This window comes from Acinetobacter haemolyticus (genome assembly GCF_900406815.1).
Taxonomy (GTDB): domain Bacteria; phylum Pseudomonadota; class Gammaproteobacteria; order Pseudomonadales; family Moraxellaceae; genus Acinetobacter; species Acinetobacter haemolyticus_A.
The window spans coordinates 1-57,671 of the sequence record NZ_OVCN01000021.1; the positions used below are offsets into that span (position 1 = coordinate 1).

46 protein-coding genes, 2 pseudogenes and 1 CRISPR repeat array (1 of these 49 running past the window's edge) are annotated in these 57,671 nt (G+C 39.1%); of the genes and pseudogenes, 35 read left to right on the forward strand and 13 right to left on the reverse strand.

What is annotated here, in order from left to right:
• Window positions 1-308: pseudogene (locus DK207_RS15975) on the forward strand (hypothetical protein); the annotation flags it as partial.
• 260 nt (window positions 309-568) lie between these two features.
• On the opposite strand, the gene DK207_RS13670 reads toward DK207_RS15975, so the two are convergent.
• A complete protein-coding gene (locus DK207_RS13670; protein WP_109441651.1) occupies window positions 569-1,372 on the reverse strand; it encodes an rRNA large subunit pseudouridine synthase E in 804 nt (267 codons plus the stop codon).
• 192 nt (window positions 1,373-1,564) lie between these two features.
• Between DK207_RS13670 and icd the strand changes: the two genes are divergently transcribed.
• The 4 genes from icd (at window position 1,565) to DK207_RS13690 (ending at window position 7,843) form a co-directional block, all read left to right on the forward strand.
• On the forward strand, window positions 1,565-2,824 hold the full coding sequence (gene icd, locus DK207_RS13675) for an NADP-dependent isocitrate dehydrogenase (protein WP_109441652.1): 1,260 nt from the start codon (window positions 1,565-1,567) through the stop codon (window positions 2,822-2,824).
• A 161-nt stretch (window positions 2,825-2,985) separates the two neighbouring features.
• The gene (locus DK207_RS13680) at window positions 2,986-3,804 is read left to right on the forward strand and encodes a PhzF family phenazine biosynthesis protein (protein ID WP_109441653.1); all 819 of its coding nucleotides are present in this window, start codon (window positions 2,986-2,988) and stop codon (window positions 3,802-3,804) included.
• A 139-nt stretch (window positions 3,805-3,943) separates the two neighbouring features.
• A complete protein-coding gene (locus DK207_RS13685; protein ID WP_109441654.1) occupies window positions 3,944-6,712 on the forward strand; it encodes a M16 family metallopeptidase in 2,769 nt (922 codons plus the stop codon).
• A gap of 165 nt (window positions 6,713-6,877) precedes the next feature.
• Window positions 6,878-7,843 (forward strand): calcium/sodium antiporter, encoded by a 966-nt coding sequence (locus tag DK207_RS13690; protein ID WP_109441655.1) that lies wholly within the window; start codon window positions 6,878-6,880, stop codon window positions 7,841-7,843.
• 55 nt (window positions 7,844-7,898) lie between these two features.
• On the opposite strand, the gene DK207_RS13695 is transcribed toward DK207_RS13690, so the two are convergent.
• Window positions 7,899-8,285: a DUF3144 domain-containing protein gene (locus DK207_RS13695; RefSeq protein ID WP_109441656.1), complete on the reverse strand. Its 387-nt coding sequence runs from the start codon at window positions 8,283-8,285 to the stop codon at window positions 7,899-7,901.
• A 105-nt stretch (window positions 8,286-8,390) separates the two neighbouring features.
• On the opposite strand from DK207_RS13695, the gene DK207_RS13700 reads away from it, so the two are divergent.
• Window positions 8,391-9,023 (forward strand): hypothetical protein, encoded by a 633-nt coding sequence (locus DK207_RS13700; RefSeq protein ID WP_109441657.1) that lies wholly within the window; start codon window positions 8,391-8,393, stop codon window positions 9,021-9,023.
• 244 nt (window positions 9,024-9,267) lie between these two features.
• Here the strand turns inward: DK207_RS13700 and DK207_RS13705 are convergent, their stop codons facing one another.
• Complete coding sequence (locus DK207_RS13705) at window positions 9,268-10,722, reverse strand: CYTH and CHAD domain-containing protein (RefSeq protein WP_109441658.1); 1,455 nt, start codon at window positions 10,720-10,722, stop codon at window positions 9,268-9,270.
• Window positions 10,723-10,920: 198 nt separating this feature from the next.
• Between DK207_RS13705 and DK207_RS13710 the strand changes: the two genes are divergently transcribed.
• From DK207_RS13710 to rapA, 11 genes are all read left to right on the forward strand, one after another.
• The gene (locus DK207_RS13710; protein WP_109441659.1) at window positions 10,921-11,292 is read left to right on the forward strand and encodes a DUF962 domain-containing protein; all 372 of its coding nucleotides are present in this window, start codon (window positions 10,921-10,923) and stop codon (window positions 11,290-11,292) included.
• 123 nt (window positions 11,293-11,415) lie between these two features.
• The gene (gene cas1f, locus DK207_RS13715) at window positions 11,416-12,378 is read left to right on the forward strand and encodes a type I-F CRISPR-associated endonuclease Cas1f (RefSeq protein ID WP_109441660.1); all 963 of its coding nucleotides are present in this window, start codon (window positions 11,416-11,418) and stop codon (window positions 12,376-12,378) included.
• Window positions 12,378-15,335: a CRISPR-associated endonuclease Cas3'' gene (locus DK207_RS13720; protein ID WP_109441693.1), complete on the forward strand. Its 2,958-nt coding sequence runs from the start codon at window positions 12,378-12,380 to the stop codon at window positions 15,333-15,335. The genes cas1f and DK207_RS13720 overlap by 1 nt, the downstream gene beginning before the upstream one ends.
• Window position 15,336: 1 nt before the next feature.
• Window positions 15,337-16,326 (forward strand): type I-Fv CRISPR-associated protein Cas7fv, encoded by a 990-nt coding sequence (gene cas7fv / locus DK207_RS13725; protein ID WP_109441661.1) that lies wholly within the window; start codon window positions 15,337-15,339, stop codon window positions 16,324-16,326.
• Window positions 16,327-16,337: 11 nt separating this feature from the next.
• The gene (cas5fv, locus tag DK207_RS13730; RefSeq protein ID WP_109441662.1) at window positions 16,338-17,351 is read left to right on the forward strand and encodes a type I-Fv CRISPR-associated protein Cas5fv; all 1,014 of its coding nucleotides are present in this window, start codon (window positions 16,338-16,340) and stop codon (window positions 17,349-17,351) included.
• Window positions 17,352-17,360: 9 nt separating this feature from the next.
• On the forward strand, window positions 17,361-17,972 hold the full coding sequence (cas6f, locus tag DK207_RS13735) for a type I-F CRISPR-associated endoribonuclease Cas6/Csy4 (RefSeq protein ID WP_109441663.1): 612 nt from the start codon (window positions 17,361-17,363) through the stop codon (window positions 17,970-17,972).
• A gap of 132 nt (window positions 17,973-18,104) precedes the next feature.
• A CRISPR array of direct repeats spans window positions 18,105-21,554; the repeat unit is 28 nt; unit sequence GTTCATGGCGGCATACGCCATTTAGAAA.
• Window positions 21,555-21,645: 91 nt separating this feature from the next.
• The gene (thiE, locus tag DK207_RS13740) at window positions 21,646-22,257 is read left to right on the forward strand and encodes a thiamine phosphate synthase (protein WP_109441664.1); all 612 of its coding nucleotides are present in this window, start codon (window positions 21,646-21,648) and stop codon (window positions 22,255-22,257) included.
• Window positions 22,258-22,341: 84 nt separating this feature from the next.
• Complete coding sequence (gene hemL, locus DK207_RS13745) at window positions 22,342-23,640, forward strand: glutamate-1-semialdehyde 2,1-aminomutase (protein WP_109441665.1); 1,299 nt, start codon at window positions 22,342-22,344, stop codon at window positions 23,638-23,640.
• 350 nt (window positions 23,641-23,990) lie between these two features.
• Complete coding sequence (locus DK207_RS13750; RefSeq protein WP_109441666.1) at window positions 23,991-24,407, forward strand: GlcG/HbpS family heme-binding protein; 417 nt, start codon at window positions 23,991-23,993, stop codon at window positions 24,405-24,407.
• A 142-nt stretch (window positions 24,408-24,549) separates the two neighbouring features.
• On the forward strand, window positions 24,550-25,194 hold the full coding sequence (locus DK207_RS13755) for an RluA family pseudouridine synthase (protein WP_171293691.1): 645 nt from the start codon (window positions 24,550-24,552) through the stop codon (window positions 25,192-25,194).
• A 186-nt stretch (window positions 25,195-25,380) separates the two neighbouring features.
• Complete coding sequence (rapA, locus tag DK207_RS13760) at window positions 25,381-28,209, forward strand: RNA polymerase-associated protein RapA (protein ID WP_109441668.1); 2,829 nt, start codon at window positions 25,381-25,383, stop codon at window positions 28,207-28,209.
• Between the two features lie 63 nt (window positions 28,210-28,272).
• Here rapA and dps read toward each other — a convergent pair whose 3' ends face one another.
• Together dps and fabR are read right to left on the reverse strand one after the other, a co-directional pair.
• Window positions 28,273-28,770, reverse strand: a complete 498-nt coding sequence (gene dps, locus DK207_RS13765) for a DNA starvation/stationary phase protection protein Dps (RefSeq protein WP_109441669.1) — start codon at window positions 28,768-28,770, stop codon at window positions 28,273-28,275.
• 211 nt (window positions 28,771-28,981) lie between these two features.
• Complete coding sequence (fabR, locus tag DK207_RS13770; protein WP_109441670.1) at window positions 28,982-29,677, reverse strand: HTH-type transcriptional repressor FabR; 696 nt, start codon at window positions 29,675-29,677, stop codon at window positions 28,982-28,984.
• Window positions 29,678-29,817: 140 nt separating this feature from the next.
• On the opposite strand from fabR, the gene DK207_RS13775 reads away from it, so the two are divergent.
• Window positions 29,818-30,885 (forward strand): ferredoxin reductase, encoded by a 1,068-nt coding sequence (locus DK207_RS13775; protein WP_109441671.1) that lies wholly within the window; start codon window positions 29,818-29,820, stop codon window positions 30,883-30,885.
• 14 nt (window positions 30,886-30,899) lie between these two features.
• Window positions 30,900-31,994: a fatty acid desaturase family protein gene (locus tag DK207_RS13780; protein WP_109441694.1), complete on the forward strand. Its 1,095-nt coding sequence runs from the start codon at window positions 30,900-30,902 to the stop codon at window positions 31,992-31,994.
• A 51-nt stretch (window positions 31,995-32,045) separates the two neighbouring features.
• Here DK207_RS13780 and DK207_RS13785 read toward each other — a convergent pair whose 3' ends face one another.
• On the reverse strand, window positions 32,046-32,510 hold the full coding sequence (locus tag DK207_RS13785) for a hotdog fold domain-containing protein (protein ID WP_109441672.1): 465 nt from the start codon (window positions 32,508-32,510) through the stop codon (window positions 32,046-32,048).
• A 114-nt stretch (window positions 32,511-32,624) separates the two neighbouring features.
• Between DK207_RS13785 and DK207_RS13790 the strand changes: the two genes are divergently transcribed.
• Complete coding sequence (locus DK207_RS13790) at window positions 32,625-33,257, forward strand: TetR/AcrR family transcriptional regulator (RefSeq protein ID WP_109441673.1); 633 nt, start codon at window positions 32,625-32,627, stop codon at window positions 33,255-33,257.
• Window positions 33,258-33,307: 50 nt separating this feature from the next.
• On the opposite strand, the gene DK207_RS13795 is transcribed toward DK207_RS13790, so the two are convergent.
• Window positions 33,308-34,009: an SIMPL domain-containing protein gene (locus tag DK207_RS13795; RefSeq protein ID WP_109441674.1), complete on the reverse strand. Its 702-nt coding sequence runs from the start codon at window positions 34,007-34,009 to the stop codon at window positions 33,308-33,310.
• A 467-nt stretch (window positions 34,010-34,476) separates the two neighbouring features.
• Here DK207_RS13795 and DK207_RS13800 point away from each other — a divergent pair, with 467 nt between their 5' ends.
• From DK207_RS13800 to blp2, 9 genes and pseudogenes are all read left to right on the forward strand, one after another.
• On the forward strand, window positions 34,477-35,847 hold the full coding sequence (locus tag DK207_RS13800) for a diaminobutyrate--2-oxoglutarate transaminase (protein ID WP_109441675.1): 1,371 nt from the start codon (window positions 34,477-34,479) through the stop codon (window positions 35,845-35,847).
• Between the two features lie 3 nt (window positions 35,848-35,850).
• Complete coding sequence (locus DK207_RS13805; protein ID WP_109441676.1) at window positions 35,851-37,383, forward strand: pyridoxal phosphate-dependent decarboxylase family protein; 1,533 nt, start codon at window positions 35,851-35,853, stop codon at window positions 37,381-37,383.
• Window positions 37,384-38,008: 625 nt separating this feature from the next.
• A complete protein-coding gene (locus tag DK207_RS13810; RefSeq protein ID WP_109441677.1) occupies window positions 38,009-39,040 on the forward strand; it encodes a substrate-binding domain-containing protein in 1,032 nt (343 codons plus the stop codon).
• A gap of 98 nt (window positions 39,041-39,138) precedes the next feature.
• Window positions 39,139-40,518, forward strand: a complete 1,380-nt coding sequence (gene pstC, locus DK207_RS13815; protein WP_109441678.1) for a phosphate ABC transporter permease subunit PstC — start codon at window positions 39,139-39,141, stop codon at window positions 40,516-40,518.
• A complete protein-coding gene (pstA, locus tag DK207_RS13820; protein ID WP_109441679.1) occupies window positions 40,515-41,912 on the forward strand; it encodes a phosphate ABC transporter permease PstA in 1,398 nt (465 codons plus the stop codon). The genes pstC and pstA overlap by 4 nt, the downstream gene beginning before the upstream one ends.
• Window positions 41,913-41,926: 14 nt before the next feature.
• Entirely contained in the window at window positions 41,927-42,838 is a 912-nt protein-coding gene (pstB, locus tag DK207_RS13825; protein ID WP_109441695.1) for a phosphate ABC transporter ATP-binding protein PstB, read from the forward strand.
• A 130-nt stretch (window positions 42,839-42,968) separates the two neighbouring features.
• Window positions 42,969-44,127 (forward strand): annotated as a pseudogene (locus DK207_RS13830) (IS4 family transposase).
• A gap of 263 nt (window positions 44,128-44,390) precedes the next feature.
• Window positions 44,391-45,353 (forward strand): protease SohB, encoded by a 963-nt coding sequence (sohB, locus tag DK207_RS13835; RefSeq protein ID WP_109441681.1) that lies wholly within the window; start codon window positions 44,391-44,393, stop codon window positions 45,351-45,353.
• Window positions 45,354-45,598: 245 nt separating this feature from the next.
• On the forward strand, window positions 45,599-47,785 hold the full coding sequence (gene blp2 / locus DK207_RS13840; RefSeq protein WP_109441682.1) for an Ig-like repeat protein Blp2: 2,187 nt from the start codon (window positions 45,599-45,601) through the stop codon (window positions 47,783-47,785).
• Between the two features lie 29 nt (window positions 47,786-47,814).
• On the opposite strand, the gene DK207_RS13845 is transcribed toward blp2, so the two are convergent.
• Both DK207_RS13845 and DK207_RS13850 read right to left on the reverse strand, forming a co-directional pair.
• Window positions 47,815-48,462: a DUF2238 domain-containing protein gene (locus tag DK207_RS13845; protein ID WP_109441683.1), complete on the reverse strand. Its 648-nt coding sequence runs from the start codon at window positions 48,460-48,462 to the stop codon at window positions 47,815-47,817.
• A gap of 38 nt (window positions 48,463-48,500) precedes the next feature.
• The gene (locus DK207_RS13850) at window positions 48,501-48,851 is read right to left on the reverse strand and encodes a hypothetical protein (RefSeq protein WP_109441684.1); all 351 of its coding nucleotides are present in this window, start codon (window positions 48,849-48,851) and stop codon (window positions 48,501-48,503) included.
• 141 nt (window positions 48,852-48,992) lie between these two features.
• Here DK207_RS13850 and DK207_RS13855 point away from each other — a divergent pair, with 141 nt between their 5' ends.
• The gene (locus DK207_RS13855; protein WP_109441685.1) at window positions 48,993-49,391 is read left to right on the forward strand and encodes a hypothetical protein; all 399 of its coding nucleotides are present in this window, start codon (window positions 48,993-48,995) and stop codon (window positions 49,389-49,391) included.
• Here DK207_RS13855 and rsmD read toward each other — a convergent pair.
• Both rsmD and mrdA read right to left on the reverse strand, forming a co-directional pair.
• A complete protein-coding gene (gene rsmD / locus DK207_RS13860) occupies window positions 49,388-49,936 on the reverse strand; it encodes a 16S rRNA (guanine(966)-N(2))-methyltransferase RsmD (protein ID WP_109441686.1) in 549 nt (182 codons plus the stop codon). The two genes, DK207_RS13855 and rsmD, sit on opposite strands and share 4 nt — an antisense overlap.
• Window positions 49,936-51,924 (reverse strand): penicillin-binding protein 2, encoded by a 1,989-nt coding sequence (gene mrdA, locus DK207_RS13865; protein ID WP_109441687.1) that lies wholly within the window; start codon window positions 51,922-51,924, stop codon window positions 49,936-49,938. Before mrdA ends, rsmD begins: the two co-directional genes overlap by 1 nt.
• Window positions 51,925-52,165: 241 nt before the next feature.
• On the opposite strand from mrdA, the gene DK207_RS13870 reads away from it, so the two are divergent.
• From DK207_RS13870 to DK207_RS13885, 4 genes are all read left to right on the forward strand, one after another.
• A complete protein-coding gene (locus DK207_RS13870; protein WP_109441688.1) occupies window positions 52,166-52,684 on the forward strand; it encodes a hypothetical protein in 519 nt (172 codons plus the stop codon).
• Window positions 52,685-52,745: 61 nt separating this feature from the next.
• Window positions 52,746-54,059 carry a hypothetical protein gene (locus tag DK207_RS13875; protein ID WP_109441689.1) on the forward strand — a complete coding sequence of 438 codons (1,314 nt, stop codon included), beginning with the start codon at window positions 52,746-52,748 and terminating at the stop codon, window positions 54,057-54,059.
• A gap of 82 nt (window positions 54,060-54,141) precedes the next feature.
• On the forward strand, window positions 54,142-54,795 hold the full coding sequence (gene adk / locus DK207_RS13880; protein ID WP_109441690.1) for an adenylate kinase: 654 nt from the start codon (window positions 54,142-54,144) through the stop codon (window positions 54,793-54,795).
• Window positions 54,796-54,857: 62 nt separating this feature from the next.
• Complete coding sequence (locus tag DK207_RS13885) at window positions 54,858-55,040, forward strand: hypothetical protein (protein ID WP_109441691.1); 183 nt, start codon at window positions 54,858-54,860, stop codon at window positions 55,038-55,040.
• Here the strand turns inward: DK207_RS13885 and nth are convergent.
• On the reverse strand, window positions 55,037-55,723 hold the full coding sequence (gene nth, locus DK207_RS13890) for an endonuclease III (RefSeq protein WP_109441692.1): 687 nt from the start codon (window positions 55,721-55,723) through the stop codon (window positions 55,037-55,039). The genes DK207_RS13885 and nth overlap by 4 nt on opposite strands.
• Window positions 55,724-55,725: 2 nt before the next feature.
• Window positions 55,726-56,523: an RnfABCDGE type electron transport complex subunit B gene (locus tag DK207_RS13895; protein WP_109441696.1), complete on the reverse strand. Its 798-nt coding sequence runs from the start codon at window positions 56,521-56,523 to the stop codon at window positions 55,726-55,728.
• Window positions 56,524-56,696: 173 nt separating this feature from the next.
• Between DK207_RS13895 and DK207_RS13900 the strand changes: the two genes are divergently transcribed.
• Window positions 56,697-57,671 carry part of the coding region annotated (locus DK207_RS13900) for a type VI secretion system Vgr family protein (RefSeq protein WP_162540239.1) on the forward strand (this coding region is incomplete at its 3' end). Its footprint extends 583 nt past the window's final position, so 975 of the 1,558 annotated nt are shown.

The following is a 57,671-nucleotide window of genomic DNA, read 5'->3' on the forward strand; positions in this document are numbered from 1 at the left end:
AGATATATAGTTCTTATAAAATAAAAAGAAAAAGTTTTCTAAAGACTTATTATTTAGAAATGTATAAGGGAGATCAACTTTTTTATAAAGATGAATGTGCCTTATCTTTAGAGCGTTATTGTGAATATTTACTTGATCGTGGAGGACTACCTATTAAAAATTTAAGATATAAAGAAGGGATAAGCCCATCTAATAATATTATTTATTCCATTCGATCTTTTGAAATAATACATAATGGGGAAAATAAAAAAATTGATTACTCTTCGGTAATGGACACTCCCAAAAAGCAAAGTAATATTTTTTTATAATAGTTGCTATTTTACTTTGTTTAGCGGTACATATATGGATTCTAAGAAAATGGTTTTTGACTAAGAAAAAAGATTTTACTGAAGCCAATCAATTGGAATATTGGATAACAAAAATTGGACTACCGTTAAGTGTAGTTGTAGCGTTTAGCTTATTCTTTTATGAGTTGCAAACTGTTTTAGGCTGAATTGAATAGTTTAAGGAAACATAAAATATATCAGGAAGGAGCTATGAAATAGCTCCTTTATACCTTCAATAGAAATTAACGGCCATTACGGCTACGCCCACGCGGCGCTTTGGTATTCGGTCGAGTTGTACCATTGGTCTTGCGACGTGGTTTCTCACTTTCATCCATTTGCCAAATACGCTTGGTGCCTGATTTTTTCTTATTCGGGTCTTTCTTGTCACCTTCTTTTTTCTTTTGATGCATCGGTTTGCCACCTGTACCGCCTGGTTTTTTCACATAAGAGCGAGAACGATAAGGTTTGTCTTCAGGTAAGTCTTTAAAATCAGGGAAAAGCAACGGCTCAATTTCGGTCTGTTCACCTGGTTGTAAACCTAAACGGATCAAATTGATTGAACCAATTTGAGTACGGATAAGGCGTAAAGTAGGGAATCCAACAGCAGCAGTCATACGACGAACTTGACGATTACGACCTTCACAAATTTGCAGCTCTATCCAGCTCGTTGGGATGCTAGCACGATAGCGAACAGGAGGATCACGATCCCACAACCATTCTGGTTCATCAACTTTCATCGCTTTAGCAGGTAAGGTCATGCCATCCGCAAGCTCGATACCGTTACGAAGTTGCTCCAAAGCCTCTTCGGTAACATCACCATCAACTTGAGCGAGATAAGTTTTATATTTTTTATTGCTTGGATGAGTGATGAATTGATTTAAACCTCCATGATCGGTTAGAAACATCAAACCTTCAGAGTCTAAATCTAAACGACCTGCAATCCGCAACTCAGGATCTTTGATAAAACTTGAAACCGTTAGATGTGCTTCATCTTCCCGAAACTGTGACAAAACATCATAAGGTTTGTTGAAGACAACTATTTTCATAGAGAGATACTACTTTTGGATTATGGGGTATTTGGTGAATATATGTTTTTATTTTATCGGGAAATGTAATTATTTCTCATATAAATCAAAAAACATATTGGATTGGATTAAACTAATTCACAGTATAAAAAATAAAGTATGCCATACAAGGTATACATTTACTCGCAAGTTACATGAGGGAGAACCTACACAATGGGTTATCAGAAGATCGTGGTTCCTGCAGATGGCGATAAAATCACAGTAAATGCAGACCTGTCACTGAATGTTCCGAACCATCCAATCATTCCCTTCATTGAAGGCGACGGTATTGGTGTAGATATTACACCAGCAATGAAAGCAGTTGTAGATGCTGCTGTTCTAAAAGCATACGGTGGCAAACGTTCGATTGTATGGATGGAAGTCTATTGTGGTGAAAAAGCCGATAAAATTTACGGTAATTATATGCCAGAAGAGACATTCGATGCACTACGTGAATTCATTGTTTCGATCAAAGGTCCATTAACGACACCTGTTGGTGGTGGTATTCGCTCTTTAAACGTTGCATTACGTCAAGAACTTGATTTGTATGTATGTGTGCGACCTGTACGGTGGTTCGAAGGCGTTCCTTCACCAGTACAGCATCCTGAACTAACAGATATGGTGATTTTCCGCGAAAACTCGGAAGATATTTATGCTGGGATTGAATGGAAGGCAGATTCTCCAGAAGCAAAAAAAGTGATTAAGTTTCTCAAAGAAGAAATGGGTGTGACGAAGATTCGTTTCCCAGAAGGATGTGGTATTGGTATTAAGCCTGTCTCCAAAGAAGGTACACAACGTTTGGTTCGTAAAGCAATTCAGTTTGCGATAGATAACGATAAGCCTTCTGTGACCTTGGTACATAAAGGCAATATCATGAAATATACCGAAGGCGCTTTTAAAGAGTGGGGCTATGAGCTTGCAATCGAACGTTTTGGCGGTGAACTTCTTGATGGTGGTCCTTGGGTTAAAATTAAAAATCCTAAAACAGGCAAAGATATTATTATTAAGGATGTGATTGCCGATGCATTCTTGCAACAAATCCTTATGCGCCCAGCGGATTATTCAGTCATTGCCACATTAAATCTGAATGGTGACTATATCTCTGATGCCTTAGCCGCAGAGGTGGGGGGAATAGGGATTGCACCGGGTGCAAATATTGGCGGTGCGATTGCAGTTTATGAAGCAACACATGGCACTGCACCAAAATATGCTGGACAAGATAAAGTCAATCCAGGTTCGATTATTCTTTCTGCGGAAATGATGTTACGCGATATGGGCTGGATCGAAGCTGCTGATTTGATTATTAAAGGCATTTCAGGGGCAATTGCGGCAAAAACCGTAACGTATGATTTTGAGCGACTTATGCCAAATGCAACCTTATTACGTTGTTCAGAATTCGGTCGTGCCATTATTGAGCATATGGACGATGAGTAGCGTGTTCTGATAAAAAGAGCGGTTTAGCCGCTTTTTTTATTTCCGATGAATTGAATATAAGCATGAAAATATGCTGTGTATTGTAAATTTAGAAAAAACTGTATCTATAATTCATCAACCATTTGTTCAAAATAATGGAAAATATCTGAGAGTCCGAATCCATGAAAATGTACCAAGTTGATGCTTTTACCAAAGAACTTTTTAAAGGTAATCCAGCGGCTGTAATCGTTGTGAATGAGTGGTTAGATGAAGCGCTGATGCAAAATATTGCTTTAGAAAACAATTTGTCTGAAACTGCTTTTGTCAAAAAACAAGATGATGCGAATTATGAAATTCGTTGGTTTTCGCCAACAGATGAGGTTGCCTTCTGTGGACATGCGACTTTAGCCAGTGCCTTTGTTTTATTTAAAGATTTCACTACTGTAAAGACGATTCAATTTCATGTGAAAGATTTAGGAATTTTTATCGTTACTCAAGATGAAGACGGTAAAATTAAAATGAATTTCCCGATTCGTAGAGCTGAGTTGATCACTGACTACCCACAAGTGTTGCGTGAAGGCTTAACGAAACCGTTTAAAGCAGTTTACCTGAATGCTCAAGCATATATTGTTGAATACGAAACAGTGCAAGATGTATTGGATGAGCAACCTAATCTAGAAAAACTAAAGCAGCTTGGCAAAGTTCGTACCGCGATTACGGCTTCTCAACCAGATGTGGCGATTACTGCCAGAGGTGAGGGGAAGTTTGACTGTGTATCTCGTTATTTTGCACCTGCAATTGGAATTGATGAAGATCCAGTGACAGGCTCAATTCATACTGCAATTGTTCCACTTTGGGCGGAGAAACTAAATCAAAAGCAACTGGTTGCCTTTCAAGCTTCGAAACGAGGGGGAGTTTTAGACTGCGTGATTCAATCTGAAGATCGGATTGAGATTTCTGGTTATGCAAAACTCTATATGCAGGCTGAACTTCTTCTCTAAAAGTTTACGTAATCTTAAAACAAATAAAGAAAGAAGCTGTTTAATTAAACAGCTTTTTTCAAAACATAACTATTAAAAATACAAATCGTTCTCTACTATAGTTTTTTTATTTAAATCACCAAAAATACTTGGAAAAATTATGTTAACGCGGTTTAAGCAGCTTACTCTCTCTCTTTGTTTGATCGGGTTGAGTGCGACGTCTTGGTCTCAAGCGGTACTCGTAAAAAGTGAAAGAAATATTGAAGAATATAAATTAGATAACGGCTTTAGAGTTATTTTGGCGCCAAATGAAAAAGAAAATAAAGTTTATGTAAACACAGTATATTTAACAGGGTCATTGAACGATCCCAAGGGCAAAGGTGGTCTAGCCCATCTATTGGAGCATTTGGCATTTAAAGGTACGGTCAATGTTAAAGGCGATGAGTTCCAGCGTCGTTTGGATCAATACACTTTAATGACCAATGCCAGCACCGATTATTATTCGACCAAGTATATTAATATTGTTCGTCCTGAAAAAAATGCGCTGAATGAAATTCTATACCTTGAAGCTGAGCGCATGGACAAGTTGGTTCTACAGGAAAAATTTGTTCCAGCGGAAATCGAGATTGTAAAACGTGAGCGTGAGATCCGTATGGATCAACCTTTCGCCGTGTTGATGGATCAAATGTTGAAAGCTGCTTATGGTAACCAGTATCTAGGTCGTTTGCCGATCGGTGATCTTGCTGAGTTGAAATCAATCAACATGAGTGAGTTGAATCAGTTCTATAAAACTTGGTATGCACCGAACAATGCCATCATGGTGATTTCTGGCAAATTTGATAAGAGCGAAGTACTTCAAAAAATTGACCAGCATTTCAGTCCAATTCCAGCGCGACCAGTGCCTGCTCCAGTGCAAGTTCCAGTGTTGGACAGCACCAAGATTAAACAACGCCAGTTCAGTGTAGAAAAAGGAAGTGATCTCGCCAAGTTTCATATTTATATGAATGGAAAAAATAGCGATATCGCACCTGCTTTAGCACTTGCACCAGGATTATTTACTTTACAACCAAGTGGTAGCTTGTATAAAAGCATGGTTGAAACAGGGGTAAGTACTGCTGTTCAATCAACCACTTGGCTGGATCAAGATTTTAATCTTGTCTTTATGGGCGCGATCTACGCGCCGAATCATGATGAAAAACGTGTGAGTGAAGCCTTAACAACGGGCGTTGAAAACAAACAAGCATTTAGTGAAGCTGAACTACAGCGTCTCAAAAATATCACCCAGAATGCAGCTGATACCATTGCCAACGATGCGGTCGCTTTAGGCTCACGTTTAAGCGATTATGCAGTAACCTCACATGGTCAGTGGGATCGATATTTTAAAGATCTCCAAGCAATTCAAGCGCTCAAAGTTGATGAGTTGAATTCCACCCTCAAACAATTTTTAGTGCCTGCACATCGTGTTTCTGGTGATATTCGCCCTACGCCAGAAGATCAGAAAAAAGCAATGACGCTCAGTGAAGACAAGCAGCCTAAAACTTTAGATCAGACGAATGAAGTCGTTGAACCGCTTAAGGACGTGAAAGTCTACCAGCAAGAAGTGGCACAATTCGTTGCACAGTCAGCACAGCAATTGCAAAAAAATGAACAAAAGATCCAACGTGGTCGATTGAAAAATGGCATCCGTTACGCCCTTTATCCAACATCAACGCGTGATGATAAAACCTATGCCACCATTAGTTTAGATTTTGGTGATGAAAAAGCGTTATTTGGAAAGGGCACAACCTTAGATTTAGCCAGTTATTTGATGTTGCGTGGTTCCGAAAAACATACTTTACAGGAAATTACGGATAAGGCGATTGCAGCGAGTGGCGGTGCATCGGTGAGTTCAAATGGCAATGGTTTAACGATTGCCGTGCAAGCGAAAAAAGATCAATTTGAAGATTTCCTGAATTTTATCGTCGATGTTTTAAAGCAACCAAAGTTTGCTCAAACAGAGTTTGATCTGGCTAAAAATCAAAGCTTGTCAGCATTGGATCGACCTTATACGGAACCTGCTGTTGTGGCATCGATGACCTTATCCCGCGTGCTGGAAATTTATCAGCCAGGAGATTTACGTTATCACTTTGAGCCTGAGCTTGCCAAGAAAGAGTTGAATGAAGCCACTCAGGCACAAGTTAAGCAATTTTATGATCAGTTCTTTGAAACAAACTACGCGCAAATTGCAATTACAGGTGATTTCGATGCGAAGAAAATGAAAAAGACGTTGCAAAAAACCTTTGGTTCTTGGAAGGCTAAACAACCTTTCCGTAAAGTTACTGGGCAATATACGGAATATAAAGCACAGAAAATCCATGCTTTATCTGAGCAACGTGAGTTTGGAAGCTATCAAAGTATTTTAGCAATTCCTGTTGGTTCTTATCATCAAGATGCTCCTGCTTTAATTGTGCTTAGCCACATTTTGGGTAATTCACAGCTTTCTTCACGTTTGGCGCAAGAGTTACGTGAAAAGAATGCCTTAGTCTATGGATTTGGGAGTGGCCTGAATTTAGATCCAGATATTGATGATGGTACTTTAAGTATTACTGCCAACTACACTGCGGGTCGTTCAAGCCAAGTCTCACAGTCAGTTCACAAAGTGCTGAAAGATCTACTCAGTAAAGGCGTAACCGAGCAAGAAGTCGAAGCAGCTAAAGCCGATATTATGAAAAAGCGCGTGACTGCACTAGAAGATGAACGTCGTATTCACGGTATGTTGACTTCACAATTAGAGCGTAATAAAACGCTAATGGATCGAGCTGTGCGTGATCAAGAATTTGCTAAGTTAAGTAAAGATGACGTAGATCGAGTGATTAAGAAATACATTAAGCTTGAGCACTTCGTTGAGGTTATGGCTGATCAATATGGTCAGGCACAAGATCATCGTTGATTTGAGAAGCTCTCATTTTGATGGGGGCTGTTAAATAACCTGAGCTTTCATGGTTAAAGTGATGCTTAAATTTATATGGTTGGATTTCGTTTGCTTGTCATCTCACCAAATAGAGTAAATCTATGTTTCTAAGGCGTTTTTACTGATAAAAAAAAGGGGAGTAGCATGGCTTTTGCTGTGATCGCGGTGATTGTTGGACTTATTTTATTGGTCTGGAGTGCTGATAAATTTATTGATGGTGCTTCAGCGACTGCTGGTCACTTAGGGATGCCACCGTTGTTGGTTGGGATGATTATTGTTGGTTTTGGTACATCTGCACCTGAAATTGTGGTCTCGGTCATGGCCGCTATAGATGGAAACCCAGGGCTGGCATTAGGGAATGCTTATGGTTCAAATATTGCAAATATTGCTTTGATTCTTGGGGTGACTGCATTAATTCATCCGATTATGGTGCAATCTGCCGTTGTACGTAAAGAATTGCCAATATTATTGTTAGTCACCGCAATCTGTATCTTACAAATTTTTGATGAGATGCTCAGCCGAATTGATGCAGTGTTAATGCTTTTGATGCTGGTCTTATATATGGGCTGGTCGATTTGGCAAGGCATGCGAAGTCAAAGTGATGTATTGAGTCATGAGTTCAACACCGATCTACAAAGCAAACAAACACCATTAAAGACTTCGATTTTTCAGCTTTTATTTGGTTTGATTATCTTAGTGATTAGTTCACGTTTATTGGTTTGGGGGGCGGTAGAAATTGCTCAAGCCTTTGGTGTGAGTGACTTAATTATTGGATTAACTGTGGTTGCTATTGGAACGTCTTTGCCAGAGCTGGCTTCTTCGATCGCAGCAGCACGCAAAGGTGAGTTAGATATTGCGATAGGTAATGTGATCGGCTCCAATATGTTTAACACGCTCGCTGTTGTCGGTTTAGCTGGGGTGATTCATCCTACAGTCGTGCCACAAGAGGTGTTACATCGTGACATGGTGGTGATGGGAGCACTGACTTTAAGCCTATTGATATTCACACTGAGTTTTAAAGGAAGAGGACGGATTGGTCGTGTTAAGGGTGGCGTGTGGTTATTCAGCTTTGTTGCTTATACTGCCTATCTGATTAATACTGCATTTTAATAAAAATGAAGGCATTGAATATTTCAATGCCTTCATTTACTCGACCTACAAAGGATTATTTGTGGTCATGTTTGTGCGTATGGAAATCTTCGTTTTTGCGGAAACGTAAATAGTTATCAAATTGCTCGCAATATTCGTCAAAGTTGTCTTCTAACATCATTTGAAATTGTTGTAGTAAATAAGACATCACTTGTTCTTTCGCTTCGTGCATTTCATTGCCATCTTTAAAGTTATTTGCTGCAACCCACGTGTTAAAACGGGCAGTACCAAATAACATAGCTGCGCTCACTTGAGCACGTAATTCTTCAGGCTTTGCTTGCTGCCCTTTTGGTGGGCGACAAAACTCATTGGCGAGTTTGATAAACTCATCTGCCCGCTCAAAAAACACTGCATTTAAAGCTTCTTCTTCAGTTACATCAGTCGCATTAATTTTTTGAGACATGGTCTTTTCCAACAAAAAACAAGAGCAGCCATTATAGACAAAGCCTTGCATAAACAAAACCGTTGCCTTAATCTAAAATAGCCTAAGTCAATTAGAATAACCAAAATGTCAGATGCAATCGTGATTCAAAGTCTAAAAACAGATATTGCTTTACTGCGTCAACATATTCATCCGCCTCAACATTTGCAGAATGTAGAAGGGCTGCCGATTTATTATGGCTTAAAAGAAGAAGTGGATGAATATTATCGTCAATGGCAACCTTTGATTGAAAGAGCGCAGCAACTTTGTCAGCCATTTATGCAAGATGAGGTTGTTGATGCCATCCATTTACCGAGTCATTTAAATTTGCCGTTGTTTTTCTTTCATGTAGATCGGATTCGGATTAATAAAACTCGTGCAAAAGAATCTAAAACTTTTCGAGGCGTGGCGGCATTAGTGGAAAAATGCGGACAGTTTGATACTGATCAAATTTTTTCGATGCAAGCGTGGTTAGAGAGCGATGATACAGCCGCTTTGGTGGCGCACCGTGAATTTATTGATCTGCGTACTTATGTGTTTCAGCATGGGCAAAGTGAATACACGCGAACTCGTTTTTATATGAATGGCATGATTCTCAGTGTGGAGCCACATTTTAAATTGGTCGATGCGCGGGATAAGCCGCGCAAGCAGCGTAATGATAGCTATAGCGATCCAGTTGCTGATAATGGCACATGGAAGATTTTTGGGAAGTATCGCTGAATAGTCTAAGTTTAGTAAATATCTTATTGGGAGTAGAGTATTCATTTTGATAAATAACTGCACAGCCACTAACATAATGTAAAGTTTAAATGTTTTCGCATAGGCGATTTCCTATTTTGTTTTCGGACAAAGTAGGCAAAACCATTTGTTTGGCTGATGATACTTCCCTGTATCACAGCCAAACAGGCGGCATCCATGCCGCCAGCACGATAGGGATGTAAGGTGGTTTTCCCTTGCGGAGCTATCACTCCTCACCCCAAAAAATATCTTTAGCCGATAAATCCTGTAGTTTCTTTGCCGCCTTCTTAGCAACATGAGGTTGTTGCGCTTTGACCCAACCTAAGGCAAATAAAAACTGGGGGTGTTTCGGTGCATATTGTTCGAACAGGTGTTCTGCAACAAATAGATCATTGTAGAAACCTAAATATTCCTGAATAGGTTGTAATTTATTTAGGAAATTTTGAACTACTTTTTCTGGATAAAGCCCTGAAATAAAGTCGATGCAATAACGTAATTGCTTAACCCGTTTTCGGGTGCGGTGTTGTTGCTCAATAGGCAGTTCACAAAATACCACTGCATCTTTCAAAATCTTCTGATAGAGCTTAGTTAAACTTTTAGCTACTTGTTTCGATAATTTTGTTTTTGATTCACTTTCACTATAGATAAAGCTAAATAATGATAGAAATAGCTGTGTTGTTTTAACACTGCTTAATGGTTTGGAAATATTCGTTTTAGCTGAACTTGGAAATGAGAAGTCAAAATCAGATACAGCCTGAATTAATGGAATGACTGATTCTTGAATCGCATCTTGATCTCTTGATTGACCCAATGCTTGAAAAATCTCTGTCAGATCATTTTGCCAAGCTGGATCAAGTTGCTCTGTCCAATGAGAAAAATGTTTGAGTGCTGAACGTAAACGACGTATGCCAACGCGCGCTTGGTGAATATGATCTGCTTCAGCCACCTCGCCAGCAATTGCTGCGGCATTAGGTAGGATTTGATTTAAGCAATTTTCTATAATCAGTTTGATCGCTTGCTCAGCAGAAAAGTCTGATTGAAGTTGTAATGTTTTGGCTTTAGTTGCTGGTGAAACTTTTTTCCCCATTGCCAATAAATTACCTCGTTCAGCTTTACTACGTACATCGAGCCATAATTGATATTTTTCGACTAAGTGATTCGAGAAAATAATTAAATCGCGGGCTGAACCTTGTTTTAACTCACATTCTACTTCACAGATTTTTGCAGTGTCCTTGGCGGTTCGAATTTCACCATCATCTAAACAGACTTCGATTTTTGAACCTTGAAATTCAAAGGTGTGAAAGGTCCGCTCCACATCAGTTTGAAATTGCAATTCTAGTGGAGCGAGTGGATCTCCTAACAGGTCTTTTAAAATACTTTGTACAGCCGGATAATTTTCATAAAGAGATAAATCTAAAACGGGTTCTTGTTCACATTTACCAAGTTCAATGTCTTCTTCGATGCGTTGTAAATGGTTTTTGCTCGCTGCTTTAAAGGTTTGTACCCAATGTTCACCTTCTTGACGCAAACGGATTGCAACATAATTTTTTGCCAATAGACGATCAGCAGTATCATAGTATTTGGCTTGTAGACGAATTTTTTGAGCTTTCTGCTTATTTAACGCCAATAAAACACTTTTTTTCTTAGATGCAGGAAGTTGAAATTTAAGTTCTATTTCCATGTGGAGATGACTCCTGACCGTTAGAATGAATAAGTTTATGATTGAGTATAACCTAAGCGCAAGTTGAGCAATTATGCTGAAAAAGGCTATTTTCCTTGTAGGACATGGTTCAGTATATCGTATTATCTTACATGACTTTATTTTGTACAAAAAATGCAGTACCGTGTGCAGAGAGGACAGGATTAGGATGATCAATAAATGAATGCACCAGCAAATTTAGCGAAGCCAGTAGAATTCACTTTACCGATAAAAGATTACAATGAGTTTTATCGCTTTTACTTAACCGAGCATCGCAGTATAGCGAGTCGACGTTTGCATGTAGCAGGCAGTTCGATTGGTTTATATTTTTGGAGTAAAGCGATTCGCCAGCGTAAGGCTAAATATTTGGCTTATGGCTTATTGTCTGGTTATGCGTGTGCTTGGGTTGGACATTTTTTCTTTGAACATAATAAGCCTGCAAGTTTTAAGCAACCACTTTATAGTTTTATCTCTGATTGGCGGATGTTGTCCGATGTGGTTCGTGGTCGCCTGAGTTTGATTGATCGTCAGTTTGATAAGATTGATTCTTAAATTTTTGCTCATCTTTCAAAGAAATAAAGTTAAAACGACATGAGATGTCGCTAAGCTGCTTCGGCAGCTTTTTTATTATCAAATGTTCAAGTAGTATAAGAAAAAACAAGAGAAATCATAACAATGGAACAACTTAATCCATCTGATTTAAAAGCAATATTACATTCAAAGCGTGCCAATCTTTATTATCTTGAACATTGCCGCGTGATGCAAAAAGATGGTCGGGTTTTATATCTCACTGAAGCTAAAAATGAAAATCAATATTGGAATATTCCGATAGCCAATACCACGGTGATTTTACTTGGAACAGGTACGTCTATTACTCAAGCGGCGATGCGAATGTTGTGCAGTGCAGGTGTATTGGTGGGTTTTTGCGGGGGTGGTGGTACACCATTATTTGCAGGGAGTGAGGTGGAGTGGTTAACGCCCCAGAGTGAATATCGTCCAACGGAATACATGCAAGGATGGATGAGTTTTTGGTTTGATGAAGCTAAACGCTTAGACGTGGCAAAACAATTTCAATTTGCTCGAATTGAATTTATCCGCAAAATTTGGGCAAAAGACAAAGACCTAAAAGACGAAGGCTTTTATTTAGATGATCAGGATATTCAACAAGCTTTAAATGGTTTTGAAAAGAAAATTCCAAATATGGCTAAGGTTGGCGATTTATTGCTTGCAGAAGCACAAATGACCAAACAACTTTATAAAGTGGCAGCAACGCGTTGCAAACTTAGTTTTGAACGTAATCCTGAACAGGGTGATTTGGCGAATGACTTTTTAAACCATGGCAACTATTTGGCTTATGGGCTTTCGGCAACCACACTTTGGGTGCTCGGTATCAATCATGGTTTTGCGGTGATGCATGGTAAGACTAGACGCGGTGCTTTGGTGTTTGATGTGGCTGATTTAGTTAAGGATGCAGTGGTTTTACCGTGGGCATTTATATGTGCTAAAGAAGGAATGAAAGAACAAGAGTTTAGGCAGCAACTTCTCCAAAAATTTACTGAATATCGTTGTCTAGATTGGATGTTTGAGCAAGTGAAGTTGCAGGCATGTAAAAGCTTTCCTGTAGTGGAGAGTGAATGATGATCGTCACTTTTATTTCCCAATGTGAAAAGAAAGCGACTCCCCGAACGCGTCGTGTGTTAGATGCATTTGCAGACCGTATTGGCGATAACACGTGGCAAACCGTGATCACTGAAGATGGTTTGTTAGCAGTAAAAAAGCTGCTTAGAAAAACAGTTACGAAGAATACCGCGGTGAGTTGCCATTGGATTCGTGGTCGGCGTAGAAGTGAACTTTTATGGATTGTGGGAAATCGCAATAAGTTTAATGAGCAGGGGATTGTGCCTGTGAATAGTACACAAAAAGAAGTATTTATGGATGTAATAACAATGAAAGCGAAGAAAGAAGAGTTTTATGCAAATACTCAATTACAACCGTTAGCAGAACATTCATTTGCCATTGGTTATTTAGCACAACAGCTGTTTAAAAAAGTTGTTGATAATGATGAACATAAAAATTTATCTAAAGTGGCATTTTTAGCAGGTTGCTTGCATGATCTTGGTAAGTTAGATCCTCATTTTCAGGATTGGGTTAAAAAAGCAAAACAACCTGATGATATGGAGGATGGACAGCATATCGAAAAAGGGAAATTTAGTTTTGATAAACATCCTCGTCATAATGAAATTTCATTATTAATATTTAATTTTTTAGAGATGCAATGTAAGGGATTGAATAATCGTCAGAAGGAAAGTGTTCAGCATATTTTGTATTGGCATCATGCTAAACCCTATCGTCAAAATGATGATTTTACGGGTAGTTACAAAGCCTATGAATATTTAATTAAAAATATCAATGCCGAACAATTTTCATTTTTAGTTAAAAATAGTATTAATGTTATTAAACGTATAAATGCAATCGCTAAAAATTTTAATACGATTGATTATATTGAACAACATTTGCCTTGGAATGATGAGAACTTAACTACACTGATTGAAAATTTTGAATATAATTTTAAAAGTAGAAATTTTCCTGAATTTAAATCTTATACGAGTACAGATTCGACTGATGTATTGACTGGAAAAATTCAAATTAATGCGCAGCATAATTTATTGCGCGCTTGCGTCATCAGTGCTGACCGTATTATATCAAAGCAAACAGCGCAAGATTTAATGGATTATATTGCTGAAAAACGCTTAGATGAATTATTAGATGATCAAGAAATTTTATCGAATTTAGCAGAACATTTAAAAAATTTAGTACATAAATTTCCTGATAGTGAAAGAACACAAAAGCAAAATCAAGTTGCTCAACAGCTCGCTGATTTACGAGATATCGCTGTACTTGCTGGTCCTGCGGGTTGCGGCAAAACTAAAATTGCTTTGGAATGGGCAAGACTTAAAGATGCTAAGAAAATTATTTGGGTTTGTCCACGTGTGCAAGTCTGCCAAGGGATTTTTGAGGAATTAACACAGGATTATTTACCTGATGCAAAAGTTGAGATTTTGACAGGCGAATTTAAATACATAAATGAGAATGGCAAGATTACAAACGAGCCAAAACCTTTTTCAGGTGATGTCGTTGTCACCACAATTGACCAAATTTTAGGTTCAATTGTCACGCATACCAATGTGAATAGTTTATTGCCTTTTATTGATGCACATGTGGTATTTGATGAATACCATGAATATATTGGGATGGAGATTTTTAATCTACTATTTGCAGAATTAATTGCCAATAAAAACATGCGTAGAAAACATGAAAAAAATACTTTATTGGTATCTGCAACGCCACATTACTATTATTTAGAAAATATTTTAAATGTGCATGAAGATGACGTAATTGAAATGTTATCTTTTAATCCAAGCGAATATAAAATTGATTTTATTGAATATGATGAATCAGTAATTGGTGGAAATCCATTTTATCAACCTTACTCAGATCAAACATTTATTATTTCGAATACTGCGCAGACGGCACAACTTGGCTTTATTTATCAGAAAGATGATGAAAATAGTGTTTTATTCCACTCCAAATATAAGCGCAGTGATAAAAAGCGATGGTTTAATGAAGTCTTTGATTCGTTTAAAAAGAATGGTTCGCAAAAATATGATGTTTTAAGGAGTGGACCTATTGTTCAAGCATCATTAAATATTACGTCTAAAAATATGTTAACTGAAATGACTTCACCTGAAAATATGTTACAGCGTATGGGGCGTTTAGATCGTTTTGGTGAAAATGAATTGGTTAATGTTTTACAAGTTGCGATTACTGAAAATGTAAAAAATGGCAGTTGTAAAGGTTCATTGGCTTATTTTTTAAATCAGTTAAATAGCTTGCAAACTACTAAAGCATGGTACGACTTTTTACAAGATCGTTTAAATGGGAAAGTATTTAGGATTACTGAACTATATAAGTTTTATCGTGAGTTTTATAGCCAACAAGCACGGTTGGGTGATAGGTCTGCTGTTATTCAAGATATGGATAAAGCACTAAAGAAAAGCATTGATTTAATCAATAAAAAAGTGACTGAACCAACCAAAGTGATGAAATCTAAAATGGCTGAAAGAAAGTCGAAGATCAGTAAAAACTCATTACGAGGCGACAGTCGTTTTGTGCAATTGGCAGTTTTAAATTTGAATGATTTTAAAGAGCCGATTTTTGAAAATAAATATGCTTACACGTCACCTTTGGATGATACAACGGAATATGACAATCTGACAGAATCTTTAAATATTATCAAAGATTTAGGTCTGATAAATTTTATTGCACAAAAGCATGGCAATGTTGATTCGACACATCCTGTCAAAGGAATTCCTGAGAAAAAACAACAAGCGCGTTGTGCAGTTTTGGAAAACTATGCACGAGATGCAGATTTTCCATTGTATTTAAGTTATATAGAAGATGATCTTAATAAAGTGGGTGGAACAGGAGTTCGGCATCCTGAAGCAATCTATTATGCAATAAGTGATAAACAGCCAATAGGTTCTATATCATTGGATAAATTGAAATTTTTAACAACAACACAAGAGGAAAAATAACATGGCTAAAGTAACTGGCGTAAAAAGCGTGGACTTTAAAATTACTGCATACGGTTATGGGGTAGTGAATTGGAATGGTCCAACTTCATTAAGAGGTAATGATGGTAAGACTGTTGATAATCACACTCTACCAAAACTACGTGGATTTAGTAATCTATCAGGCGATGTGAAAGAAGAGACAGGGTATAAATATAGAAAAGAAGCATCTGATATTAATTTTGATGAAACGCCGTTATATATTAGTCAAAACTGTATACGTCATCATCTCTTTCGTGATCAGTCATTTGATTTACATTACGCCAAAGATAAAAATTTGATTGATGTTTTAGCCTCAATTACGGGTTTAATCCGTGGTTATGTTGTACCTTCAAGTCAATGCAAACGTACAAGCCCATTGTTGATTACAGATTTTGTTGATCAATTGGGTAATGGTAACTTTGAACAGCTTTCTAATGCGAGTTCAAGTGAAGAAATCATACAATCAGATGGTACAAAAACGTATAAGCGTGGTGAAAATTCAATTTTTTCTAAAACAACTTTTGGTGATACTGAATATCAAGCCTACGGTTCAATCAGTATTGAACAGCTACAGTTTATTTCACTCGATAAAAAATTTGATCGCGCATCCATGCTGATTAAAGAAGGTGAAGGTGAGAAAATTGCTGAAACTGTACAAAAATTTATTAAAAGTTTAGATCCAACCAAAGAGCCACAAGCGATTTTTCATAAAAATTATGTACGTAAAGGTACGATTTTTAATGAGGGTGAGGTTGGAATCCTATTGGATAACAGTGCGATTGATATTCTTGTCAATGAAACTTTGAACATGCTTCAAGAGTTGGTGATCAAACAGGCCAAGGGCTATATGTGTGTTGATACTTTAGAAGTAGATTATAACGATAGTCATAAAATGATGCGTATTAAACGTTATCCTGATCAAGTAAATTCTGAACCTCAAGCAGATTATGCTGTTTATTTTGAAGCACAATAATGAGGTGAGTGATGCAAATTATTATTGAATATGAATCCTCGTGGCGTAACTCATTTTTGGATGGTTCAAATAATGAACCATTACCGAAAGGAGGACGTAATTTCATCGCATCAATGACGACATTGAAACAAGTAGGAAATTATAAAAAACGTGACGTGTCTAAAGATACGGTGATGGGGATTTTAAATCGTTTAATTGGTGAGCAACGAAAGTTATATCAAGCTCGCCAAGATAAAAAATACTACTTTTCAGAGATTGAAAAAATTCTGCAAGATGAAGATATTGTTGACAAATCAACAATTAGTAATGAGATGGTATATATCCGAAATATTTCAGGCAGCACAGATCAAAACTCATTTACAGGCATGATTATGGCAAATGATCCTGCTTTTAAGTCGAAATATTCTTCTGAATTATGGGGCATTCTTTGGTTAGACTTGGATACTGTAGCCCAGTTTGTTGTTGATGAAAAATATCAGATTGAAACTGATATTGAACTTGATCCAATTATAGTATGTAACCAAATTGAGTTGCTGAGTGCTGAAAAAGCAATTGATGTCATTGGTTCCGTAAAAGATGCTTTAGATATTTTACAAAGTAAATTTGATGATGTGAATTATTTGAATGCTAAAGAGCAGTTACCTTTGATTAGTTTATATGCTTCTGCTTTATATCTACAAATTGAAAGATTATCTAAAAAGTATGATCTCACGAATACCTTGACGAAAAGTGGTGGACTAAGTGGTATTTCAAAGCGTGGGTTTACCAAAAAAGATTTTATGGATCGTTACACAACAGGTAGCAAAAAGTTAATTTGGGGAAATCCTTTTCTATTAAAAGAGAAGAAAAAAGGAGAAGGAGAAGTTGTTTCTATTTTAAGTAAGGCAAATGGTCAACTCATTATTAATCTGAATATTTCTAAAGAACACGCACGTGATTTGGGAGAAAAGATTGAAAATGCAGGTGTGTCATCATTTTATGTAGGAAAAAAAGGGCTTGCTTATGTCACAGATATTCGTATTTAAGGAAAGTGTATGAACTATTATATTGAATTAACATTAATAGATAGTCCTGATTTTTCTCTATTTGAATTATGGTCAAAAGTATATACCCAGCTTCATATTGCTTTTGCCGAACATAGTAATGAGCAGGGAAGAATATCCTTTGGCGTATCTTTCCCTCAATATCGTATGAATGAGCAAAAGAAGATTGGATTTTTGGGTACAAAAATTCGTGTGTTTGCCAGCTCGGAAAATCAGCTACAACAGCTTAATTTAGGCAAATGGCTAGAACGATTCATTGATTATGTACATATCACTCAACCGAGAGAAATACCTCAAGCCAAGATTAATGGCTATGCACATTATTATCGAGTTAATCCAAAGATGAGTGTTGAGGAGCGTATAGTTCATCAAGCGCAACGTCGAAATATTTCTTTGGATGAGGCTAAGCAGCATTTTAAACAATATGTTGAGCAACCTATTGGTGAGCCTTATGTGAGTTTAAAAAGTCTGAGTGCAAAACGAGAGCAAAATATAGATAGACCCTATCGTTTGTATATTGGTAAATCTGTTGCTGATCAGGCAAAAGTTGGAATGTTTGGTACGTATGGGCTAAGTCGAATGGCAACAGTTCCAGAGTTTTAACCCAATATTTTTTCTACTCTTTAACAACTTAATAAAATCAATAAGTTACAACAAGTCGTTTTTTGATTGGGTAAAATGTCAAAATCCATGATAAATACTTGTTGTAACTTATATTTTTACTATGATTTTATAGTTCATGGCGGCATACGCCATTTAGAATAAATACATTGCATAAGTTTTTGAAAATAGAATGTTCATGGCGGCATACGCCATTTAGAATTTTAACGACACTCAGACCAAGTTGCAAAAGGTGTTCATGGCGGCATACGCCATTTAGAATATAACATTCAATCAAAGTGGGTTGTATAAACAGTTCATGGCGGCATACGCCATTTAGAATATTTTGTATAAATAATTCTAAAATCAAAATTGGTTCATGGCGGCATACGCCATTTAGAATAAACCTTAACCATAAACCATTAACCAATAACCGTTCATGGCGGCATACGCCATTTAGAATCTGTTGCGCGTTCTGCTAAGTCAAAAACGAAAGGTTCATGGCGGCATACGCCATTTAGAATAATAATTGATATCTCAATTTGTGTAGAGTTATGTTCATGGCGGCATACGCCATTTAGAATAGTAAGTGCTGCTATTTTTATCGATTATCAGGGTTCATGGCGGCATACGCCATTTAGAATTTGTTAACAGATGAGTTAAATACTCCTTTTTTGTTCATGGCGGCATACGCCATTTAGAATATAAAGGATAAGACCTAAATTGTCTTGAAGATGTTCATGGCGGCATACGCCATTTAGAATTTCAGTCTTTTCTAGCATCTTGTCGAACCATGTTCATGGCGGCATACGCCATTTAGAAATAAATCATCGTTTTCACCGTTATCATAAGGCAGTTCATGGCGGCATACGCCATTTAGAAATTCTAAAAGAACACACATTGGTTTTAATTAAAGTTCATGGCGGCATACGCCATTTAGAAATGGAGCTTTAGCACTTAAATTCGCCATTGAAAGTTCATGGCGGCATACGCCATTTAGAAATGAACGTAGAGCCTGATCATATGCCATTGTAGGTTCATGGCGGCATACGCCATTTAGAAATGAAGTTGTTGAAAATCTAGTTTGGTTAGTGGGTTCATGGCGGCATACGCCATTTAGAAATTGTAACAATTTAAGCGGTGAAGCTTTAATCTGTTCATGGCGGCATACGCCATTTAGAAATAGTAATTCAGAAACCATCGCAGGCACAGATAGTTCATGGCGGCATACGCCATTTAGAAATTGGCTTGTAGGTTATTTAAAAGAGAACTGGTGTTCATGGCGGCATACGCCATTTAGAAATGCAAGACACACCAGAACTGCGCAAACTTTATGTTCATGGCGGCATACGCCATTTAGAAACAGCACATCACGGGAAAAAGCCTGCGTGATGTGTTCATGGCGGCATACGCCATTTAGAAATTATCAAGCGGTTGACGTAGAAACATCATCGCGTTCATGGCGGCATACGCCATTTAGAAATTGATTGCGCGCAGCTTCAGGCACAACGATTTTGTTCATGGCGGCATACGCCATTTAGAAATACACGTGATTTGCTGTTTTTAACTCGCAATAGTTCATGGCGGCATACGCCATTTAGAAAACCTTCAACCGCTTTAAGTCTATATACGCCTCGTTCATGGCGGCATACGCCATTTAGAAAAGTTTTATTATTTATGACTGGAACAATCCAAAGTTCATGGCGGCATACGCCATTTAGAAATTATGTCTTTTGGTTTGGTTGTTAGCTTCAGCGTTCATGGCGGCATACGCCATTTAGAAAATTTGGTCTAGTCCACGATCGAAACGTTGAGAGTTCATGGCGGCATACGCCATTTAGAAATTGAGCGCTTGCTCTAACCTTGCTACACACTCGTTCATGGCGGCATACGCCATTTAGAAATCATTAACTGATTGAGCACGGAAACCCACGTTGTTCATGGCGGCATACGCCATTTAGAAATTATTTGAATATTTTAGGGATTACTGATACCAGTTCATGGCGGCATACGCCATTTAGAAAGTGGACGTATGGTAGGGCTGCTTTCGCTGCGTGTTCATGGCGGCATACGCCATTTAGAAAAATGGCATTAACCGAGAAAATGAAAAAGTATGGTTCATGGCGGCATACGCCATTTAGAAATTGATTAATAAGTTGCTTTTGCAGCTCATCCAGTTCATGGCGGCATACGCCATTTAGAAACAAATTGAATACTTGAAATTGACGACTTTCAGAGTTCATGGCGGCATACGCCATTTAGAAAGATTAGCGAATGAATCTGATATGGCGCAATTCGTTCATGGCGGCATACGCCATTTAGAAAATTATTTGCTTTAAGCCAAGCTTCAGATAATGGTTCATGGCGGCATACGCCATTTAGAAATAATACATAAAGATTTTCATGCATCCCGTTTAGTTCATGGCGGCATACGCCATTTAGAAAAAAAGCTTGAAGAGCGATCTCCATACATCACCGTTCATGGCGGCATACGCCATTTAGAAAGTCGACCGTGGCATCACTAAAAACTATGTCACGTTCATGGCGGCATACGCCATTTAGAAATTGGCGATTGCGTTGTCATCCAGATAATTGATGTTCATGGCGGCATACGCCATTTAGAAAAATTGCCGTCAATGGCGCTTCGGCGCTGTATGGTTCATGGCGGCATACGCCATTTAGAAATTGTGATGTTTACACGCACAGGGAATATTGTTGTTCATGGCGGCATACGCCATTTAGAAAAATCTTCTCGTCAAGAGATGGGATTCCAAACCGTTCATGGCGGCATACGCCATTTAGAAAACTCAAGGTATTGGCAGGCTGTGAGGGTTATAGTTCATGGCGGCATACGCCATTTAGAAAGCAACCGTTAAGGGTGACGTCGCCTTCACAGGGTTCATGGCGGCATACGCCATTTAGAAAAGACGGTCAACCTGCATGTCGATACCGCACGTGTTCATGGCGGCATACGCCATTTAGAAATAAGTAACTAACAACGCCAAGACCCAATCCTAGTTCATGGCAGCATACGCCATTTAGAAATATGAATGCATTACTAAAAAGCAAGATATGTAGTTCATGGCGGCATACGCCATTTAGAAATGACCATGCCAGTTTTGGTGTGATAAAAAAACGTTCATGGCGGCATACGCCATTTAGAAATTACCCATATCACCAGCAATCTTTTTGACTGTGTTCATGGCGGCACACGCCATTTAGAAAATAACGCCACGTCTGTGATGTTTACCAGCCAAGTTCATGGTGGCACACGCCATTTAGAAATTGCAGATCCACTTCAATGGACTGCATGACAAGTTCATGGCGGCACACGCCATTTAGAAATGAACACGATGCAACGTGGCTTAAAAACTTAAGTTCATGGCGGCACACGCCATTTAGAAAGAAATCGTACCTGATTATGCAGGTGATCTGTTGTTCATGGCGGCATACGCCATTTAGAAATGCTCGATCCAATCTGTGCCATAGACATTGTGGTTCATGGCGGCACACGCCATTTAGAAAATTGATGCAGATGATACGACAATGCAGGTGCAGTTCACGGCGGCACACGCCATTTAAATAGTATAAATGGCTATTCCTAATACATTCAGCCACTTTAATTTTTAAATAAGAAAATATACCCTGAACTTAATATATTTTTAGTGAATTTTTCATGCGCGGTCTTTATCTCATCACCAATGATGATCCCATCCAATTATTACTTCAAAAATTAGACGTTGCTTTAGCGACGGGAAAGGTTGCGATTTTGCAGTATCGACGGAAGAAAGTGCCAAAAAAAGATCAACCGATGGAAGTCGAACAGATCAAAACACTCTGTGAAAAGTTCCAAGTACCATTTGTGATTAATGATGATTTGGCTTTAGCTGAACAATTTGGTTTAGGTGTTCATTTGGGGCAGTCGGATGGAGAAATAAGCGATGCTGCTGCACGGTTACCGCAAGGTGTGATTATTGGACGTACATGCTTAAACTCATTAGAGTTGGCTGAAAAAGCAATTGCTGATGGGGCGACTTATGTGGCTTTTGGTGCTGTCTATGCCACCTCAACCAAACCAGAAGCAGGTAATGTGGGGATTGAAGTAATCAAGCAAGCTAAACAAAAGTTTACTGTACCCATTTGTGCGATTGGTGGTCTGACTGTAGAAAATTCTCAAGTGGTGATTGAAGCAGGTGCAAGCCTTTGTGCAGTAATTAGTGATATATTAGGACGATCAACAGCCGAAATTCCTGCTCGTGTAAATGCATGGGCAACGTTATTTGACTAAATTAGATGTAATCCGCTTTGCGGAACTTTCATTGTTTCTCGGAACGACAACGTTCCTCGTCCTCGATTCTAGGTTGAGTCTTTTATGAGCTTATCTCCAAAGCAAGAACAGTTATTTAAACAAGCAAATAAACATATTCCAGGTGGTGTCAATTCGCCTGTACGTGCATTTAACGGTGTTGGCGGTACGCCTGTCTTTATCGAAAAGGCAAAAGGTGCGTACTTATGGGATGTCGATGGTAAGCGTTATGTAGACTACGTTGGTTCATGGGGACCGATGATTTTGGGTCACGCGCATCCAGATATTATCCAAGCAGTACAAACAGCGGCGGAAGATGGTTTAAGTTTTGGTGCACCAACTGTGCATGAAACGACTTTGGCAGACACCATTTGCGAGATCATGCCTTCAATCGAGTTGGTGCGTATGACCAGTTCAGGGACAGAAGCAACCATGACCGCGATTCGTTTAGCGCGTGGTTATACCGGTCGTGACAAAATCGTGAAGTTTGAAGGTTGTTATCATGGTCACTCAGATTCGTTATTGGTGAAAGCGGGTTCTGGTTTACTGACTTTAGGTGAAGGCGAACCTACGTCAAAAGGCGTGCCTGCTGATTTTGCCAAACATACCTTAACGCTACCGTATAACAATATTGAAGCATTGAAAGAATGCTTTAGTAAGTTTGGGAATGAGATCGCGGGTGTGATCATTGAGCCTGTAGCAGGCAATATGAATCTGGTAACGCCAATTGATGGTTTCTTACAGGCGATTCGTGATGTTTGTGATGAATACAAATCAGTATTTATCATTGATGAAGTGATGACAGGTTTCCGTGTCGCTTTAGGTGGAGCACAATCGGTTTATAACGTAAAACCAGATTTGACCACGTTGGGTAAAATTATTGGTGCAGGCTTACCAGTCGGTGCTTTCGGCGGTAAACGTGAAATCATGGAATGCATCGCACCTTTAGGTGGCGTTTATCAAGCAGGTACATTGTCGGGCAATCCATTGGCAATGCGTGCGGGTATCGCCATGTTTAAGCATTTACGCGAACCTGATTTCTATGCAAAGCTTGCTGCGCAGTTAGAAAAATTATTGACAGGTTTACAAGCCGCGGCAGATGAAGTGGGTATTCCATTTAAGACCCAGCAAGTGGGCGGCATGTTTGGTTTGTATTTCACAGATCAAGAGGACATTACCAGCTTTGATTCAATGTTGGCTTGTGATGTTGAAGCATTTAAGAAATTCTTCCATGGCATGTTAAAGCGTGGTGTTTATCTTGCACCATCTGCATTTGAAGCAGGATTTATTTCATCGATGCATTCAGATCAGGATATTGCTGATACGATTCAGGCAGCAAAAGAAACCTTCGCTGAAATGAAATAACGCTGTGATGCCTCCATAAGCCCGATTTTTTCGGGCTTTTTTAATGGAATAGAGTTGGGTTGATCTGTATAAAAATCAACCTTCAATGATTTGAAATAATCAGTGCTATTAATTATATATTTTTGATTTAAAAATTATTTTTAGGATAAGTTTCAACTTCGAAGAAAAAATATAAATAATCTTTACTGTACCAAAAGTCAAAATAATGCTTGAATAATAAACCATATTTGGGCTTGTCTTGGGCTGCAACAAAGCATTAAGGTTTTAGTTTGTGCAGTCTATTGATGGCGCTTCTATAGACCATATTTTAAATAAGCTATTGATAAAAAACTCATAGGAATGGAGTAACAATGAAAACTAAACATTATTTAACTGCGGCGGATGTGGAAATCCTGGTTGATGCAGCATCAAAATATGCCGCAGTACATAGTTTTAATGTCAGTATTGCCGTGGTCGATGACAGTGGAACCTTGTTAATGATGAAGCGTATGGATGGCGCACCAGTATTATCAACACAAATTTGCCAAGAAAAAGCCCATTCTGCCGCAGTCAGTCGCAGAGCGACCAAGGCATCTGAAGATATGATCCGTGATGGTAAAATCGGCTTTTTAACAATAAAGGCAGCCAAAGGCATGTTAGAAGGCGGTGAGCCGATTGTCTATCAAGGACAGGTTGTGGGAGCTATTGGCGTTTCGGGGGTACAATCTTTTCAAGATGCAGAAATTGCCCGGCATGCGATTCAACAATTTCTAGAGCAACCGACCTAAATCATCACTTAAATTCGAATCTGGATGAAAAATTGAGAGAAACACGAAAAAAATTAGTAAAAATACGTGTCATGCATTGTAATTCAGCGCCAAGCTTTTTATGATTGCCCGCTTGTTTTCATCCAGTCGTTGGAAGGCTACCTTGAGTGATTTTCTAAGTGAACATTTGATTCATCGTGATGAAGATTTTATGGTGATCCATAAACCTGCTGGACTTCTAACAGTGCCAGGGAAAACCCCTGATTTACAAGACTGTTTGATCAATCGATTATTAAAATTAGAACCTAGAACTTTACTCATCCATCGCCTGGATCGTGATACCTCGGGTATCTTGGTGTTTGGCTTATCCAGATTTGGACAGAGCACGATTTCACGTCAATTCCAAGATCGCCAAACTTCAAAAATCTATCAAGCTTTGGTTGCGGGTCATTTAGAAGGACAGGGAACGGTTGATATTCCTGTGATTTATGATCCAAGCCGTCCTCCATTACATATCGTTGATGCATCTCATCACAAACCCGCTTTAACAGAGTGGCAAGCGATTGAGCACTTAGAGATTCAAGGGCAAGCAGTCACACGGGTCAAGTTGATCCCGATTACAGGGCGTTCACATCAACTTCGGGTACATATGCAATATTTAGGTCATCCGATTCTTGGCGATACCTTATATGCCACACCAGAACAGCAACAGCTTTATGAACGTTTGTGTTTACATGCGACGCAACTGAGCTTTGCTCATCCTAAAACGGGCACACAGCTTGATTTTGATTGTGCCGTGCCGTTTTAACCGGATTTTTTTAATCTAAATAGACCTAAAGTGCGCTATTTCAGTCAGCTTTATGTCAAAATATTAGGGTTGTTTGCGTGGTTAATTTCCCGTAAAAACCAAATTTAAAACTACATAAAGTAGCTTAAACTTTCATCAGTTTAAGGCATACAATATGTGGGCTAACATGAGAAAAGGTGGAATAAATTGCAGCCGTTTGCTATTGGTCAACGTTGGTTATCAGATACAGAAACTGAACTCGGTTTAGGTGTTCTTATTGATGTAGATGAACGTTCTATTAGTATTTTATTCCCCAAAAGTGATGAAACTCGTGTTTATGCACGTAACAATGCACCCTTATCACGGATCATTTTTAATGTAAAAGATGAAGTGCAAGACCAAGAAGGGATCAAGTGGATTGTTGAATCCATTGAAGATCGTCATGGTGTATTGCGTTATGACGTGGTTCGTACACTGGAAAATGGTGAAGAAGAGCGTAAGTCTCTCAATGAAACCCGTATTGGTGCGCAAATTCAGCTGTCAAAGCCTTTAGAGCGTCTATTGGCGAGTCAAGTCGATTACAAAGAGTGGTATGACTTACGTATTGAAGCGATGTTGTTACAGGCGCAGATGCATACCAGTCCTTTACGTGGTTTTCTCGGTGCACGTGTCGGTTTGATTCCCCATCAGCTTTATATCGCACATGAAGTGGGTAAGCGTTTTGCTCCGCGTGTTTTATTGGCCGATGAAGTAGGTTTGGGTAAAACCATTGAAGCAGGCTTAATCATCCATCAGCAACTCAAAACAGGACGTTCAGAACGTATCTTGATTTTGGTGCCTGATTCACTGCAATATCAGTGGATGATTGAAATGCGTCGCCGTTTCAATTTGCAATTCTCGCTTTTCGATTTAACCCGTACTGCTTCGATCAAAGAACATGATCCTGATCTCAATCCATTCTTAACAGAACAATGTATTATCGCCAGTGTCGATTTGATGGTTGACCATGAAGATTTGCGTGAGCAGGCGGTTGAAGCGGGCTTTGATTTACTGGTTGTCGATGAAGCACATCACTTGATGTGGAGTGAAGAAGATGGCGGTAACGATCGTTATGATCTGGTAGAAGAATTAGCAGAACAAACGGCGGGTGTTTTATTACTTACAGCAACACCTGAACAGTTAGGCGTAGAAAGCCATTTTGCACGTTTACGTTTACTCGATCCGCAACGTTTTAGCAGTTTAGATCGCTTCCTCGACGAAGAAGAACAATATCAACAAACGGCGAAAGTTGCCGAAGTATTGATGTCTGACGAAGCATTGACTGAAGAGCATTTAGTAGCACTAGAAGGCTTATTGGGTCATCGGATTGATGATCAGCCTGAACAGCGTATGCGCGCGATTCATGAGCTCTTAGATCGTCATGGTACAGGTCGTATCTTATTCCGTAATACGCGTGAAGCGATTCAAGGCTTCCCTGGGCGTGATTGCCAGCCAGCACCATTGCCAGCACCGGACAATTGGTCAATGGATGGCAAAATGCGTGAGCAGATGTGGCCCGAAGAAGGTCAAATTGATGGCGCATGGATGGAAACAGATCCGCGTGTGCCTTGGTTGATGGAAGTGCTGCGTAAAGACTTAAAACACAAAAAAGTGTTGTTGATTGCGCGCAGCGGTCCAGTGGTTGAAGCATTGGAAAATGCATTACGTTTACATGCAGGCATTCGTACCGCAATGTTCCATGAAGGCATGAGCTTGTTAGAACGTGACCAAGCGGCAGCATACTTTGCTGAAGATAGCTATGGTGCGCAGATTCTTCTGTGTTCTGAGATTGGTTCAGAAGGGCGTAATTTCCAGTTTGCCAGTGATCTCATCCTATTTGATTTACCTGCAAACCCTGACGTACTTGAACAACGTATTGGTCGTTTAGATCGTATCGGTCAAGAGAACCGTATTCAAATCCACGTGCCTTACTTAATGGGAACAGCGCAAGAACGTATGTTCCGTTGGTACAATGAAGCTCTTAATATTTTCAGCAATATTTCTCCAACAGCACAAACGCTACAAGAGAACTTTATTGTTGAACTGAAAGATTGCTTGTTGGCAGACCAAGGTCAAACCTTTGAAGACTTACTTGAAGAAGTAAATGTACAGCGTCAAGCATTAGAAGCTGAGTTACAAGCGGGTCGTGACCGTTTGCTTGAGTACAATTCATGCCGTCCAGTGGTTGCACAAGGCATCGTACAAGCGCTTGAAGATTATGATGACAATACCACTTTACCAATGTTTGTTAAACGTTTTATGTCATCAACCAACATTGATTTTGATGAGCAAAGCAATGGTACGGTGATTATCAAGCCGACTGATCAAATGCAAGTTCAAGGAATCACCTTGGACGAAGAAGGCATGACAGCGACCTTCTATCGTGATCAAGCACAGATTCGTGAAGATGCACAATATCTGACTTTGGAACATCCATTCATTGAAAGTGTGATGGAAATGATCCGTACTCAGTCATTTGGTAGTACCAATGTTGCGTTGTTAAAATCTAATGCATTAAAGCAAGGTTCGGTTTTACTCGAAGTTTGGTTTAAAGTCGACGTAGTTGCGCCGAAAGCATTGAACTTACCATCTAGCTTACCAAAACAATTGATTCGTGTATTACTGAGCGAAAATGGTCAGGACTTATCTGCCAAGATTGATCCAAGTATTTTACGTCCATACCTGCACCATTTAGATGGTAATAGCTGCCGCCAAGTGGTCAAGGCACGCCGTGAAGTGATTGAGACTCGATATGCACAAGCGTTGGATATTGCAAAGTCTTCGCTGCCTGAGTTAATGCAACAGGCTAAAGAGCATTACAGCGGCAAGTGGCAATATGAGATTGACCGTTTGACTTATCTTAAGCAATTTAATCCAAGTATCCGCGAAGATGAAATTGAGCGTTTGCAGAAATTCCAACAAGAAGGCTTAGGCTTACTTGATGGTCTATCTGTCACACCTGAAGCGATTCAAGTGTTGGTCGTGGTTAAGCCATAATTGGCTCTAATAAAAAAAGAGGACTGAATCGTCCTCTTTTTTTATATCTCGAATAAATTAAACTTAGTTTTGGTCTATGTTGGCTTCTAAGAACCATAGGTATTGATCTAAATCTTCCAAGGCTGCATGGATAATGTCCTCAGAAATTGGATCTTGTATTTCATCAATTGTATCGCGTAGATGGTTGGCAACCACGCCATAACGATCAGCTAGTTCTTTCAAATGATCTTGTACAGCATGGATCGCAACAGGATACGCTTTGAGATGTGAACTTTCTGCAACCGTTTGAGTAGTACCTAATGCTGTACCACCAATTTGCACCGCACGTTCAGCAACATTATCTAAATGGGTAATTAGCGAAGTTCGGAACATATCCAACATTTCATGCACTGCGATAAAGTTGCTACCACGCATATTCCAGTGTGCTTGTTTGGTTAATAATGATAAATCGATTAGATTAGCAAGAATTTGATTTAGGATTTTAACAGTCGCTTCTTTGATAGAATCATCTAAATTATTACGTGTATATACTTTTAAAGTTTTAGCCGCTGAAGAATTCATAGTTACCTCATTCAATTATCATTGATGAAAAACAGTAAATTGAAACTGTTAATTTCTTTTTTAGAGTACGCTCCAACCTCTTGTGAGAGTGTTTTAGTTTTTTAAAACTTTTGTAATTTTAAGAACAAAAAAAGTGTAAGCCCATAAAAACTTACACTGCTAAATTTTCTAAACTGAAATAACGACAAGCTATGATTAAACACGAATCATATTAGCGAATACTTGCTTCATCTAAATGTCGAGCACCTTGTAAGATCATGCGAATCATGATCATGGTTTGTTCTGCAACTTCTGTACGCTGCTCAACAGGTAGGTCGAGTACTTTTGCTCCCATATTGAAAACCAATTGAGTAATCGCTTTGGCGGCAATATCTGCATGACTCATTTTACTATTATTCAATTGTTCCAAACGAATCAAATCTTCTTGTAGTTCTTGTTGAAAGAAATTGAGTTGACGATCAACTGCTGCTTTATACGAGGTTGAGCCAGTATAACTTTCGCGTAGCAATAGACTGAGGTTACCCTCATCAGCATCCAGCTGTTGTATAAAGACTTCAACAGAGCTACGAATAATACTTTGTTGTAAAACTGCTTTTAATCGAGCTTCACGAATAATTTTACGGAGGACTAAACCTGCACGATCAATTAATGCAATTGCAAGCTCATCTATATCTTTAAAATGACGGTAAAAACTATTCGGTGCAATACCTGCCTCACGTGCGATCTCTCGCAAACTCAATGAAGCGATACTTTTTTGTGGGCCAATCAGATTTAAAGTGGCTTGGAATAACTCTTCTTTTGTAATTGTTGCTTTTCTGCCTACTGAACGCGCGGGGGCTTTCATTGGAATGACATCTTGGCCATTTAATGTGTCAGTGTCGAGCTGTGAAAAAGAAGAATGAACCATTGTTTTCAAAATATAAGTAAGCTAATTCAGAGTATAGCGGTTGTATTTGAACTTGTGAAACATAAATTATTATACACATGTATATATACAAATAAATATACATGTGTATAATAACTACAAAACAACCAGAGTACTTGCTCATGTATGCAATCGAAAAGAGAAATTCTCTATTCAATTCATTGGCTAACAGCGTAATGAACAGCCATGATGCCAATTTTTGGTTACAGAAAATCAATCCTTTATGGTCTGTAAATCAACCTTTAGCCCAAGTCGTAAAAAAACAAGATGTGGCAAAAGATACGGTTAGTCTAATTTTAAAATGCAATCGTCATGTTAAGCGTGGAGTTGCAGGGCAGCATCATCCGATTACGGTTGAAATCGCTGGACGTCATTACGAGCGTACCTATAGTTTGATGCAAGTGGATGCAGAACATCTTTGTTTGACGGTGAAAAAAGTTGATCAAGGTCTTGTCAGTTCATGGTTAGTTGAACAGTGCAAAATAGGCGATATCGTGCATTTGGGGCAACCTTATGGCGATATGCAACAGCATATTCAAAGCCCAAATTTATTGTTATTGGCAGCAGGTAGTGGGATCACACCGATGCTGAGTTTGATTGAGGCTTTATGCCAATCAAAGCAATTGAATACCTTTCCTGTACAACTGATGTATTGGGTGAAAACCCATGCTGACGCAGCATATGCTGAGTATTTCAAAGAAGTTTCAGAAAACTTTTCAAATTTCAGCTATCAAATTTTTTATACCCAAGAACAAGATCAGCGTTTAAATCAAAAACATGTTGATCAATTTACCAAGCTGAATCAAACCACCGTATATGCCTGTGGTCCTTCGGGCTTTGCTGCAACAGCAGAGACATTATTCGTAGATGCTGCAGCCCTTCAAACAGAAGCGTTTAGTTTGAGTCAGCTTGCAGATGATGCAACAGATTCAGGTTTTATTAATGTCACATTGACTCAGTCCAACAAAACGGTTTCGATCCCAAAAGGCCAATCGATTTTAGCCAGTTTGGAGCATCAAGGCATTAAGCCAAATCATGGTTGCCGAATGGGAATTTGTAATAAGTGTGCTTGTAACAAAGCGCAAGGCTCGACTAAAAATCTACTTAATGGTTCAGCCAATCATGAGCCATCTCAGTTATTAAAAATTTGCGTAAATTCTGCTCAATCTGATCTTGTGATTGATCTGTAAGCGAGAAAATGATTATGAATATGCCTGTTAAAATTCAATATTTTAAAAACCCTAAAAATCGTGATTTAACTGCTGCTGAGTTAGAGGCTTTTGCACGCGAATTGGATCAAATCAAGCAAGATGTTTTGAATGATTTGGGTGAAAAAGACGCGAAATATATTCGTCGTGTTTATTCAACCATTCGCTATAGTAGCTTTTTAGGACGTGCACTGTTATTTGCAGGTTGGTTTCCGCCAGCATGGTTATTGGGAACAGGTTTATTAGGTTTTGCCAAGATCATGGAAAACATGGAATTGGGGCACAATGTCATGCATGGTCAGTATGACTGGATGAATGATCCTAAATTCAATGGTCAAACCTACGAATGGGATACGGTGGGAACTTCAGATAATTGGAGACAAACACATAATTATAAGCATCATACCTATACCAATATCAAAGGGATGGATGATGACGTAGGCTATGGCGTATTCCGTTTATTTCCTGAACAGCGTTGGAGCAAGTTCTCAGTGATTCAGCCTTTATATATCCTGCCTTTTAGTTTGTTATTCCAATGGGGTGTCGCAATTCAAAATCTTGAATTGGGCAAACTGGTGTATAAGCGCAAAACCATGGACGAGTTTAAGCAAGAATGGCGACCTGTTAAAAATAAAATTGGCAAACAACTGTTTAAAGATTATGTATTTTTCCCATTGATTGCAGGCCCATCAGCGATTCCTGTTTTTGCAGGAAATTTGGTTGCCAATGGAATACGTAATGTTTGGACATTTAGTATTATTTTCTGTGGTCACTTTACCAAAGATGCAGAAGTTTTCCCGAAAACAGTTTTACAAAATGAGAGTCGTGGTCACTGGTATATGCGTCAAATTCGTGGCTCATCAAATCTTACGGGTTCAGAGGCATTTCATATTTTAACAGGACATCTAAGTCATCAGATTGAGCATCATTTGTTTCCAGATATTCCTGCGCGCCGTTATCGTGAAGTTGCACCAAAAGTTGAAGCTGTATGTAAAAAATATGGCTTAAATTACAATAATGCGAGTTTTGTAAAACAATTCGGTGAAGTGGTGGGGCGTATTTTTAAATATGCATTACCATTTAAAAAATAATCTTTGAGTGTCCAGAGATCCCCGAACTTATTGAGTTCGGGTTTTTTTTTATTATTTCTTTTTAGAAGTCCACATTGTGATTCTTGCCTGAAAAACTTTTTCGTTAGCTTTATCAAATACATCGACATTGACAATATATTCGCCTGCTTTATCCCAATCATAATTTTCTTCAACTGGGGTTGCTATAGCGATTAGATCAGTTTCTGCCTTTTTTAAGTATTCAACCGTCATGCCTTTTGGAATCCAGCGGTGGCTTGATGGTACAGCGACTTCTGTCATCACTCCACCTGCCAATTCAGCCATATTACACATCACAATTGCATGGACCGTCCCAATATGGTTGAGTAATGAACGTTTTTTCTTGATGGAGACCGTACAGGAATTCGGTTTTAGTTCTTCAATTAATGGAGAAATACTACTGAAATACGGTGCTTTAAGACACAACATACGCGAAAATGTCCATTTCCCAGCAGGAAAAGCACACGCTTTATTCCATAATTCTAAAGTTGAAGCCATTTAATATTATCCTAAACAAACAGAATTTAATTCTCTTACAGAATATAATTCTGTTTACAAGTTGCGGTCAAGTCATACACAATAGTTCCGACAATCGGTGAACTAAAATTGAATATGCAAACGGCTCAGCAATTATTAGAGAGATTATATCCTCAACGAAGATCTTTATTGAAAAGACAGATCATGATGGATGCCTTGTCTTGTTTTTTAGACTATGGATTAGATGCGACCAGTATTGAGATGATTCGAGAAAGATCTAAAAGTAGTGTAGGGGCGATTTATCACCATTTCAAAAATAAAGAAGGGGTGATTGCAGCGTTGGTTTTTGCTGCTTTAGAAGATCAAACTGCATTAAGAGATCAATATTTAGAAAAGGTGCAATCTTTAAAAGAGTTAATTTATCAATTGATTTATAGCTATGTGGATTGGGTGGCGGATCAGCCTGAATTCGCTAAATTTTTATTGCTGGCTCATTATAGTGTGATGCAAAGTGAGCATCGCTCAATTTTAGTTGAAAAAAATAAGGTTAGAAATAAAGTAATACGTCACCATATTTCGAAATACAGTGATGCTTACTTATTAAAATCGGCCCCATCTGAATTAATGATGTCATTGGTGATTGGTGCAACTGAAAATTATTGTCGTGCATGGTTATTTGGAAATGTCGTGACGAATCCAAAGATGTATAGAGAAATATTGGCGAGTGCAGCGTGGGACTCATTGCAGAATTTAGCTCAGGCTAAATAAAGAGAAGGCATATTCAAATGCCTTCTCTTATTCTATGTCGTTACCAAAAATTATTTAAACTGAATACTACCATTCGCATTGACAGTAATTTTTGATTCACCTGCTGCCATGTCTTGAGCAGGCGCGGCTTCAGCCATTGCAAATTTTGCTACGCCACCTCGCAACATGGGTTGAGGGAAATAATTGCTGGTATTTAAATTTAAACTGACAAGATTGTATTGTGCTTTGTTCCACGCTTGCGTGATTGATTGAGCTCGTTGTTGAAAGTTTTTAGATGCTTCAATCATCAATTCATTTTCAACTTTTTTACGTTGTTCGTCTGAAACAGTAAAGTTGATCGATTGAGTTTGGAAATTTTGTTGTAACTCACTAATAAGCTGACTTGCTGCTTTAAAATCTTTACTTTCAAGTTGGATTTCTGCACGAGCACGCCATTCTTTTAGTTTCCTGCTGTCATTGTCATATATTGGATAAGTGCTTTGAGCACCGGTTTCCACTTTAACTTGAGGGTATTTACGAGCAATTGCCTGTGCTTGATTCATCAATTGATTGATTTGATTCGATAGCTCAGCTGGTTGTTTGTGACTCTTTTCTATGTACAGAACTGCTTGCATTTGATCATTGGCAACCTGTCGTGAAGCGTCTGCTTGAATATTCACGATGTTATAGTTCAGTTTTTCTGTTTCATGGGCAAAAAGTGTAGGACTCAATGTTGCTCCAAGTATCATCGTTGAGAGAGCTAGAGTGCGCATAAAAAATTCCTTAGAATTTGGTACTGAAGATTTATTTTTTCAACTTTGATATTAAAAAGAAGTCGTGAGGAACATCTGCATATTTTGTGGTGGATTTGTAATAACTTAGTGTGTTCTTGCAACTAAAAAATAAAATAAAAATTTCTTAAAAATCAGTTTTCTATAGTGTTTAATTTGACCGTTTATCTAAAAATAAATTCAATATTTAAAAAAGCTTACTTTCTTTCTCTTGTCACATAGTAGGAAGATAATCCATCATACTTAATTGAAAGAAATTTTTTTTCAATAATATTAGATGAATCTCAGGCATAAAATTGTTTATTTTCTTTGAAAATTAGGTATCATCTCGCTCCTAGTTGAAAGATATAAAATTTTGTGTCTGTACTAGATTCAAACAAGCACCGAGTCAAAGGACCAAAAGTCACCAGACTTATTTCTTTTACCCATATCAGAGATGGTAATTCGATATGAGCGTTACTTCCGTAAATCCTGCCGCTAATGCAACCAACGAATATTATTTGACTCGCCAAAGTCAAATGGAATCGAATGTTCGTAGTTATCCTCGTAAACTACCGTTGGCAATTGCAAAAGCACAAGGCTGCTGGGTTACTGATGTTGAAGGTACTGAGTACCTTGATTGTTTAGCTGGGGCAGGAACATTGGCTTTAGGTCATAATCATCCTGCGGTGATTCAAAGTATTCAAGATACATTGGCAAGCGGTTTGCCATTGCATACTTTAGACTTAACGACTCCTTTAAAAGATGCTTTTACAGAAGCACTTTTGGCACATTTGCCGGGTGGTAAAGAAGAATATTGCCTTCAGTTCTGTGGTCCTTCTGGTGCAGATGCGACTGAGGCAGCAATTAAACTTGCAAAAACTTTTACTGGTCGCAGTTCAGTGATCAGCTTCTCTGGCGGTTACCATGGCATGACACACGGTTCATTAGCGATGACAGGTAACCTGTCTGCTAAGAATGCAGTGAATAGTTTGATGCCAGGTGTTCAATTTATGCCATATCCGCATGAATACCGTTGCCCACTTGGTTTAGGTGGTGAAGCGGGTGTTGATGCCTTAACCTATTTCTTTGAAAACTTCATTGAAGATGTTGAAAGCGGTGTAACTAAACCTGCTGCTGTCATTTTAGAAGCAATTCAAGGTGAAGGTGGTGTGGTAACAGCACCAGCGAAATGGTTGCAAAAAATCCGCGAAGTGACTGAAAAGCACAACATCGTATTAATTTTGGACGAAGTCCAAGCTGGTTTCGCACGTTCAGGTAAAATGTTTGCCTTTGAACATGCTGGGATCGAGCCTGATGTTGTCGTGATGTCAAAAGCTGTTGGTGGTGGTCTTCCATTAGCTGTACTGGGTATTAAGCGTAAGTTTGATGCTTGGCAGCCAGCTGGTCACACGGGTACTTTCCGTGGTAACCAATTGGCGATGGGTACAGGTTTAATGGTTCTAAAAACCATTAAAGAGCAAAACCTTGCACAAAATGCACAAGAGCGTGGTGATTTCTTACAAGCAGAGTTTAATAAACTTGCTCAAGAATTCCCATGTATCGGCAATGTACGTGGTCGTGGCTTGATGATCGGCGTTGAGATTGTTGATGAGCGTAAGCCTGCAGATCATATGGGATCATTACCTGCTGATGCACAGTTAGCAGCAGCGATTCAAACTGCATGTTTCAACAATAAGCTATTGTTGGAAAAAGGTGGTCGTAACGGTACAGTAATTCGTTTACTTTGCCCATTGATTATCAACCAAGACGAATGTGTTGAAGTGATTGCACGCTTCAAAAAGGCAGTTGCGGAAGCATTAAAAGCAGTGCGAGGCTAATCCATGGTTGATTTTGCAGAACATCGTAAAGCGTTACTATGCAATGATGCTCAATCTATTGCTGACTATCAGTCAGCAATGGGCGAGGCGGTACAAGCCGTTTCAGCATGGTTGCAAAACGACAAAATGTACACAGGTGGCAGTATTAAAGATTTGCGCGCAGCAATATCTTTTAATCCTTCAAAAGAAGGCCTAGGTGTACAGCAGTCCTTACAGCGTATGGTTGAGTTGTTTCTCAACAAAAGCTTAAAAGTACATCATCCTCATTCACTTGCACATTTACACTGCCCAACGATGGTCATGAGCCAAATCGCTGAAGTGTTAATTAATGCAACGAACCAATCTATGGACTCATGGGACCAAAGCCCAGCCGGTTCATTGATGGAAGTTCAGTTGATTGATTGGTTACGTCAAAAAGTAGGCTATGGCGCAGGTCAAGCAGGTGTATTCACTTCTGGTGGTACACAGTCGAATTTGATGGGTGTATTACTTGCGCGTGATTGGTGTATCTCTAAAAACTGGAAAGACGAAAATGGTAAGCCATGGTCTGTTCAGCGTGATGGTATTCCAGCAGAAGCGATGAAAAACGTCAAAGTCATTTGTTCTGAAAATGCACATTTCTCTGTGCAAAAGAACATGGCAATGATGGGTATGGGCTTCCAGTCAGTTGTAACTGTTCCTGTGAATGAAAATGCGCAAATGGATGTCGATGCACTCGAAAAAACCATGGCACATCTTCAAGCTGAAGGGAAAATCGTTGCGTGTGTTGTTGCGACAGCAGGTACAACAGATGCAGGTGCGATTGATCCACTCAAGAAAATCCGTGAAATTACCACGAAATATGGTTCATGGATGCACATTGATGCAGCTTGGGGTGGTGCACTGATTCTTTCAAATGATCATCGTGCAATGCTTGATGGTATTGAATTATCAGATTCGATCACGCTTGATTTCCATAAGCACTATTTCCAAAGCATTAGCTGTGGTGCTTTCTTGTTGAAAGACGAAGCAAACTATCGCTTTATGCATTATGAAGCGGAGTACTTAAACTCTGCTTATGATGAAGAACATGGGGTACCTAACCTTGTGTCTAAATCATTGCAAACGACTCGTCGTTTTGATGCCTTGAAATTGTGGATGACCGTTGAAGCATTAGGCGAAGAGCTTTATGGTTCTATGATCGACCACGGCGTGAAATTAACACGTGAAGTTGCTGATTATATCAAAGCAACAGCAGGTCTTGAGTTGTTGGTTGAACCACAATTTGCCTCAGTCTTGTTCCGTGTCGTGCCAGAAGGCTATCCAGTGGAATTCATTGATAGCTTGAACCAGAACGTTGCAGATGAGTTATTTGCACGTGGTGAGGCAAACATTGGTGTAACTAAGGTGGGTAATGTTCAATCCTTGAAGATGACAACGTTAAGCCCAGTGGCAACGCTTGAAAACGTACAGAACTTGCTGGCACTTGTGCTTGCAGAAGCTGATCGAATCAAAGACTCAATTGTTAAAGGTACTTATGTACCACCAATTGTTTAATCACATTTTGATTTGTTAATAAAACGAGGTCTACATAGACCTCGTTTTTATTTATGAGCTTTTAACAATAAAAATCCAGCAGCAATAATCGGATCAAATCTTATTTTTCGTTAGTTGATGAAACGTACTCGAATTAAAATCTACGTGATTGTAATGACCAATCGCGTATTGATTAACATCATTGCAATGGGTTGATCGAAAATAATCACTTCTTTCTTTGATGGTGGGGGAATACAAGTTAAGTCTTATTCTTGGGTGAACCGACTTATTTTAATAAATGTGTCATAGTCTTGAATAAGTCTCAAAATGATAGATCTTTTCTTCACTAAAGTTTTAGCTATCGTTGATAAATTTGTTCTAAAAAATTAAATATAAGTTGCATTCACTGAATTAAATATTACAATTTCCCTTGTAATTGCTTAAGTATCAAAGATTTTTTATATTTATAAATATTTGATTCTTAAAACTATTTAATTAAATTCAATCCAATATATCAAATATCATCAAAGCGTCACAAAGTTGTAACTTATTTGTCATATTATCTAATCAAAATGCAGTTAACCAAAGTACAACACTTGAATTTAAAAGAGTTGTAAATCAAATTGTATAAATGAGAGAAAACAAAATGCGCTTAAACCCACGTAATCTCGCAATTGCATTAGCTGTAACTGGGGCAACTGTAGCAACGACTGCAAACGCAGCTCGTGATACGATCCAAATTGCTGGTTCTTCAACTGTACTACCTTTCGCAAGTATTGCTGCAGAAGAGTTTGGTAATACTTTTCCACAATTTAAGACTCCTGTTGTTGGCTCAGGCGGTTCATCAGGTGGTTTAAAACAATTCTGTCAAGGTGTAGGTGACAACACGATCGATGTTGCAAACTCATCTCGTAAGATTAAAGATTCTGAAATTGAAGTATGTAAAAAAGCGGGTGTTAACCAAATTTTAGAAATTAAAATTGGTTACGATGGTATTGTTTTCGCATCAAATATTAAAAAATCAGCATTTAAATTAAAGCCTTATCATATATTTACAGCGATTGCTGCTGAATTACCATCAAATGGTAAGATGGTACCAAATCCATATACACGTTGGAACCAGATTGATAAGTCACTTCCAAATGAACTAATTACTTTGGTTATCCCTGGTTCTAACCACGGTACACGTGAAGTTTTCCAAGAAAAAATGGTAGATTCAGGTTGTGAAACTTATGAATATATCAAAGGCTTAGACAAAGACGCACAGAAAAAAGTATGTACTAACTTCCGTAAAGATGGTCGTGTAATTGAAATTGCGGGTGACTACACAGAAACTCTTGCACGTTTAAGAACAAATCAAAGTGCTGTAGGTGTATTCGGTTTAAGTTTCTATGATCAAAACCGTGACAAGCTTCGTGTGGCAACAGTAAATAATGTTGTACCGTCAGAAGCTACGATTTTAAGTGGTAAATATCCTGTATCTCGTCCTTTATACTTCTATGTGAAAGGGGAGCACTTGAAATCAATCAAAGGCTTACCACAGTATGTAGAATACTTCTTGAATAAGAATGTTACAGGTAAAGGTTCTAAGTTAGAGCGTGCTGGTCTAATTCCAATGTCGGATAGCGAGCGTGCAAAAATCTTAGCTGACTTTAAAGCAGGTAAAACTGTTAAATAATATCGACTAAATCGGGCTGGTGATATCTATATCATCAGCCTTTTTTATCAGGTTAAGTTTTTTCAGATGAAAACAATCGAGAAAACAGTGGAGATTGCATGAATCTGCTCATTATCGGTGTGTTATTGGCCCTTGTGGCAATCGCATATCAAATTGGGTTGCGTAAAAGTCGTAATCTGGCAGGTAAGGGGAATAACTCGGCTGCATTGCATTCGCGTCCCGGCTATTACGGTGCTTTGGTTGCATTATGGTGTGGTATTCCAGCTTTATTAATTTTGTTAATTTGGAATGTGGTTGAGCCAACAGTCTTAAAACAAATTGTATTTAACCATATTCCTGCCACTGTGAATGCGAGCCTAGATGAAAGTGGTCGTTCAGTTTTATTTAGTCGTGTACAAGCAATTGCTTCAGGCTTTGGGGTAACGGATCAAGCCGCAGCTTATGAACTTGCAGCTGCTAAAGAGTTAGCCAAATTTCAGAGTATTGGTACCTTTGCTAAAGTAGCAGTTGTGATTAGTGCGGCACTGGGGGGCTTGGTTTGGGCAAAAAGAACGATCAGCCAACAGTTTCGAGCACGTAATCAAGTTGAACGTGCCATTAATGTCGGTCTAATTTTATGTTCTGGCGTTGCGATTCTAACTACGATTGGAATCGTATTATCGATGTTTAGTGAAGCGTTACGCTTCTTTAGTTTTGTTAGTCCATTTGATTTCTTCTTTGGAACAGAGTGGAACCCAGGTTTTAGCACTTCGGGTAATGTCGAAGGAAGTTATGGTTTATTACCATTACTTTGGGGTACCTTAATGGTCAGCGGCGTTGCACTTTTAGTTGCTGTTCCTGTTGGATTGATGATTGCAATTTATTTGGCGGAATACGCCTCACCACGTTTACGCTCTTGGGCAAAACCAACAATTGAAGTTTTGGCTGGTATTCCAACGATTGTGTATGGTGTTTTTGCCTTAATGATCATCGGACCATATTTTAGGTTATTCGGTGAAGCGATAGGACTCAATATCAATGCAACCAGTGCTCTTACTGCTGGTTTTGTTATGGGAATTATGATTATCCCATTTGTATCATCTTTATCAGATGACATTATTACGCAAGTACCGAGATCATTACGTGATGGCTCATTGGGCTTAGGGGCAACGAAATCCGAAACAATTCGCCGAGTGGTGATGCCAGCTGCATTACCAGGGATTGTTGGTGCATTCTTACTTGCTGCTTCTCGTGCAATTGGTGAAACCATGATCGTGGTCTTAGCGGCTGGTAATAGTCCAATATTGCATGCAAATCCATTAGAGGCAGTATCTACCGTAACGGTTACGATCGTGAACCAGTTAACAGGAGATACCGACTTTGCAAGCCCGCAAGCGCTTGTGGCATTTGCCCTTGGTTTGACCTTATTTGTAATTACATTGGGTCTCAACATTATTGCACTGTACATTGTGCGTAAATATCGTGAGCAATACGAATGACTTCATCCAATACATCTCCCGTGGATCAAAGTCCTGCATTTGACCCACAAGCAGCGCAAGAGTTACGTGCTGAGCGTAAAGCAATAATTGAAAAGTCACTTGCAAAACGCCACCGCAAAGAAAAAACGTTTCGTTTCTTTGGTTTTTCAGCAGTGATGCTTGGTCTGGCTTTTGTTGCATTGCTTTTTGTGAGTATTTTATCGAAGGGGCTTCCAGCTTTCTGGCAAAATACCATGACAATTCCTGTGTATTTTGATCCAGCGATTATTGATGCTGGCGCACCACCAAAACGCCAGGCGGGTGAGACACCTGCACGTTTTGAAGAGCGTTATATTGAATGGCAAACTCAAATGGGAATGGCAGATTGGGATGCCTTAATTGCAAACGCCATTATTAAAAAAGATCCATCAGTTGAAGCTCAACGTGATGAGTTGAGAGGCCTTTATACCAGTTCTGAAGCGTATCGTTTACGTGATATGGTATTTGCCAATCCATCACTGATTGGTAAAACACAAGACATTAAGATTTTAGCTGACGCAAATGTAGATGTTTGGTTGGCGGGTAATATCGATCGTTCTCTTCCAGACGAGCAACAACAATTAAATGTTGAGTTACGTCAGTTAGCGGATCAATTAAAAGCAGATGGTGTAATCAAGAATAGCTTTAATACGAATCTATTTGTTAACCCAGATTCGCGTAGTTCTCCTGCAACGAGTGGTTTGGCGGGTGCATTCATGGGCTCGTTGTTTATGATGCTCATCGTGATCTTGATTTCTATTCCAATTGGTGTTGCAAGTGCGATCTATTTAGAAGAGTTTGCGCCAAAAAATGTGATGACTGATATTATCGAAGTCAATATTAACAACTTGGCAGCAGTACCTTCGATCGTATTTGGTTTATTGGGCGCGGCAATCTTTATTGGCTGGATGCACTTACCAATTTCTGCACCTTTGGTGGGTGGTTTAGTATTGAGTCTAATGACACTTCCAACAGTGATTATCACAACTCGTGCATCACTCAAAGCTGTTCCTCCTTCGATTCGTCAAGCTGCTTTAGGTTTAGGCGCATCACGAGTTCAAACTGTTTTCCATCATGTTTTACCATTGGCATTGCCAGGTATTTTGACGGGAGCAATTATTGGTGTTGCACAAGCACTCGGTGAAACAGCACCATTATTGTTAATTGGTATGAGTGCTTTCGTAGCAAGTGTACCAGCTTCACCATTGGATCAATCTACAGCATTACCTGTACAAATTTTCTTATGGCAGGGCAATGAGTTACGTAACTTCTTCGAGGGACGTACCGCTGCGGCAATTATTGTACTGCTTGCTCTCATGATTGGTTTAAACAGTCTTGCAATTTGGTTACGTAAGAAATTTGAAGTACGTTGGTAATCGGAGATAACATGATGAATACTATTGATACCACGAACTCCTTAGAAAAGGATAAATCAGTGAATCCACAAGAAACTCAATTTACATCGTCAGAAACACCAGCTCAGCAGGAAACAGCGTTTGTTGCACAGTTTGAAACTTCTGCCAAAGCAAAATCTCCATCGCATGGTGATGTAAAGATCAGTACTCAAGATGTTCATGTGTACTATGGTGAGACTGAAGCGATTAAAGGCATTGATCTAGATATTTACCAAAATGAAGTGATTGCATTTATCGGTCCATCAGGGTGTGGTAAATCAACTTTTCTTCGTACCTTGAATCGTATGAATGACACGATTGATATTTGTCGTGTAACTGGCAAGGTGACTTTAGATAGTCAAGATATCTATGATCCAAATCTGGATGTCGTGTTATTACGTGCACAAGTGGGCATGGTGTTCCAAAAACCAAACCCATTCCCTAAGTCAATTTTTGATAATGTTGCTTATGGTCCAAAATTACATGGGTTGGCACGTAATAAATATGACTTAGAAGAAATCGTAGAAAATAGCTTGCGTAAAGCAGGTTTATGGGATGAAGTGAAAGATCGTTTGAGTCAACCAGGCACAGGTTTATCTGGTGGTCAACAACAGCGTTTATGTATTGCGCGTACGATTGCGGTGAGTCCTGAAGTGATTTTGATGGATGAACCATGTTCAGCACTTGATCCAATTGCGACTGCTAAGATTGAAGAATTAATTTCTGAACTTTCCGAGCAATACACTATTGCAATTGTCACCCATTCAATGCAGCAAGCAGCACGTGTTTCTGACCGTACAGCTTACTTCCATTTAGGTGATTTGATCGAAGTGAATTCAACTGAAAAAGTTTTCACCCAACCTGATCATCAGCTCACAGAAGCTTATATTACGGGTCGTTTTGGTTGATATCGAATTGTATATATGAAAGAGCCTACGGGCCACTGCTGTCCCATAGTTTTGTTTAAATAAAAAACCTGAGTCCAAAATAGTTAAAATATAAGTGCGAACAAACACTTTAACTACAAGGACTCAGGTTTTGTCACATCAGAATACCGTATTTCATCAATTGCTTAAACCTATTTCACGATGTGATTTTGAACGTCTTGCCAAGCAGCATCATTGTGGACAAAAATTAAGATCAGCCACACGCTGGGATCAGTTTATTGCCATATTGATGTCACAGCTGTCCTGTCGGCAAAGCTTAAGAGATATTCAATCCAATCTCGAATCACAACAGGAAAAGCTCTATCATCTCGGTGCTAAGACTATTGCACGAAGCACCTTGGCAAGAATCAATGAAGAACAGCCTGCCAGTCTATATCAGCAATTATTTACTCAGTTACTTCGGCATTGTGAAAACACGAAGATTGCACATAAATTTCGATTTAAAAATCCGCTGTACTCACTTGATGCCAGCCACATTGATCTTTCACTGTCCTTATGCGAATGGGCAAAAGTACATGAATCTAAAGCAAGCATTAAACTGTCCGTTGGTTTAAATCATAGTAATACCATCCCTGAATTCGTGGCACTTGGAGATGGCATTGAAAATGATATGGTGCAAGGCAGAGCACTTAGATTTCCTGCTGGAAGTATTGTGGTATTTGATAAAGGATATATTGATTATCAATGGTTTGCTCAGTTAACAGATCAGAACATCAGTTTTGTGACTCGACTACGTCCAAAGACAGTTTATCAAGTTAAATCGAGCTATAAGGTTTTGGCTTGCAAGGGGATTCTTTCGGATGAATGCATTGAATTAACGAGTATCCATGCCAAGAAAAGAGGAGCGCCGAAGCGATTAAGGCGTATAGAATTTTATGATGCTGAAAAGCAAAGGAGCTTCGAATTTCTAAGCAATAATTTCCATCTAGCGGCATCCACGATTGCAGCGATCTACAAAGATCGTTGGAAAGTAGAACTATTCTTTAAAGCGATTAAGCAAAATTTAAAATTGAAATCATTTCTAGGCCGAAGTCGTAATGCAATACAAACACAAATATGGATTGCATTAATCGCCTACTTGCTAGTGAGCTTTGCCAAACATATGGCGCAGGAAGGCTGGAGTATTCAAAGATTATTAAGAATTATTCAGGTGAATTTATTTGAAAGGAAGTATCTAAAGGCATTATTTTTTACCCGATAAGAAGTGGCGAAAACAAGAAGAACCTCAATTGAGGTTCTTCTTGGAATAATTGTGGGACAGCAGTGGCCTACGGGCTCTTTTTTTATATTTATGTTTCTACTATTTAAATATGAATCGTATCGGCTTTGCTAAAGTCATACTGATATAGCATTTCCTTATGCAGTTTTAACGTACTCATCCGAGAGAAAGATATCGGCTGAATTCAGATGGTATATAGATGAAAATGAATCTATTTTGCAAATTCGCTATTGAATTTTTATTGAACAGACCGCATCTTAGTGCAATAAAGCCGAACTAAAGAGCACTTATTTTATGTTATTCCATTTACCTAAATTTCCTGCTGAAATTCGTATTAGCCATTTGAACGCGCGTGTAAATGAACAAAGAAAAAAAATTGCACAAACTACAGCTTCTCGTTTGGAATTATTGCAACTCGTTCAACAGCTTGCGAAAGAAGCAAAAATACGTAAAAAGAATGATAAGAAAATATATGTATTAGATTTTAAAGGTGATATGCAAGCTTCGGCGGTAGATACAATTCGTGAAGAAATTACCTTGATTTTAGCGACTGCAAAAGCAGGACATGATCGTGTTGTTGTACGTTTAGAAAGCCCTGGTGGTATGGTTCACGGCTATGGACTAGCTGCTGCACAATTGGTTCGTTTGCGTGATGCTGGTTTTCATGTGACGATCTGCGTAGATAAAGTGGCTGCTAGTGGCGGTTACATGATGGCATGTATCGCCAGTGAGATTATTTCAGCGCCATTCGCAGTCGTGGGATCTATTGGTGTTGTAGCACAAGTGCCAAATTTTAATCGTTTACTCAAGCAGCATCATGTTGATTTTGAACTTTATACGGCAGGTCAATATAAACGAACAGTGACCATGTTTGGTGAAAACACACCAGAAGGCAAAGCAAAATTTGAAGAAGAATTACAACAGACTCATGTTCTATTCAAACATTTCATTGAAAAATATCGTCCTCAATTGGATGTAGAAAAAGTTGCGACTGGTGAGCATTGGTATGGTGAAGATGCTTGTCAATTAAACTTGGTAGATAAGCTTCAGACTTCAGATGAATATTTACTTAGTTTATTGCCACAGCATGATGTCTATGTGATTAATACGCGTAAGCGCCCAACTTTTGGTGAAAAACTTGGTTTACAAGCAGCACAAATGGCAGAGAATCTTATTCCAACTGTAATGGGTAAGTTGGCTGATAGCTTAGCTAAAGCAAATAGTAGCTTGGTACAGATGCGCGATCCGAAATTCTAATTGAGGATGGATTATATTGAAAACCAGTCTTAAATAAGGCTGGTTTTTTTACAGAGAAATTTAATTCATTCAAATACAAAGCGATCACAGTTTTAACAAATGGTCAGCTAAATAAAAGCGACAAAACTTGCTTAGAGATGATTGTTCTTATAGTCATCATTTGATATTTTAATTGCTAGATTAATAACTTAATTATTCATTAATCAATAAGTCCTTAAAATTATAATGGATCAGTGAGCATAATAATGACGAACGTTGTCGTTTCTTCAAAGAAAAATTTAATGACTTTACAAGATGCACAAATGAAAGAAGTGATTTTAAATCAGCCTTCAATTGTCCAGATTGGTGTAACTCAAGCAGATATAAAGTCAATTGTGAAGCAAGGGAGTGACCTTGTCATTACATTGAAAAATGGAGAAAAGATTGTAATTACTGGTTTTTACAACGAAAACAATAGTAGTGAGCATAGCTTAGCACTTGTAAAAGCTGACGGAACGTATGAAGTTGCACAGTTTGATCAGTCTGGTCAATTTATCCGTTATGTACCTGCAACCCAATTGTCTCAATTCGCTTACACTCAGCCACCAACACAAACTCCAATGAACCCAGATGGGTCGGATGATTTTGGCATTACGAAATCACAGATGATGAAAGCTGGGCTGGTTGCGCTTGCAGCTGAAGGAATTTATTTATGGGCAGTAAAGGATGATGATGACAATAAAAAGAGTGATAACTCACCTAAAGACATGACACCGCCCGTAACTCCTACAGCGACTTTAGCAAGTGATGCATTAACGATCTCAGGTAAAACTGAAGCAAAAGCTAAAATATTAATTCGAGATGCCACAGGTAAGGTTATTGCAAGTGGGCAAGCGGATGATCAAGGGAACTATACGATTAAACTCGATCAGGAATTGACGGATGGAAATAAGGTCACTGTCGTTGCTGTAGATGGAGCAGGAAACGTTTCACAAGGGACGTCTGTAACAGGAAAAAAAGATACAATTGCACCTGATGCGCCAATAGCTCAGCTGAATGCTGAAGGTACGATCGTAACCGGTAAAACTGAGGCCAATGCTAAAGTATCTATTTTTGATTCTAATGGAAAATTATTGGGAACTGTTATAGCAAATAAAGAAGGTTTGTACTCGATACAAGTTTCTCCACCATTAACCAATGAAAAAGGCGGCACAGTGATAGCCGAAGATGCTGCTGGCAATAAATCAGAAGCATCTAAAGTGATAGCAGGTAAAGATACGGTTGCGCCAGAACAGCCCTTAGTGGAAGTAAATAAAGAAGGTTCAGTTATCCAAGGTAAGGCTGAGGCCAATGCAAAAGTAGTGATTAAAGACGCAGATGGAAAAGTCATAGGCAGTGGTACGGTTGATGCGCAGGGTAAATTTGAAGTAAATATTTCCCCCGCCTTAACTGATGGAAAAAAAGGTACGATTACTATTGAAGATGCGGCGGGTAATCAGTCTAAACCTGTCGAAATTAATGCAGGTAAAGATACAATTGCACCTGATCAGGCAACTGTGCAAATTAATGCGGCTGGAGACACCATAACAGGCACGGCTGAAGCCAATGCAAAAATTGAAATTAGAAGTGCTGACGGAAAAGTGATCGGTACTGGTACAGTCGGCGCTGATGGCAAATTTACGGTTACTGTTTCACCAGCTTTAACAGATAAAAACAGCGGGAAGGTTTATGTAATTGATGCTGCTGGTAACCGTTCAGTTGAAGCAAATGTTATTGGGAATAAAGATACTATAGCGCCAACCAAACCTATTTTAGAAAAAGTCGTGGATGATGTTGGGGCGGTAAAAGGCCCGATTAGTACAGGTGGTAGTACGGATGATGCAAGACCTACGCTATCAGGAAGAGGGGAAGCGAAAGCGATATTAACCATTTATGACAATGGTCAGCCGATTGGGACAGTGACTGTAGGGAATGATGGGAAGTGGAGTTTTGAAATTACTCAAGATTTAGCTTTAGGATCACATAAGATTACCTTAACCCAAACAGATGCTGCTGGAAATACTAGTGAAGTGAGTGATGCATTTAACTTTACAGTGGTTGCTCCTGCAACAACCAATAAAATGGCTCAAATAGAAGTATCCGAAACTGAGCATGCTGAGATTTCACTTATAGACGCTATTGATTTAGAGAAACTACTTGCGAATACTGAAGCGAATCCACTGCCTTTTGAACCACTTGAAACGATTGCGCTAGATGAGGTCTTAATCTCATCCGATCAATATTCTAATCAACTGGATGATGTACTGGATCAACTTGTTCCTGAACAAACTGGTGTTCCAGCAGATACAAGTGTATCGGATACAGCGCTGAATACAACGTATACAGATTATTCACAGTCGATCAAATCTGATCCTTTTGCCTTACTTGATAACGTTCAACACCCAATCATTTAAATCATTGGGTGTGTTGTGCAAATAGATGCTTATACTGAGCGGGTGGTATAGGCATTTTTTGTTTGATAGTAATACACAATACCTATTAACATCGCACCGATGGTCGCAAGAAACATGTCAGTATGTGCATCCCACATATCACCTTGCTGACCGTTATAATTTTCTGCGTCTTCGGGAGATAGTCCGATGGATAGCCCCCATTCGAGCAACTCGTAAACCATACTGGATGCCATGACAAACTGGACGACGAGTAAAAATAGAGTGAAGGGTTTTGCTGAGGGGATCCAAACTTGAAAACAACGATAAAAAAATGGGTATAGTAATACACCATAAGCAAAATGAACCAGTCGATCATACATGTTACGTGACCATCCCATCGTTTGATCCAAATCAAAACCAAAGAGGTTTATGATCCACTCATTATATGGAACAAAAGAATATAAATAATGTGCTCCAATAATGTGAATAAATAGAAAAGCTAAATATAAAGAAAAACTAATGAAACTGAGACCGATTTTCTTCATCGTAACGATGAGAACAATCAGCATGATGACAGTACCTGCTTGGTGTAATAAATAAGATGCAAATTCTAGCGGATTGATACTTGCGATAATGATAACAACCAGCATTATCGCGAATGAAATATAATGTTTTAAATTAAAGTTTTTTTCGATCATGCTATATCTCAATTGAGGTCTAACACTTCGCTTAGATCCTATTCAGCATCTTCAATACGGATGGTGTGTTTTGCTGAGGGAATGCCGCCGAGTGCCTGACATGCTTGTTTATATAATTGATATTTTTGTTGTACAACTTCATCTAAGGGAATGTCAAAGAGATCTTCACCATTTTTATATTGTTCAATATAAGAACCGGCTTTTTCCTTATTTACTGCAAGCGATTGTTGATGAAAACTAGAAATCGATGATGATGTCAGCTGATTGGTTTCAATATTACTGCATTCAAAATTTTGAAAAATTTTCTCTGCGCGTTGTACTTCATTGGATTTTCCAAACAGACAGCCCGTTAAACTTAGCATAGCCACAAGTAAGAAAAAAAGTTTCATATTATTCAAGATAAAATTTTAGAAGGTGTATTATTGTATATAATATTCATTTTATAAAATAATAGTTTATGTCTAACATAATGAAAATTATTTTAGACCTTAGCTTAACTTTGTTGTGACTTCCAATATCCGAAACTAATGATGCAAGTTTTTATCTGTGGGCTTTTATTGCTTTTATCCAGTGCTGCGTATGCAGAGGATTATAATTTTTTTGCAGACATAAAAGATGACTCCGAGGAGCTATTTGATTCCGCTTATCCACAGCAAAGCGAAACGGATTATTCCATTTTACATAACATGTTTTTTCAAGATGAGCGTTGGCGTATTTATAATTATACCGCGTATCAAACCAATCAATTCAATCATAAGATGCTGACAGGAGATACACAAAACTTATCCTTAGATGATTTTTCCATTTCATTGGGATATGGCATTGTGTATCAGTTTAATCCGAGCAATCGAATTGGCTATGAATATTTGTCCAGTTTTCCATTTGATCGTGGGCAATTAATCCGTTTTTTTTGGTTACGCCTATTTTAAATTTTCTTTTGGTATAACACTGCTCGAACTTGTCCAGCTTTGGTTTCCTTTATTTTTTGCCATGACGCTGGTAACTGGATTTGGGATAGTTCTCGGTCTGCCTCAACATAGATATAAGCGTTATCTTTGATCAATGGATCTGCCAGTGTTGATAACTCTTGCCATAAATCGAGGCTATAGGGTGGATCAAGAAACACGACATCAAATTGCTCAGTTAATTTATTTAATGCTTGTTGAGCAGTACTGATGATTAGGCGGCAGTTTTGAGTTTTTAGTAGCTGAAGATTGTCTTTTAAATAACGTGCTTGGGTGACATTCGGTTCGATCATCACGACTTGTGCTGCACCACGTGATAGTGCTTCAAACCCCAGTGCACCTGAACCACTGCACAGATCTAAGACCTGTGCATTTTGAATATCCCACATTAACCAGTTAAATAAAGTTTCCCGTACGCGATCAGGCGTAGGACGCAATCCTTCGATACTGGCAAATGGTAAAACACGTCGTTTCCATTCCCCACCAATAATACGTAGCTGATTTTTCATTATTCAGAGGTTCCATTGGCAGGTTGAGTTGGTTGCTCGGATGGTGATGGTGTAGGGGCAGTCGTCGATACATTTCCACTTGGCAATTCACCTGGTTTGATTCCTGCAGTCATTAGACCGCCACTGATTTGGTGATTGGCTGGTCGCAATGGTTCAGTTTTGCGCTTAACCAGCCAATAGTCAAAAATCGGACGCGCGATTTGTGTTGCTGCGCCGCCGCTTCGACCATTTTCCCAGACCACCGCAATGGCTATTTCTGGATTTTCAGCAGGGGCAAAACCAACAAATAAACCATGATCGCGCTGACGTTCAGAGAGAGCAGCTTCGTTATATCGCTTACCCTGTGCAATACTTTTAACTTGGGCAGTACCCGTTTTACCTGCAATTGAATACTGCAAACCGCTTTTGATACCTCGACCAGTACCCGATTGAATGACATCAACCATCGCTTCACGCATTTTGATCCAATCATCCAGCGTTCCGCTAAATTTGATTTGCCCATCAGGCGCATTGTGAACATCATGTTTTTTTGTGCCTTTGGTTTCCCGCAATACATGCGGGGTAACGTGCGCACCTTGATTGGCGGTAATCGCAGTTGCCATTGCCAATTGCAGCGGTGTAGCTGTAAAAGCACCTTGTCCAATACTCACAGAAATGGTTTCACCTTTTAACCATTTGGCATTTCGGGTTCTCATTTTCCATTCCGGGCTTGGATATAGGCCAGTACTTTCACTAGGTAGATCAATTCCTGTTTTTTCACCAAACCCGAATTGACGCATCCACTCATTCATTTTTTCAATGCCCATGCGATAAGACAAGACATAGAAATAGGTATCACAAGAAACGATTTGAGCTTTGTGCATATTTACGAGTCCATGACCCGTCTTTTTATGGTCGCGGAAGCGATGGCTATCCCCAGGCAGGGAGAAATAACCTGGATCGGAAATTGCTGTATTCCAATCCACTAAACCATAATGAATCCCGCCTAAGCCAAACATTGGCTTAATGGTTGAACCTGGAGGGTATACACCTTGGACTGCACGATTAAATAATGGCTGATCAGGGTTATCCCGTAGCGAACCATAATCATCATAACTAATGCCAGTAACGAACAAGTTCGGATTAAAGCTTGGGCTAGAAACGAGCGCTAAAATTTCACCTGTACGTGGATCCATGGCCACAATTGCGCCACGTCGTCCAGCTAATTGTTCCGATGCAATGGTTTGTAAACCATAATCCAAGGATAAATATAAATCATTGCCACGTGTTGGATCTTTGCGTCCTAGCTTACGAAGCACATTGCCGTGCGCATCGGCTTCAACAGATTCATAGCCTGGGTGTCCATGAAGGAGTTCTTCATAGCTTTTTTCTACGCCGATTTTTCCGATCAGGTTTGTTCCAGCGTATAAGTCTTTATCAATCGCTCTTAATTCTCGATCATTGATACGTCCAACATAGCCTATAACGTGGGCAAATAATTCGCCAAACGGATAGTAGCGCGTCATTTGTGTTTCAATTTTTACCCCAGGAAATGCATATTTGACTTCACTGAATTTAGCAATATCGGCTTCATTTAAGTTGAGCTTGATGGCGATACGTTCAGTTTTTCTGGCAGTTTTGACACGACTTTTGAAACGATCTACATCTTCTTGTGTCAGGCTTAATACAGGAATCAAGCGTTCTAATGTATCTTCAATATCACTGACATCTGTACGGCTAAGCGTGGCTGTGAAGACGGGATAGTTATCTGCTAATAAAATACCATTACGGTCATAAATATAACCCCGCGCAGGTGGCAAGGGTTGCAAGCGAATCCTGTTTTTGTCTGATGCCGTTGTAAAATCATCGTAATGAACAATCTGTAAATATGCATAACGACAAAGCAGCAACAATAAAAAAGTTGCGACAACAAACATTGCAAAGAAAATTCGACCCTTATAAATGCGCTTTTCTTGTTGCATGTTTTTTAAAGGAAAGTGCTGTTTCATAGGGTATCGACTTAATTACAAGATTGAGAGAATACAAAGACTGAATATTTTAACGTAAGTTGCATGATCTTACTGTAGAATTTTCAACGAATCATGCAAATGTTTGATTGGCCGTTTTTGACTTTGCAGACATTAAAATTGTACGGTCTTGTATATTAGAAGCAAAATAATTCTGTTAAAGTCACAAACGGCTTGAGATAGGACATACCAATACACACTCTTAGGGAAAATGGAGAAAATAATGAGAAAAATTTATCTTTTACTCGCGGTTACGGCACTTAGTGGTTTAGCGCATGCTGAAGGAAACCCATTTCTTCCAGAAGCGAAATTGACAGATGCAAAAGTTTCAACATGGAATGTTGGAGCAGGTTTTACCAAAAAATTATTGCACGCCAATTTGGAATGGGTAAATCCGTATGGAATCGCCTATGCCAAAGCGGGTGCATTTATGAATGATGAAAATCCTGCAGGTGGACAAATTGGATTTCGTTATCCTTACCATTTAACAGGTACAGATAAAAATGGTTATTACATCGGTGCGTATGTTGGCCATATTGAAAGTAAACAGATTGATAATGAAGAAAAAGCGCGTTTAGGCGCAGGTGTAGATCTTGCGTTCGTGTGGTTGAATTCTGAACGAATCAGTACTTTTAGTGTGGGAATTGGAGCAGGTGAGCGTATGAAAAATGCGAACGGTGATCTCATTGAGAGAACAGAACCTACCATTCAATTCTCTTATACCTTAAGTTTTGGCTTATAAGTGTGAACAAGTTGTTTAACGCCTATGAGTCATAATGTATCAATAATTCTGAGAGTCGTGCATGTTTGATTACGTCAATGAATTGTGGCAGATTTTTTTAGCTCGTCCAGATTTTTGGGCAGTCCTCAGCATTATACCTGTCACTGCTTTTGTGACTTGGGCGCACGTGTGGATGGCTTTAAAAATGGTGTTCTACCCAATTAATTTTTGGGGATTTCACTTAGGGCCATTGCCCGTAGGATGGCAAGGAATCGTGCCCCGCAAAGCAGGGCGTATTTCAGGCATTATTACTGACAATACACTATCGAAATTGGGTTCATTGCGTGAGTTTTTAGAGGCGATGGATCCTGAAGACATGGCAATGATCATTGGTGAGCAAGTCGGATTTGAACTTGAACACTTGATTGATGAGGTCATGATTGATCGAAATGCGGTGCTATGGGAAAACTTGCCATATTCGATTAAGCGTCGTATTTATGCCCAAGCACATAAACAGTTACCAAATACGCTTAAAGAGTTGGTGACTGAACTGACCATGAACGTTGAGTCATTGGTTGATATGCGTGAAATGGTCGTGAGCCAAATGGAAGGTGATCGTCGTTTAATGGTGCGCATGTTCCTCAAAGTCGGTCAAAAAGAAATTAACTTTATTTGGCATATCAGTGCATTGATCGGGATGTTCTTTGGTATTTTCCAAATGATTGTGTGGTTTATCGTGCCTTGGCATTGGACAGTTCCGTTTTGGGCGGCAATTTGGGGCTTCTTGACCAACTGGATTGCGATCTGGATGGTATTCAATCCAATTGAACCACATCTGATCCGTTATCCTCAGATTTTCCGTTTAACCAAAGACCGTAAATTCCCTTGGATTGTGCCAGTACTTAAGATTGGTACTTACAATGTGCAAGGTGCATTTATGAAACGTCAAGATGAAGTTTCAGATGTATTTGCCAGTGTCGTAACGGAAGATTTGATTACACTAAAATCGATTATGACTGAAATGATGTATGGCAGTAAAAAAGATAAAACCCGCCGTATTGTCAAACGTCATATCAATGAAATTATGGAAACACCTTTGGTACGAACATCATTGCAATTATCTTTAGGTCCAAGAGAGTATGCTAGACTAAAGACCGACTTGATTGATCGTTCGATTGAAATTACCATGGGTCCAGTATGTGATCCAGCCTTGAATGCAAGCCGTGCGCAGAAAATCTTTCAAATGTTTAGAGATCGAATTCGTGAACTGACACCGAAAGAATTCCAGAACTTATTACGCCCTGCATTCCAAGAGGATGAATGGATTTTAATTGTACTGGGTGGTGTAACTGGTTTCTTCGCTGGTTTAATTCACTTATTTGTTGCTTTCTTATAATTAATTTGATGTTGGTTGAGTGATAAATCTGTATGATATTGCTCAATTTAAGATTTATTGTTTTTAGATGAGGATGTTCTTTATGCGCATTATTTTACTCGGACCACCTGGGGCAGGCAAAGGTACCCAAGCTCAGTTGATCTGTAAGCGCTACAATATCCCACAAATTTCAACCGGTGATATGCTCCGTGCTGCAATTCGTGAAGGTACTGAACTTGGCTTAAAAGCAAAAAGCGTAATGGAGTCAGGTGGTTTGGTTTCTGACGAGCTAATTATTGGCTTAGTTAAAGAACGTATTGCTCAGCCTGACTGTGAAAATGGTTGTATTTTTGACGGTTTCCCACGTACTATTCCGCAAGCTGAAGCATTAGAAGTCGCTGGTATCAGCATTGATCATGTGATTGAGATTGATGTACCAGACGAAGAGATTGTTCAACGTCTTTCAGGTCGTCGTCAACATCCTGCTTCTGGCCGTGTATATCACATTGTTTACAATCCACCAAAAGTGGAAGGTAAAGATGATGAAACAGGTGAAGAACTTGTACAACGTCCAGATGACCAAGAAGAAACCATTCGTAAGCGTCTCGGTTCATATCATAGCGAGACTGAGCAATTGGTTGGTTTCTACCAAGGACGTGCTGCTTCAGGTGAAAATGCGCCAACTTATAACAAGTTGGATGGTTTACGCGCCATTGAAGATGTTCAAAAAGATTTATTTTCAATCTTAGATAAATAATCTAAATTGTTGATAACAAAAGAGCTCTGAATATAGAGCTCTTTTTATTTGGGAGAAAAACAATGCTAAAGTTTATCTTGATTGTAGTTGTGGTTTTGAGTTTTGCATTATTACTTTTTTTATTGTACCAAAGCCAAAAAATGTTGCGCCATGTACAACAGCAGCAGGCTTTAGAAAATAAAAAATATGGTAAAGCGCGCCAGCTTCATCCTAAATTACAACAGCAAAAAAAATCTCAAGATTAATTGAGATTTTTTACTGGAATCACTTTATTTGCTCCAAACTCAAAACGGTCGGGCCAATGACATACATCTGAGACAATGCATTCACCACATTTGGGTTTGCGTGCAATACAACAATAACGCCCATGCAAGATTAACCAATGGTGTGCATCGATGATAAATTCTTTAGGAATGACTTTAATGAGCCGATCTTCAACTTCGAGCACATTTTTTCCAAGAGCTAAACCTGTGCGATTACCAACCCGGAAAATATGTGTGTCCACTGCCATAGTGGGTTGACCAAATGCGGTATTTAGAACAACGTTGGCAGTCTTACGCCCCACACCGGGTAGAGCTTCAAGTTCTTTACGGGTTTCAGGAACTTGACCTTGATATTGGTTGACCAAAATCTGACAAGTCTTGATCACGTTTTCTGCTTTGGCATTATAGAGACCGATCGTCTTAATATATTCTTTTAAGCCATCAACACCGAGATTTAAAATGGCTTGTGCCGTATTTGCAATTGGATAAAGCTTATCGGTCGCTTTATTGACACTAACATCTGTGGCTTGTGCAGAAAGCATGACAGCAATCAGCAGTTCAAATGGTGAACTATAGTTGAGCTCAGTTTGTGGATTTGGACGTTGCTCTCGTAGACGTTCAAAGAAAATCTGAATTTGCTTTTTGGTCATATTCTTGACAGACATTTTTAGATTCCTTGCAATTCATTCAAACGTTGTTGGAGCGCAATGAGCTGTGTTTGTTTTTGTTCATCCGCACGTACATTGAGTTGCTTTTCTAATTTCTTGATTTGAGTGCGAATCTTGGCAAGTTCAATCGTGGTTTTTGCATCGAGTGTTGGTTTTTCTTTTGGTTGCTCGACCAGTGTAATGACAGGAACATTGTTTGCTGACTGAGAAAATTGGGCAAAAAATTCAGCATCAATCTCAGCACGTACAATGGGGCCTTTACGGTGAATACGACGTTGTTCTTCACGTTGAATATGTGCGTAATAGCGATGCCTTAAATCATCTTGTTCAGTTGCACGTTGTTCTTCAGTTGGCAATGGTTTGGTATCTGCTACTAAATCAATGCAGTCAACGGGACAAGGAGGAATACATAACTCACAGCCTGTACACAAGTCTGTCAAAATACTATGCATTAATTTTCCACTGCCAAGAATCGCATCGACAGGGCAAGCGCTAATACATTTGGTACATCCAATACATTCATCCTCACGAATGATCGCCTTCATACGTTGTGGGCGACCATCTGCCTGAACCTCCCAAACACTTGGTTCAGCAACCAATCGAGGGCGCTTTAAAAGTGTTGCCAAAGCATCGGCAACTGGTTGTCCACCTGGTACACATTTGTTGGCTTCTTCACCTTCTGCAATAGCTTTAGCATAAGGTAAACAACCGTCACGATGTCCACACAAACCGCATTGTGTTTGGGGTAAGTGTTGGTCTATTTGAACAATAAGCGAATGTTGCACAGATGATGACATGAACATGGGGACAGCAAAAACAGGATCGATAGTATAGCAATAATCACTGTCTACGACGAGTCACTTAGACGGAGGCATTGACTTTTGCGCCAGATCTATAACATTAAATACATAGACGAACTTGTATGTTTCTTATAGAATGCTCGAGATTTTAGGCAATATTTTTATAACAAATGTTGAACAATATATTCCAAGCCCTTGACCAGTTAGGTCTCACATCACAAAAACGTGCGATCCACATACAATTTGCCAATCCGAGCTTAAATCAACAAGTCTTCCTTCAAAAAATTCAAGGTCAGCACGCCATTAATCAGGGCATGACCGCAGAACTGATCTGCCTTTCAACCAATGCCACCATCCCCTTAAAACAATTCATCGGTTGTCAGGCAGCGATAGACCAAGTTACCGATACAGGCACACTCTTTAGAACCACAGGGATTATCACTGAAGCTATCCAGGGACAATCTGACGGTAGTCTCACCCTCTATAAACTCAAACTCCAAGATGCAACTGCACTGTGGCATAAGCGCCGAAACAGCCGTGTGTTTATGAATAAAACTGTACTCGACATCGTACAAACCCTATTCAAAGAATGGCAACAACGTAGCCCGCTATTTGCATCGAGTCTTATACTCGACCTTGGTGGTATCAAACAAGACTACGACATCCGTCCCTTTGTGATGCAAGCCAATGAAAGCGACTACGACTTCATTACCCGACTGCTCCGAAGCGAAGGCATTAACTGGCTCATCGACGAAGCCCAACTCAGCGTTGCCAATAGCAACAACCCCATCCAAGCCCAAAAACTTCGCTTGATCGATGACAACAGCCAATACCAAGCCCTAGAACGAAGAACAATTCGCTACCACCGTAGCAGTGCTACCGAACAATACGACAGCATGACCAGCCTGGTTGCTGAACGCTCCCTACAACCGACCGCAGTCCATATCCAACGCTGGCAAGCCGATGCCCTAGAACAAGAAGATGGGGCAGGTAGCGTCCAAAGCAAACACCAACATAGCCAACAACACGACAACGCCAGCTTAGGACTCGAAGACGCATGGCACTTCACTCCAGCATGGATGCAAGACCTCAACGGTGAAGATGGTGCAACCGCTTCAGGCAACACCCAAATCGAAAAACTGAAC

Bases quoted from the DNA above. Each gene is read 5' to 3' on its own strand.
- DK207_RS13795 (WP_109441674.1), bottom strand. From the start codon at position 34,009: ATGCGCACTCTAGCTCTCTCAACGATGATACTTGGAGCAACATTGAGT.
- DK207_RS13685 (WP_109441654.1), top strand. From the start codon at position 3,944: ATGTTAACGCGGTTTAAGCAGCTTACTCTCTCTCTTTGTTTGATCGGG.
- DK207_RS13805 (WP_109441676.1), top strand. From the start codon at position 35,851: ATGGTTGATTTTGCAGAACATCGTAAAGCGTTACTATGCAATGATGCT.
- DK207_RS13875 (WP_109441689.1), top strand. From the start codon at position 52,746: ATGTTTGATTACGTCAATGAATTGTGGCAGATTTTTTTAGCTCGTCCA.
- thiE (WP_109441664.1), top strand. From the start codon at position 21,646: ATGCGCGGTCTTTATCTCATCACCAATGATGATCCCATCCAATTATTA.
- DK207_RS13705 (WP_109441658.1), bottom strand. From the start codon at position 10,722: ATGGAAATAGAACTTAAATTTCAACTTCCTGCATCTAAGAAAAAAAGT.
- DK207_RS13870 (WP_109441688.1), top strand. From the start codon at position 52,166: ATGAGAAAAATTTATCTTTTACTCGCGGTTACGGCACTTAGTGGTTTA.
- cas5fv (WP_109441662.1), top strand. From the start codon at position 16,338: ATGCAAATTATTATTGAATATGAATCCTCGTGGCGTAACTCATTTTTG.
- rsmD (WP_109441686.1), bottom strand. From the start codon at position 49,936: ATGAAAAATCAGCTACGTATTATTGGTGGGGAATGGAAACGACGTGTT.
- dps (WP_109441669.1), bottom strand. From the start codon at position 28,770: ATGAATTCTTCAGCGGCTAAAACTTTAAAAGTATATACACGTAATAAT.
- hemL (WP_109441665.1), top strand. From the start codon at position 22,342: ATGAGCTTATCTCCAAAGCAAGAACAGTTATTTAAACAAGCAAATAAA.
- cas7fv (WP_109441661.1), top strand. From the start codon at position 15,337: ATGGCTAAAGTAACTGGCGTAAAAAGCGTGGACTTTAAAATTACTGCA.
- DK207_RS13670 (WP_109441651.1), bottom strand. From the start codon at position 1,372: ATGAAAATAGTTGTCTTCAACAAACCTTATGATGTTTTGTCACAGTTT.
- DK207_RS13850 (WP_109441684.1), bottom strand. From the start codon at position 48,851: ATGAAACTTTTTTTCTTACTTGTGGCTATGCTAAGTTTAACGGGCTGT.
- mrdA (WP_109441687.1), bottom strand. From the start codon at position 51,924: ATGAAACAGCACTTTCCTTTAAAAAACATGCAACAAGAAAAGCGCATT.
- DK207_RS13780 (WP_109441694.1), top strand. From the start codon at position 30,900: ATGAATATGCCTGTTAAAATTCAATATTTTAAAAACCCTAAAAATCGT.
- DK207_RS13720 (WP_109441693.1), top strand. From the start codon at position 12,378: ATGATCGTCACTTTTATTTCCCAATGTGAAAAGAAAGCGACTCCCCGA.
- cas6f (WP_109441663.1), top strand. From the start codon at position 17,361: ATGAACTATTATATTGAATTAACATTAATAGATAGTCCTGATTTTTCT.
- DK207_RS13800 (WP_109441675.1), top strand. From the start codon at position 34,477: ATGAGCGTTACTTCCGTAAATCCTGCCGCTAATGCAACCAACGAATAT.
- blp2 (WP_109441682.1), top strand. From the start codon at position 45,599: ATGACGAACGTTGTCGTTTCTTCAAAGAAAAATTTAATGACTTTACAA.
- DK207_RS13680 (WP_109441653.1), top strand. From the start codon at position 2,986: ATGAAAATGTACCAAGTTGATGCTTTTACCAAAGAACTTTTTAAAGGT.
- adk (WP_109441690.1), top strand. From the start codon at position 54,142: ATGCGCATTATTTTACTCGGACCACCTGGGGCAGGCAAAGGTACCCAA.
- DK207_RS13775 (WP_109441671.1), top strand. From the start codon at position 29,818: ATGTATGCAATCGAAAAGAGAAATTCTCTATTCAATTCATTGGCTAAC.
- DK207_RS13695 (WP_109441656.1), bottom strand. From the start codon at position 8,285: ATGTCTCAAAAAATTAATGCGACTGATGTAACTGAAGAAGAAGCTTTA.
- pstB (WP_109441695.1), top strand. From the start codon at position 41,927: ATGAATACTATTGATACCACGAACTCCTTAGAAAAGGATAAATCAGTG.
- DK207_RS13700 (WP_109441657.1), top strand. From the start codon at position 8,391: ATGTCAGATGCAATCGTGATTCAAAGTCTAAAAACAGATATTGCTTTA.
- DK207_RS13810 (WP_109441677.1), top strand. From the start codon at position 38,009: ATGCGCTTAAACCCACGTAATCTCGCAATTGCATTAGCTGTAACTGGG.
- DK207_RS13750 (WP_109441666.1), top strand. From the start codon at position 23,991: ATGAAAACTAAACATTATTTAACTGCGGCGGATGTGGAAATCCTGGTT.
- DK207_RS13785 (WP_109441672.1), bottom strand. From the start codon at position 32,510: ATGGCTTCAACTTTAGAATTATGGAATAAAGCGTGTGCTTTTCCTGCT.
- sohB (WP_109441681.1), top strand. From the start codon at position 44,391: ATGTTATTCCATTTACCTAAATTTCCTGCTGAAATTCGTATTAGCCAT.
- icd (WP_109441652.1), top strand. From the start codon at position 1,565: ATGGGTTATCAGAAGATCGTGGTTCCTGCAGATGGCGATAAAATCACA.
- DK207_RS13895 (WP_109441696.1), bottom strand. From the start codon at position 56,523: ATGTCATCATCTGTGCAACATTCGCTTATTGTTCAAATAGACCAACAC.
- DK207_RS13710 (WP_109441659.1), top strand. From the start codon at position 10,921: ATGAATGCACCAGCAAATTTAGCGAAGCCAGTAGAATTCACTTTACCG.
- DK207_RS13885 (WP_109441691.1), top strand. From the start codon at position 54,858: ATGCTAAAGTTTATCTTGATTGTAGTTGTGGTTTTGAGTTTTGCATTA.
- fabR (WP_109441670.1), bottom strand. From the start codon at position 29,677: ATGGTTCATTCTTCTTTTTCACAGCTCGACACTGACACATTAAATGGC.
- pstC (WP_109441678.1), top strand. From the start codon at position 39,139: ATGAATCTGCTCATTATCGGTGTGTTATTGGCCCTTGTGGCAATCGCA.
- nth (WP_109441692.1), bottom strand. From the start codon at position 55,723: ATGTCTGTCAAGAATATGACCAAAAAGCAAATTCAGATTTTCTTTGAA.
- DK207_RS13790 (WP_109441673.1), top strand. From the start codon at position 32,625: ATGCAAACGGCTCAGCAATTATTAGAGAGATTATATCCTCAACGAAGA.
- DK207_RS13690 (WP_109441655.1), top strand. From the start codon at position 6,878: ATGGCTTTTGCTGTGATCGCGGTGATTGTTGGACTTATTTTATTGGTC.
- cas1f (WP_109441660.1), top strand. From the start codon at position 11,416: ATGGAACAACTTAATCCATCTGATTTAAAAGCAATATTACATTCAAAG.
- pstA (WP_109441679.1), top strand. From the start codon at position 40,515: ATGACTTCATCCAATACATCTCCCGTGGATCAAAGTCCTGCATTTGAC.
- DK207_RS13855 (WP_109441685.1), top strand. From the start codon at position 48,993: ATGCAAGTTTTTATCTGTGGGCTTTTATTGCTTTTATCCAGTGCTGCG.
- DK207_RS13845 (WP_109441683.1), bottom strand. From the start codon at position 48,462: ATGATCGAAAAAAACTTTAATTTAAAACATTATATTTCATTCGCGATA.